56 protein-coding genes and 1 tRNA gene (1 of these 57 running past the window's edge) are annotated in these 55,829 nt (G+C 69.2%); 42 read left to right on the forward strand and 15 right to left on the reverse strand.

The window, feature by feature from the left end:
- Nucleotides 1–175, reverse strand: a 175-nt coding sequence (locus IEY81_RS24650) for a superoxide dismutase [Ni] (protein ID WP_444544157.1), incomplete at its 3' end; no start/stop codon positions are given.
- Between IEY81_RS24650 and IEY81_RS18435 the strand changes: the two genes are divergently transcribed.
- The 4 genes from IEY81_RS18435 to IEY81_RS18450 all read left to right on the forward strand — a co-directional run bounded on the left by IEY81_RS18435 (nt 132) and on the right by IEY81_RS18450 (nt 4,840).
- Entirely contained in the window at nt 132–494 is a 363-nt protein-coding gene (locus IEY81_RS18435) for a S24/S26 family peptidase (protein ID WP_189119958.1), read from the forward strand. The two genes, IEY81_RS24650 and IEY81_RS18435, sit on opposite strands and share 44 nt — an antisense overlap.
- 176 nt (nt 495–670) lie before the next feature.
- Nucleotides 671–1,864: an NAD(P)-dependent malic enzyme gene (locus IEY81_RS18440; protein WP_189119959.1), complete on the forward strand. Its 1,194-nt coding sequence runs from the start codon at nt 671–673 to the stop codon at nt 1,862–1,864.
- Between the two features lie 254 nt (nt 1,865–2,118).
- A complete protein-coding gene (locus IEY81_RS18445; protein WP_189119960.1) occupies nt 2,119–3,087 on the forward strand; it encodes a zinc-binding dehydrogenase in 969 nt (322 codons plus the stop codon).
- Nucleotides 3,088–3,298: 211 nt separating this feature from the next.
- A complete protein-coding gene (locus IEY81_RS18450; RefSeq protein WP_189119961.1) occupies nt 3,299–4,840 on the forward strand; it encodes an MDR family MFS transporter in 1,542 nt (513 codons plus the stop codon).
- A gap of 17 nt (nt 4,841–4,857) precedes the next feature.
- On the opposite strand, the gene IEY81_RS18455 is transcribed toward IEY81_RS18450, so the two are convergent.
- Nucleotides 4,858–5,493, reverse strand: a complete 636-nt coding sequence (locus IEY81_RS18455; RefSeq protein ID WP_189119962.1) for a TetR family transcriptional regulator — start codon at nt 5,491–5,493, stop codon at nt 4,858–4,860.
- A 146-nt stretch (nt 5,494–5,639) separates the two neighbouring features.
- On the opposite strand from IEY81_RS18455, the gene IEY81_RS18460 reads away from it, so the two are divergent.
- The 3 genes from IEY81_RS18460 to IEY81_RS18470 are packed head-to-tail and all read left to right on the forward strand — an operon-like array spanning nt 5,640 to nt 8,109.
- On the forward strand, nt 5,640–6,734 hold the full coding sequence (locus IEY81_RS18460) for a ferredoxin reductase (RefSeq protein ID WP_189119963.1): 1,095 nt from the start codon (nt 5,640–5,642) through the stop codon (nt 6,732–6,734).
- A 17-nt stretch (nt 6,735–6,751) separates the two neighbouring features.
- Complete coding sequence (locus tag IEY81_RS18465) at nt 6,752–7,879, forward strand: fatty acid desaturase family protein (RefSeq protein ID WP_189119964.1); 1,128 nt, start codon at nt 6,752–6,754, stop codon at nt 7,877–7,879.
- Complete coding sequence (locus IEY81_RS18470; RefSeq protein ID WP_229787984.1) at nt 7,876–8,109, forward strand: hypothetical protein; 234 nt, start codon at nt 7,876–7,878, stop codon at nt 8,107–8,109. Before IEY81_RS18465 ends, IEY81_RS18470 begins: the two co-directional genes overlap by 4 nt.
- A 101-nt stretch (nt 8,110–8,210) precedes the next feature.
- Here IEY81_RS18470 and IEY81_RS18475 read toward each other — a convergent pair whose 3' ends face one another.
- Both IEY81_RS18475 and IEY81_RS18480 read right to left on the reverse strand, forming a co-directional pair.
- Entirely contained in the window at nt 8,211–8,387 is a 177-nt protein-coding gene (locus IEY81_RS18475; RefSeq protein WP_189119965.1) for a DUF6104 family protein, read from the reverse strand.
- A 210-nt stretch (nt 8,388–8,597) separates the two neighbouring features.
- Nucleotides 8,598–12,368 (reverse strand): multifunctional oxoglutarate decarboxylase/oxoglutarate dehydrogenase thiamine pyrophosphate-binding subunit/dihydrolipoyllysine-residue succinyltransferase subunit, encoded by a 3,771-nt coding sequence (locus IEY81_RS18480; RefSeq protein ID WP_189119966.1) that lies wholly within the window; start codon nt 12,366–12,368, stop codon nt 8,598–8,600.
- A 220-nt stretch (nt 12,369–12,588) separates the two neighbouring features.
- Here IEY81_RS18480 and IEY81_RS18485 point away from each other — a divergent pair, with 220 nt between their 5' ends.
- Entirely contained in the window at nt 12,589–13,251 is a 663-nt protein-coding gene (locus IEY81_RS18485; protein WP_189119967.1) for a hypothetical protein, read from the forward strand.
- Nucleotides 13,248–14,195: an LCP family protein gene (locus tag IEY81_RS18490; RefSeq protein ID WP_189119968.1), complete on the forward strand. Its 948-nt coding sequence runs from the start codon at nt 13,248–13,250 to the stop codon at nt 14,193–14,195. The genes IEY81_RS18485 and IEY81_RS18490 overlap by 4 nt, the downstream gene beginning before the upstream one ends.
- Before the next feature lie 9 nt (nt 14,196–14,204).
- Here the strand turns inward: IEY81_RS18490 and IEY81_RS18495 are convergent, their stop codons facing one another.
- The gene (locus IEY81_RS18495) at nt 14,205–15,053 is read right to left on the reverse strand and encodes an alpha/beta fold hydrolase (protein WP_229787985.1); all 849 of its coding nucleotides are present in this window, start codon (nt 15,051–15,053) and stop codon (nt 14,205–14,207) included.
- Nucleotides 15,054–15,105: 52 nt separating this feature from the next.
- On the opposite strand from IEY81_RS18495, the gene IEY81_RS18500 reads away from it, so the two are divergent.
- Nucleotides 15,106–15,867: a lysophospholipid acyltransferase family protein gene (locus tag IEY81_RS18500; RefSeq protein WP_189119969.1), complete on the forward strand. Its 762-nt coding sequence runs from the start codon at nt 15,106–15,108 to the stop codon at nt 15,865–15,867.
- Nucleotides 15,868–15,873: 6 nt separating this feature from the next.
- On the opposite strand, the gene IEY81_RS18505 is transcribed toward IEY81_RS18500, so the two are convergent.
- Both IEY81_RS18505 and IEY81_RS18510 read right to left on the reverse strand, forming a co-directional pair.
- On the reverse strand, nt 15,874–16,059 hold the full coding sequence (locus IEY81_RS18505) for a nucleoside triphosphate pyrophosphohydrolase family protein (RefSeq protein WP_189119970.1): 186 nt from the start codon (nt 16,057–16,059) through the stop codon (nt 15,874–15,876).
- A 167-nt stretch (nt 16,060–16,226) separates the two neighbouring features.
- A complete protein-coding gene (locus IEY81_RS18510; protein ID WP_189119971.1) occupies nt 16,227–16,802 on the reverse strand; it encodes an acetoacetate decarboxylase family protein in 576 nt (191 codons plus the stop codon).
- A 136-nt stretch (nt 16,803–16,938) separates the two neighbouring features.
- On the opposite strand from IEY81_RS18510, the gene IEY81_RS18515 reads away from it, so the two are divergent.
- Nucleotides 16,939–17,145, forward strand: a complete 207-nt coding sequence (locus tag IEY81_RS18515) for a DUF4287 domain-containing protein (protein ID WP_189119972.1) — start codon at nt 16,939–16,941, stop codon at nt 17,143–17,145.
- A 63-nt stretch (nt 17,146–17,208) separates the two neighbouring features.
- Here the strand turns inward: IEY81_RS18515 and IEY81_RS18520 are convergent, their stop codons facing one another.
- Together IEY81_RS18520 and IEY81_RS18525 are read right to left on the reverse strand one after the other, a co-directional pair.
- Nucleotides 17,209–17,850, reverse strand: coding sequence for an HAD family hydrolase (locus IEY81_RS18520; RefSeq protein WP_189119973.1), 642 nt, complete (start codon nt 17,848–17,850; stop codon nt 17,209–17,211).
- A gap of 89 nt (nt 17,851–17,939) precedes the next feature.
- Nucleotides 17,940–18,015: transfer RNA gene (locus tag IEY81_RS18525), tRNA-Arg, on the reverse strand.
- Between the two features lie 87 nt (nt 18,016–18,102).
- Here IEY81_RS18525 and argS point away from each other — a divergent pair.
- Together argS and lysA are read left to right on the forward strand one after the other, a co-directional pair.
- Entirely contained in the window at nt 18,103–19,767 is a 1,665-nt protein-coding gene (argS, locus tag IEY81_RS18530) for an arginine--tRNA ligase (protein WP_189119974.1), read from the forward strand.
- The gene (gene lysA / locus IEY81_RS18535; protein ID WP_189119975.1) at nt 19,764–21,149 is read left to right on the forward strand and encodes a diaminopimelate decarboxylase; all 1,386 of its coding nucleotides are present in this window, start codon (nt 19,764–19,766) and stop codon (nt 21,147–21,149) included. The genes argS and lysA overlap by 4 nt, the downstream gene beginning before the upstream one ends.
- Before the next feature lie 17 nt (nt 21,150–21,166).
- On the opposite strand, the gene IEY81_RS18540 is transcribed toward lysA, so the two are convergent.
- The gene (locus IEY81_RS18540; protein ID WP_189119976.1) at nt 21,167–21,742 is read right to left on the reverse strand and encodes a hypothetical protein; all 576 of its coding nucleotides are present in this window, start codon (nt 21,740–21,742) and stop codon (nt 21,167–21,169) included.
- Nucleotides 21,743–21,854: 112 nt separating this feature from the next.
- Between IEY81_RS18540 and IEY81_RS18545 the strand changes: the two genes are divergently transcribed.
- From IEY81_RS18545 to prfA, 8 genes are all read left to right on the forward strand, one after another.
- The gene (locus tag IEY81_RS18545) at nt 21,855–22,517 is read left to right on the forward strand and encodes a hypothetical protein (protein ID WP_189119977.1); all 663 of its coding nucleotides are present in this window, start codon (nt 21,855–21,857) and stop codon (nt 22,515–22,517) included.
- A 51-nt stretch (nt 22,518–22,568) separates the two neighbouring features.
- A complete protein-coding gene (locus IEY81_RS18550; RefSeq protein ID WP_189119978.1) occupies nt 22,569–23,516 on the forward strand; it encodes a zinc-binding dehydrogenase in 948 nt (315 codons plus the stop codon).
- 59 nt (nt 23,517–23,575) lie between these two features.
- Nucleotides 23,576–24,889 (forward strand): homoserine dehydrogenase, encoded by a 1,314-nt coding sequence (locus IEY81_RS18555; RefSeq protein WP_189119979.1) that lies wholly within the window; start codon nt 23,576–23,578, stop codon nt 24,887–24,889.
- Nucleotides 24,889–25,974 (forward strand): threonine synthase, encoded by a 1,086-nt coding sequence (thrC, locus tag IEY81_RS18560; RefSeq protein ID WP_189119980.1) that lies wholly within the window; start codon nt 24,889–24,891, stop codon nt 25,972–25,974. The genes IEY81_RS18555 and thrC overlap by 1 nt, the downstream gene beginning before the upstream one ends.
- A gap of 23 nt (nt 25,975–25,997) precedes the next feature.
- Nucleotides 25,998–26,885 (forward strand): homoserine kinase, encoded by an 888-nt coding sequence (gene thrB / locus IEY81_RS18565; protein WP_306341460.1) that lies wholly within the window; start codon nt 25,998–26,000, stop codon nt 26,883–26,885.
- A gap of 222 nt (nt 26,886–27,107) precedes the next feature.
- Entirely contained in the window at nt 27,108–28,883 is a 1,776-nt protein-coding gene (gene rho / locus IEY81_RS18570) for a transcription termination factor Rho (RefSeq protein ID WP_229787986.1), read from the forward strand.
- A 154-nt stretch (nt 28,884–29,037) separates the two neighbouring features.
- Nucleotides 29,038–29,250, forward strand: a complete 213-nt coding sequence (rpmE, locus tag IEY81_RS18575) for a 50S ribosomal protein L31 (RefSeq protein ID WP_189119983.1) — start codon at nt 29,038–29,040, stop codon at nt 29,248–29,250.
- An 88-nt stretch (nt 29,251–29,338) separates the two neighbouring features.
- Complete coding sequence (gene prfA, locus IEY81_RS18580; protein WP_189119984.1) at nt 29,339–30,418, forward strand: peptide chain release factor 1; 1,080 nt, start codon at nt 29,339–29,341, stop codon at nt 30,416–30,418.
- A 199-nt stretch (nt 30,419–30,617) separates the two neighbouring features.
- Here the strand turns inward: prfA and IEY81_RS18585 are convergent, their stop codons facing one another.
- Nucleotides 30,618–31,211: a sunset domain-containing protein gene (locus tag IEY81_RS18585; protein WP_189119985.1), complete on the reverse strand. Its 594-nt coding sequence runs from the start codon at nt 31,209–31,211 to the stop codon at nt 30,618–30,620.
- A 176-nt stretch (nt 31,212–31,387) separates the two neighbouring features.
- Between IEY81_RS18585 and prmC the strand changes: the two genes are divergently transcribed.
- The 15 genes from prmC (at nt 31,388) to IEY81_RS18660 (ending at nt 44,173) form a co-directional block, all read left to right on the forward strand.
- A complete protein-coding gene (gene prmC, locus IEY81_RS18590; protein WP_189119986.1) occupies nt 31,388–32,245 on the forward strand; it encodes a peptide chain release factor N(5)-glutamine methyltransferase in 858 nt (285 codons plus the stop codon).
- Nucleotides 32,242–32,985, forward strand: a complete 744-nt coding sequence (locus IEY81_RS18595; RefSeq protein WP_306341461.1) for an L-threonylcarbamoyladenylate synthase — start codon at nt 32,242–32,244, stop codon at nt 32,983–32,985. Before prmC ends, IEY81_RS18595 begins: the two co-directional genes overlap by 4 nt.
- A complete protein-coding gene (locus IEY81_RS18600) occupies nt 32,985–34,163 on the forward strand; it encodes a glycosyltransferase family 4 protein (protein ID WP_189119987.1) in 1,179 nt (392 codons plus the stop codon). Before IEY81_RS18595 ends, IEY81_RS18600 begins: the two co-directional genes overlap by 1 nt.
- 118 nt (nt 34,164–34,281) lie before the next feature.
- Nucleotides 34,282–34,698, forward strand: a complete 417-nt coding sequence (locus IEY81_RS18605; RefSeq protein WP_189119988.1) for a hypothetical protein — start codon at nt 34,282–34,284, stop codon at nt 34,696–34,698.
- A 113-nt stretch (nt 34,699–34,811) separates the two neighbouring features.
- Nucleotides 34,812–35,618 carry a F0F1 ATP synthase subunit A gene (gene atpB / locus IEY81_RS18610; RefSeq protein WP_229787987.1) on the forward strand — a complete coding sequence of 269 codons (807 nt, stop codon included), beginning with the start codon at nt 34,812–34,814 and terminating at the stop codon, nt 35,616–35,618.
- Between the two features lie 86 nt (nt 35,619–35,704).
- Nucleotides 35,705–35,908, forward strand: a complete 204-nt coding sequence (locus IEY81_RS18615; RefSeq protein WP_189119989.1) for an ATP synthase F0 subunit C — start codon at nt 35,705–35,707, stop codon at nt 35,906–35,908.
- A gap of 26 nt (nt 35,909–35,934) precedes the next feature.
- Complete coding sequence (locus IEY81_RS18620) at nt 35,935–36,471, forward strand: F0F1 ATP synthase subunit B (protein WP_189119990.1); 537 nt, start codon at nt 35,935–35,937, stop codon at nt 36,469–36,471.
- Entirely contained in the window at nt 36,471–37,283 is an 813-nt protein-coding gene (locus tag IEY81_RS18625) for a F0F1 ATP synthase subunit delta (protein WP_189119991.1), read from the forward strand. Before IEY81_RS18620 ends, IEY81_RS18625 begins: the two co-directional genes overlap by 1 nt.
- Before the next feature lie 78 nt (nt 37,284–37,361).
- Complete coding sequence (gene atpA / locus IEY81_RS18630) at nt 37,362–39,002, forward strand: F0F1 ATP synthase subunit alpha (RefSeq protein WP_189119992.1); 1,641 nt, start codon at nt 37,362–37,364, stop codon at nt 39,000–39,002.
- A gap of 2 nt (nt 39,003–39,004) precedes the next feature.
- Entirely contained in the window at nt 39,005–39,931 is a 927-nt protein-coding gene (locus tag IEY81_RS18635) for a F0F1 ATP synthase subunit gamma (protein ID WP_189119993.1), read from the forward strand.
- Nucleotides 39,932–39,957: 26 nt separating this feature from the next.
- Nucleotides 39,958–41,394 carry a F0F1 ATP synthase subunit beta gene (atpD, locus tag IEY81_RS18640; protein ID WP_189119994.1) on the forward strand — a complete coding sequence of 479 codons (1,437 nt, stop codon included), beginning with the start codon at nt 39,958–39,960 and terminating at the stop codon, nt 41,392–41,394.
- On the forward strand, nt 41,394–41,786 hold the full coding sequence (locus IEY81_RS18645; protein WP_189119995.1) for a F0F1 ATP synthase subunit epsilon: 393 nt from the start codon (nt 41,394–41,396) through the stop codon (nt 41,784–41,786). Before atpD ends, IEY81_RS18645 begins: the two co-directional genes overlap by 1 nt.
- Nucleotides 41,787–41,837: 51 nt before the next feature.
- Nucleotides 41,838–42,254: a DUF2550 domain-containing protein gene (locus tag IEY81_RS18650; protein WP_229787988.1), complete on the forward strand. Its 417-nt coding sequence runs from the start codon at nt 41,838–41,840 to the stop codon at nt 42,252–42,254.
- Nucleotides 42,255–42,357: 103 nt separating this feature from the next.
- On the forward strand, nt 42,358–42,975 hold the full coding sequence (locus IEY81_RS18655; protein ID WP_189119997.1) for a DUF1707 and DUF4870 domain-containing protein: 618 nt from the start codon (nt 42,358–42,360) through the stop codon (nt 42,973–42,975).
- 43 nt (nt 42,976–43,018) lie between these two features.
- Nucleotides 43,019–44,173 carry an MFS transporter gene (locus IEY81_RS18660; protein ID WP_229787989.1) on the forward strand — a complete coding sequence of 385 codons (1,155 nt, stop codon included), beginning with the start codon at nt 43,019–43,021 and terminating at the stop codon, nt 44,171–44,173.
- Nucleotides 44,174–44,393: 220 nt separating this feature from the next.
- On the opposite strand, the gene IEY81_RS18665 is transcribed toward IEY81_RS18660, so the two are convergent.
- Nucleotides 44,394–47,555, reverse strand: a complete 3,162-nt coding sequence (locus IEY81_RS18665) for a DEAD/DEAH box helicase (RefSeq protein ID WP_189119998.1) — start codon at nt 47,553–47,555, stop codon at nt 44,394–44,396.
- A 376-nt stretch (nt 47,556–47,931) separates the two neighbouring features.
- On the opposite strand from IEY81_RS18665, the gene IEY81_RS18670 reads away from it, so the two are divergent.
- Entirely contained in the window at nt 47,932–48,912 is a 981-nt protein-coding gene (locus tag IEY81_RS18670; RefSeq protein ID WP_189119999.1) for a helix-turn-helix domain-containing protein, read from the forward strand.
- 10 nt (nt 48,913–48,922) lie between these two features.
- Here IEY81_RS18670 and IEY81_RS18675 read toward each other — a convergent pair whose 3' ends face one another.
- Nucleotides 48,923–49,495 carry a cob(I)yrinic acid a,c-diamide adenosyltransferase gene (locus IEY81_RS18675; RefSeq protein ID WP_189120000.1) on the reverse strand — a complete coding sequence of 191 codons (573 nt, stop codon included), beginning with the start codon at nt 49,493–49,495 and terminating at the stop codon, nt 48,923–48,925.
- Between the two features lie 194 nt (nt 49,496–49,689).
- Between IEY81_RS18675 and IEY81_RS18680 the strand changes: the two genes are divergently transcribed.
- The 4 genes from IEY81_RS18680 (at nt 49,690) to IEY81_RS18695 (ending at nt 54,247) form a co-directional block, all read left to right on the forward strand.
- Nucleotides 49,690–49,998, forward strand: a complete 309-nt coding sequence (locus IEY81_RS18680; protein ID WP_189120001.1) for an STAS domain-containing protein — start codon at nt 49,690–49,692, stop codon at nt 49,996–49,998.
- Between the two features lie 95 nt (nt 49,999–50,093).
- Nucleotides 50,094–52,121 carry an ethylmalonyl-CoA mutase gene (locus IEY81_RS18685; protein WP_189120002.1) on the forward strand — a complete coding sequence of 676 codons (2,028 nt, stop codon included), beginning with the start codon at nt 50,094–50,096 and terminating at the stop codon, nt 52,119–52,121.
- Nucleotides 52,122–52,143: 22 nt separating this feature from the next.
- Complete coding sequence (locus IEY81_RS18690) at nt 52,144–52,323, forward strand: hypothetical protein (RefSeq protein WP_189120003.1); 180 nt, start codon at nt 52,144–52,146, stop codon at nt 52,321–52,323.
- An 82-nt stretch (nt 52,324–52,405) separates the two neighbouring features.
- Nucleotides 52,406–54,247, forward strand: a complete 1,842-nt coding sequence (locus IEY81_RS18695; RefSeq protein WP_189120004.1) for a bifunctional metallophosphatase/5'-nucleotidase — start codon at nt 52,406–52,408, stop codon at nt 54,245–54,247.
- A 3-nt stretch (nt 54,248–54,250) separates the two neighbouring features.
- On the opposite strand, the gene IEY81_RS18700 is transcribed toward IEY81_RS18695, so the two are convergent.
- Both IEY81_RS18700 and nucS read right to left on the reverse strand, forming a co-directional pair.
- On the reverse strand, nt 54,251–54,520 hold the full coding sequence (locus IEY81_RS18700) for a hypothetical protein (protein ID WP_189120005.1): 270 nt from the start codon (nt 54,518–54,520) through the stop codon (nt 54,251–54,253).
- A gap of 89 nt (nt 54,521–54,609) precedes the next feature.
- Entirely contained in the window at nt 54,610–55,284 is a 675-nt protein-coding gene (gene nucS / locus IEY81_RS18705) for an endonuclease NucS (protein WP_189120006.1), read from the reverse strand.
- Nucleotides 55,285–55,372: 88 nt separating this feature from the next.
- Here nucS and IEY81_RS18710 point away from each other — a divergent pair, with 88 nt between their 5' ends.
- Nucleotides 55,373–55,829, forward strand: partial view of a 3-hydroxyacyl-CoA dehydrogenase family protein gene (locus IEY81_RS18710; protein WP_189120007.1) — the 5' portion only. The gene runs 710 nt beyond the window's last position; only the first 457 of its 1,167 coding nucleotides appear in the window; it begins with the start codon at nt 55,373–55,375; its stop codon lies off the right edge, out of view.

Genomic DNA, 55,829 nt, shown 5'->3' on the forward strand with positions numbered 1-55,829 from the left:
GGGCGGGGTCGTAGACGCCGCAGGGCAGGTCGCAGTGGGCAGAGACCTCAATGGTGGGAGCGAAAAGTCGCGCGAACATGCGGGTCCTCTCTAAGTGTTCATGTGTCCTACTGCTTGCGACACTACTCCGCATGAATGACATCGCCGCGAGGGCACCCCGACACCTCTGGGGCATGGCGAGGGTGGTGGGCGCCTCGATGGAGCCCACGCTCCGGGCGGGGGACCGGTTGTGGGTCTCCTACCGGCGTACGCCGGAGCCCGGCCGCATCGTCGTCGCCCGGCTCGCCGACGGGGCGGTCGTGGTGAAGCGTGCCGTGGAGCGGCGTACCACCGTCTCCGGGCGCTCCGGATGGTGGCTGCTCTCCGACAACCCGGGCGCTCCCGGGGTGATCGACTCGCGTCATCGCGGGCCGGTGGCGGACGAGGACGTGCTCGCCGTCGTGGTCGCCAGGGTGTGGTCGAGACCCCGGATCCTGCGCTCCGTATCTGGCTGAGGGCTCCAGATGAGTGCTTCGTCACCTGTAGGAAACATCAACCGTTTCCTCCGGTAGCCTGTGGGAAACTGCCATCCGGGCAACACATCCCTGTAGATGGCGCCATGCGCGGCTCCACCCTCGGCTCGCGTTCATCGCCCGACGTTCCGAGACCGTAGTTTTTCTGGAGGCCCCCTATGACCGAGTCCACCCTGTCCACCGAGACGACCGCCTATGACGGCGACCCGGTGTTCGAGCTGCACCGCGGCGGCAAGATGGCGATCGCGGCGACCGCATCGGTCTCCGACAAGGCATCGCTCTCGATGGCCTACACCCCCGGCGTCGCGCGGGTCTGCACCGCGATCGCCGAGAAGCCCGAGCTGGCTCAGACCTACACCTGGGTGCCCAACACCGTCGCGGTCGTGACGGACGGCACCGCGGTCCTCGGCCTGGGTGACATCGGCCCCGCCGCCGCGATGCCGGTCATGGAAGGCAAGGCGGTGCTGTTCAAGGAGTTCGGCGGCGTCGACTCCATCCCGATCTGCCTGGACACCACCGACGTCGACGAGATCGTCGAGACCGTCATCCGGATGGCGCCCAGCTTCGGTGGCATCAACCTCGAGGACATCTCCGCCCCGCGCTGCTTCGAGATCGAGGACCGCCTCAAGGAGGCGCTCGACATCCCGGTCTTCCATGACGACCAGCACGGCACCGCCGTGGTCACGCTGGCCGCGCTGATGAACGCGCTCAAGCTCACCGGCCGCAGCCCGGAGTCGACCCGCGTGGTCATCTCGGGCGCCGGTGCCGCCGGTGTCGCCGTCGCCAAGATCCTGCTCGAGTTCGGCATCAAGGACCTCGTCCTGCTCGACCGCAAGGGCGTCATCTCCTCCACCCGCTCCGACCTGACCGCCTCGAAGAAGGCGATCGCCGAGGTGACCGCCGACGTCACCGGCCGCACCGGCACGCTGGCCGAGGCGCTCGACGGCGCCGACGTCTACGTCGGGGTCTCCGGCGGCACCGTGCCCGAGGAGCTCGTCGCGACCATGGCCGAGAAGGCGATCGTCTTCGCGATGGCCAACCCGAACCCGGAGATCCACCCCGACGTGGCCCACCGCTACGCCAGCATCGTCGCCACCGGCCGGTCGGACTTCCCCAACCAGATCAACAACGTCCTCGCCTTCCCCGGCATCTTCCGCGGAGCCATCGACGTGCGCGCCTCGGCGATCACCGAGGGCATGAAGCTCGCCGCCGCCGAGGCGCTGGCGGCGCTGGTCGAGGACGAGCTGAGCGAGACCAAGGTCATCCCCGAGCCGTTCGACCCCCGCGTCGGCCCCGCGGTCTCCGCTGCCGTCGCCGAGGCCGCGCGCGTCGACGGGGTCGCTCGCGCCTGACCGTCAGACCCACGCCGAGTCGGCGCGTCTGCCCCAGTTTTAGACGCCGAGTCGGCGCAACTGCCCCAGATTCAGACGCCGAGTCGGCGCATCTGCCCCACGTACGTGTGACGTTTCGGGGCAGTTGCGCCGACTCGGCGGTTTCTGGTGGGGCAGTTGCGCCGACTCGGCGTGTCTGGGCGGGGCAGTTGCGCCGGCTCGGCGGGTTTGGTTGGGGCGGCCGGGGGCTCCCAGGGTTCGGTAGTGTCGGGCGCATGTTCGCTGCGTACGCCGAGAAGTTCTCTACCGACGACCCGATCTCCGGCCTCGTGCTGGGGGAGCGGCCCGAGCCGGACGTGCCGGAGGGATGGACGACGGTCACCGTCAAGGCGGCCTCGCTCAACCACCACGACCTGTGGTCGCTGCAGGGGGTGGGCCTGAAGGCCGAGGCGCTCCCGATGATCCTCGGCTGCGACGCGGCCGGGCTCGACGAGGACGGCAACGAGGTCATCGTGCACTCGGTGATCTCCTCGCCCGACTGGAGCGGTGACGAGACGCTCGACCCCAAGCGGTCGCTGCTCTCCGAGCGCTACCAGGGCACCTTCGCCGAGAAGGTGACCGTGCCGAAGCGCAACGTGGTGGCCAAGCCCGCCGAGATGTCGTTCGAGGAGGCCGCGTGCCTGCCGACAGCGTGGCTGACCGCCTACCGGATGCTGTTCACCCAGGGCGGGCTCAAGGCCGGCGACTCGGTGCTGGTCCAGGGTGCCGGCGGGGGAGTGGCGACCGCCGCGATCACGCTGGCGCGTGCGGCCGGCCTGAAGGTCTATGCCACCTCGCGCGACGAGGCGAAGCAGAAGCGGGCCCTCGAGCTCGGCGCCCACGAGGCGCTGCCCTCGGGCGAGCGGCTGCCGGTCAAGGTCGACGCGGTCATCGAGACCGTCGGCCGGGCGACCTGGAAGCACTCGGTGCGCTCGCTGCGTCCGGGCGGCGCGATCATCATCAGCGGCGCCACCTCGGGCGCGAACCCCGACGACACGCTGCTCACCAACATCTTCTTCCTGCAGCTGAAGGTGATCGGCTCGACGATGGGCACGCGCAGCGACCTGGCGGGCCTGGTCTCCCTGCTCGAGGCGACCGGCACCCGCCCGCTGATCGACCGCACCATGCCGCTGACCGAGGCCAAGGCCGGTTTCGAGGCGATGCACGCCGGTGACATCTTCGGGAAGGTCGTCTTCACGCTGTGAGCCGACCGTGAGGTGACAGCGGCGTGACAACCGCGGTGTGACGTACGGAATATCGTTCGACTCTCCCCGGTTCTGCAAGGGACCATTGAAGGGTCAGCGCCGGGGGCTCGAAAAGTTTCTCGTGGCGTGATGTCGAAATCGGCCCCGCCCGTTCGATCTATGTATGAGAGCGGGCGGCAACCGGCCCCTGCGTACCACCCGAGGAACTGTCATGACTGCTGTCGCCACCCCGCCACATCGTCCGCTCGACGGTGAGAAGCGGCGTACGCCTGCCGTCATCACCCTGCTCGTGCTGGCCACCTTCGTGGTGATCCTCAACGAGACGATCATGCTCAACGCGATCCCGAACCTGATGCGCAGCTTCGGGGTCACCGAGCACGCCGCGCAGTGGGTCTCGACCGCGTTCATGCTGACCATGGCCTCGGTCATCCCGGTGACCGGCTGGTTCCTGCAGCGCGTGACGACCCGAACTGCGTACGCCACGGCGATGGGTGTCTTCATCGCCGGCACTCTGATCTCGGCGATCGCGCCGGTCTTCGGGGTCCTGCTCGCCGGCCGGGTCATCCAGGCCGCCGGCACCGCGGTGATGATGCCGCTGCTGATGACGACCCTGATGAACGTCGTCGACGAGAGCGACCGGGGCCGGGTGATGGGCAACGTCACCATGGCCATCTCGGTCGCGCCCGCGCTCGGTCCGACGCTGTCCGGGCTGATCCTGGGCTTCGGCTCCTGGCGGCTGCTGTTCCTCCTGGTGCTGCCGATCGCGATCGGCGTCGCCTGGTCCGGGCTCCGCCGCCTGGAGAACGTCAACGAGCCCGCGGAATCGAGCGTCGACTGGGCCTCGGTGGTCGTCGCGGCGCTCGGGTTCGGCTCGCTGGTCTACGGCCTGAGCCGCTTCGCCGAGGGCGAGGTCGGCCTCCCGCTGGCCATCGCCGGGCTCGGTGCGCTGCTGATCCTCGGCTTCGTGATGCGCCAGCTCCGGCTGCAGAGGGTCGGTTCGCCGCTGCTGGACCTGCGCGCGTTCCGCCACTCGACCTTCACCAAGGCGCTGGTCCTGATGGCGATCGCGTTCCTGGCGATGATGGGCTCGATGATCCTGCTGCCGCTCTACCTGCAGACGGTGCGCGGGCTCTCCCCGCTCTACACGGGCCTCTTGGTGATGCCGGGCGGTCTCGCGATGGGTCTCCTCGGTCCCACGGTGGGGCGCATCTTCGACACCTACGGCGGCCGGGTGCTCGTCATCCCGGGCTCGGTCGGCATCGTGGTCGCGCTCGCGGGTCTCTCCCAGATCTCGCTCACCACGCCGTTCTGGCTGGTGCTGGTGCTCCACCTGGTGCTGATGGTCAGCCTCGCCGCGGCCTTCACCCCGGTCTTCACGCTCGGCCTCGGGTCGCTGCCGCAGCACCTCTACTCCCACGGCTCCTCGATCCTCGGCACGCTCCAGCAGGTCGCCGCGGCCTTCGGCACCGCCCTGGCGGTGACCGTGATGGCCGTACGCAGCGACCAGGTCGTCGACGAGGTCGGCGACCTCGCCGCCCAGGTCAGCGGCCTGCAGGCCGCCTTCATGGTCAGCGCGGCGCTGGCCCTGGTCGTGGTCGCGATGGCCGTCCTGCTGCCGGCTCGGGCGGACGGGCACGAGGATGCTGCCGAGGAGCTGGCCACGGAGTCGGCCACGGAGCCGGACACGGATCTCGACGCCGAGCTCGCGGAGCTCTGCGAGCACGGTCGCGAGCCCGCGACCTGCGGCTGCTGAGCCCTAGCCGAACACGGCTAGCGCTCAGAGCGCCACTGATAGACGCCGATCAGCAGCATCCTCAGCTGGGTGCGCACGGTGGCGATGATCTGCTCCTCCTGCTCGACCCGGGTCGTGGAGAGGATCTGCTCGGCGGTGGAGACGAGCACGCTCACGAACAGGGCCGAGAGCACGTGCAGGTCCTTGCCGGTCCACGCGTCGGTGCCGGTCATCAGCGCCAGGTCGGTGGCGAGCTCGCGCTCGCAGAGCTCGATCTCGCGGTGGATGGCGCCACGCACCGACCGGGGTCCGGCGACCCGCTCGCGGGCGATGAACCCGAAGTGGTCGCGGCGGCGATGGACGTGGTCGACGAGGGCATCGATCGAACCGTCGACGATGTCCTCGTCGGCGCGCGCGTTGCGGCGTACGTCCCGGAAGAGATCGCGCAGCGAGTCGAACGACTCCTCGACCAGCGCCAGCCCGAGGGACTCGATGGAGTCGAAGTGGCGGTAGAAGGCGGTCGGCACGATGCCGACCTGCTTGGCGACCTGACGCAGCGAGAGCGCGTTGAGCGAGCTGTCGGAGCAGAGCTCCAGCGTCGCGTCGAGAATGGCCCGCCGGGTCCGGAGCTTGCGCTCCGCACGGCTCTCCGGCTCCGTACCAGTCTCGATCACCAGACCATCCTAGGGGCACGAGCAGCGAGGACCCACGGTGCACAGGCGTACACCGTGATCTGGGCCACGCGTGCCATGTCTTGACGCGTACCACCGCCACCCGCCATCGTTATCGGTGTACAGATGTTCACTGAAAGGCGAAACACATGGCACTCGACCTGGGCGGCCGGATCCTCCGCTCCCGCACGGTTGCGGCGCTCGCCTCCCCTCACGGCATCGACCGCTATCTGACCCAGATCAACCCGATGCTGGCAGCGCACGAGGTGCGCGCCCGCATCACCGACATCCGCCCGGAGGTCAGCGCGCCCGGCGCGCCCCGGGTGGCGACCGTGACGCTCCAGCCCACCTCGACCTGGCGCGGCCACCGCGCCGGTCAGCACGTGACCGTCGGCGTCGACACGGGGGAGGGGCGTCGCACCACCCGCGTCTTCACCGTCTCCAGCACCGAGGGAAAGCCGGGTGAGCCGCTCGCCATCACGGTGCGCGCCCACGACGACGAGCACGCGACCCCCTACAGCATCTCCAAGTACCTGACCGAGCGCGCCACGGTCGGCACGCTGGTGCACCTCTCGCAGGCCGAGGGCGACTTCGTCCTCCCGGACCGCGTGCCCGAGCACATCGTCCTGATCTCGGGCGGCTCCGGCATCACGCCGGTGATGTCGATGCTCCGCTCGCTGCAGCGGCGTACGCATCGGGGCAAGGTGACCTTCCTGCACTGGGCGCCCAGCGCCGACCGCCAGATCTTCGCCGACGAGCTCGAGGAGATCCGTCACCAGGGCCACGGCATCGACCTGCACGTCCTGCACACCGCCGACGGGGCGCCGTACCTGTCCCCGGCGTTGCTGGAGAAGCTCGTCCCGGGCTACCGCGACGTGCCGACGTGGGCCTGCGGGCCGGCGTCGCTGATCGAGGCGGCCCAGGCTGCGTACGAGGGCACGGACTCGCTCCAGGTGGAGTACTTCAAGCCGCCGCGGACCGCCGGTGTGGCCGGCGGCGAGATGGAGTTCGCGACCACCGGCAGGACCGTCGCCAACGACGGAGCCACGATCCTCGACCAGGCCGAGGCCGCGGGGCTGACCCCCGAGTCCGGCTGCCGGATGGGGATCTGCTTCTCCTGCGTGACCAACAAGAGCTCCGGACGGGTCCGCAACGTGCTGACCGGCGAGACCTCCGAGCTTCCCGACGAACAGATCCGGATCTGCGTGAGCACGCCTGAGGGCGACTGCTCCGTCGACCTCTGACCTTCCAAGGAGACCCCATGACCACCGTTGAGAAGACCGGCAACCGCAGGCTGACGCCCGAGGAGCTGGAGGCTTTCGGTGCCGAGCTGGACGCCATCCGCCAGCGCATCGTCGCCGATCTGGGCGAGAAGGACTCGTCCTACATCTACGACATCGTCAAGAAGCAGCGGTCCTTCGAGATCGCCGGCCGCGCGCTCTTCTACCTGCCCGTGATCGGCTGGGTGCCGGCTGTCGCCTGCCTGTCCATCTCCAAGATCCTCGACAACATGGAGATCGGCCACAACGTCATGCACGGCCAGTACGACTGGATGGGCGACCCCGATCTCAACTCGCGGATGTTCGAGTGGGACAACGTCTGCCCCTCCGACCAGTGGAAGTACTCCCACAACTACATCCACCACACCTTCACCAACATCCTCGGCAAGGACCGCGACATCGGCTACGGCATCCTGCGGATGGACGAGGACCAGAAGTGGCACCCCTACTTCCTCGGCAACCCGCTCTACGCCTTCCTGCTGATGATCTTCTTCGAGTGGGGCGTCGCGCTGCACGACCTCGAGGTCGAGAACCTCGTGGCGGGCAAGCGCAAGCTCTCCGAGAACGCCGAGATGCACCGCGGCATCATGAAGAAGGTCAAGCGCCAGGCGCTGAAGGACTACGTCCTCTTCCCGCTGCTCTCCGGTCCGATGGCGCCGCTGACGTTCCTCGGCAACGCCACCGCCAACCTGGTGCGCAACATCTGGGCGTTCAACATCATCTTCTGCGGCCACTTCCCGGCCGGCGTCGCCTCCTTCTCGCAGGAGGAGTGCGAGGACGAGACGCAGGGCCACTGGTACTATCGCCAGCTCCTCGGCTCGGCCAACATCACCGGCAGCCGCACCTTCCACATCATGTCCGGCAACCTGTCCCACCAGATCGAGCACCACCTCTTCCCCGACCTCCCCGCGCGCCGCTACCCGGAGATCGCCGAGGAGGTCCGCGAGATCTGCGAGCGCTACGGCCTGGCGTACAACACCGGCCCGCTGCGCAAGCAGCTGACCGGCGTCTTCAAGAAGATCTGCAAGTACGCCCTCCCCGACCGCAAGAGCCGCGCCACCGCCGCTCCGGCCCAGGGTGAGCCCGCGCTCGAGGGGGTGGCCGCATGAGCGACGACCAGCCACAATGGGTCGTCATGACCCCTGAGCTGAGCAAGAACGAGATCCGCAAGGATGTCGCGCAGAGCGCCGTCGAGGTCACCGCGACCACGGTCGGCCAGGTGGCGGTCATCGTCACCGGTGCCGTACGCGACGTGGCCGGCGCCATCGGCGGCCTGGCCACCGAGCTCTTCGAGCTCCGCGCCGCCGCCAAGCGTGCCGAGAAGGACCTGGACGAGTAGGCAGCTCCGGCGGTCCGAGTCTGTAGTTGTGGGCGACGAAACGAGAGTTTCGTCGCCCACAACTGATTTCTCGGCCCGCCAGAGGTGCGGACTCGGCGGGATCAGTCCTCGGGGTCGTCGAGGCGGGCCAGCCAGGTGGCCAGCCGCTCGACGGCCGTCTCGTGCTCGGGGTGTACGTCGACGAATGCCTGGAGCTGCTCGGCGAGCCAGGCGAGGGTGACCTCCTCGTCGCCCCGACGGGTGACGAGCTCCTCGATTCCGCGGTCGGTGAAGTACATGCGGCCATTGTCCCATTCGGCCTCTGTCGGGCGTGCGCGGCCCGGATCAGATCTTAGACGCACGAAGGCCCCTCGGCGTCACCACCGAGGGGCCTTCGTGCTGTCTTGGTTTCGGCTCGCGGACACGGCCTCGCAGACTCGGCCGTGCGCTCGCTCAACCCGCCCGTCCGACGCGGAGCGCTCCTTCGTCGCGCTCCGCTGGCCGGGCGGTCAGGCGAACGCGCGCTCGATGAGCTCCTTCTGCTCGACCGTGTGCCGCTTGATGGTGCCGACGGCGGTGGTCGAGGAGGCCGGACGGGTGATCGGCTCCACCTCGCGGTCCAGCTCGGGGACCACGTTGAGGTGGTAGCTCGGCCACGGGCCCTGGTTGAACGGCTCGTCCTGGACCCACTTGACCTTGGCGTTCGGGTACTTGGCGAGCTCGGCGGCCAGCGCCTCGGTCGGCCACGGGTAGAGCTGCTCGACGCGTACGATCGCGACGTCCTCGCGCGAGCGCTTCTTCCGCTCGACGGTGAGGTCCCAGGTCAGCCGGCCGGAGACCAGCAGGACGGTGGAGACCTTCGACGGGTCCGCCTCGGTGTCGGCGACCACCGGCTCGAAGGAGCCCGAGGTGAAGTCGGCCGGCTGGGAGGCGGCCTCCTTGCGGCGCAGCATCGACTTCGGGGTGAAGACGATCAGCGGGCGGTGCTCCTCGCCGAGCGTGTGCTGACGCAGCAGGTGGAAGTAGGACGCCGGGCTGGAGGGCTGAGCCACGACCATCGCTTCGTCGGCGCAGAGCGTGAGGAACCGCTCGATGCGCGCCGAGGAGTGGTCGGCACCCTGACCCTCGTAGCCGTGCGGCAGCAGCAGCACGACGCCGGAGTCCTGACCCCACTTGGTCTTGCCGGCCGAGATGTACTCGTCGATGACCGACTGCGCGCCGTTGACGAAGTCACCGAACTGCGCCTCCCACATGACCAGCGCCTCCGGCCGTGCGACCGAGTAGCCGTACTCGAAGCCGAGAGCGGCGTACTCGGAGAGCAGCGAGTCGTAGACGTAGAACTTCGCCTGGTCCTCGGAGAGGTTGTTGAGCGGGGTCCACTCGTCGGCGTTCTTGCGGTCGATGATCGTGGCGAACCGCGAGGCGAAGGTGCCGCGACGCGAGTCCTGGCCGGCCAGCCGCACCGGGCGGCCGTCGAGCAGGAGCGAGCCGACGGCGAGGATCTCGCCGGTGCCCCAGTCGATGTTGCCCTCGGTGATCGCGGTGGCGCGGCGCTGCAGCTGCGGCATCACCTTCGGGTGGACCGTGAAGCCCTCCGGCGGGGTGACGTACGCATCGGCGATCCGCTTCAGCACGTCGTTGGTGATCGCGGTGACGGTCTCGCCGGCAGGCTTCTCCGGGTAGTCCGGGACGGTCTCCCAGGCCTGCGGCATCTTGTCGGCCTCGCGCACCTCGGTGAAGACCTGCTCGAGGCGCGACTGGTAGGCCGCCAGCACCTGCTCGGCCTCCTCGATCGTGATGTCGCCACGACCGATGAGGGACTCGGTGTAGAGCTTGCGCACCGAGCGCTTCTGCTCGATGAGGTCGTACATCATCGGCTGGGTGAACGACGGGTCGTCGCCCTCGTTGTGACCGCGGCGGCGGTAGCAGATGAGGTCGATGACGACGTCCTTGTTGAACGCCTGGCGGTATTCGAAGGCGAGCCGCGCGACGCGCACGCAGGCCTCCGGGTCGTCGCCGTTCACATGGAAGATCGGCGCCTGGACCATCCGCGCCACGTCGGTGGCGTAGAGGGAAGAGCGCGAGGAACCCGGCGAGGTGGTGAAGCCGACCTGGTTGTTGATGACCAGGTGGACGGTGCCACCGGTGCGGTAGCCGCGCAGCTGGGAGAGGTTGAGCGTCTCCGCGACCACACCCTGGCCGGCGAAGGCGGCGTCACCGTGGACCAGCAGCGGCAGGACCGGGTAGACCGCGCCCTGGTCGAGGACGTCCTGCTTGGCGCGGGCGATGCCCTCCAGGACCGGGTCGACGGTCTCGAGGTGAGACGGGTTCGCGGCGACGGAGACCTTGATCGTGTCGCCCAGGTCGGACAGGAACTCGCCCTCGGCACCGAGGTGGTACTTCACGTCGCCGGAGCCCTGGACCGTGCGCGGGTCGATGTTGCCCTCGAACTCGCGGAAGATCTGGTTGTAGGACTTGCCGACGATGTTGGCGAGCACGTTGAGGCGGCCGCGGTGGGCCATACCGATCGTGACCTCGTCCAGACCGGCCTCGGCGGCGGCCTCGCAGACCTCGTCGATGACCGGGATCGCGGTCTCGCCGCCCTCGAGGGAGAAGCGCTTCTGACCGACGAACTTGGTCTGCAGGAAGGTCTCGAAGGCCTCGGCCTCGTTGAGCTTCGACAGGATCCGGAGCTGCTCCTGGCGCGGGGTCTTGTCGTAGGGCCGCTCGACGCGGTCCTGGATCCACCGGCGCTGCTCGGGGTCCTGGATGTGCATGTACTCGATGCCGGTGGTGCGGACGTAGGAGTCACGCAGCACACCGAGGATCTCGCGCAGCTTCATGAACGGCTTGCGGCCGCCGGCGAAGGAGCCGACCGGGAACTCGCGGTCGAGGTCCCACAGGGTCAGCCCGTGCGACTCGATCTGCAGGTCGGGGTGCGAACGCTGCTTGTACTCCAGCGGGTCGGTGTCGGCCATCATGTGACCGCGCACGCGGTGGGCGTGGATGATCTCGCCGACCTTGACCTGCTTGGAGATCTGGTCGTCGTGGGTGGTGTCGATGTCCTGGTTCCAGCGGATCGGCTCGTAGGGGATCCGCAGCGACGCGAAGATCTCGTCGTAGAAGTCGTTCTCGCCGAGCAGGAGCTTGTGCACCGTGGCAAGGAACTCGCCCGACTGCGCGCCCTGGATGACCCGGTGGTCGTAGGTCGAGGTCATCGTCATGATCCGCGAGACCGCGTTCTGGGCGAGCTTCGAGGGGGAGGCGCCCTGGAACTCGGGCGGGTAGTCCATCGAGCCGACGCCGATGATCGCGGCCTGGCCCTGCATCAGCCGCGGCACCGAGTTGTTGGTGCCGATGCCGCCGACGTTGGTCAGGCTGACGGTGGTGCCGGAGTAGTCGGCCATCGACAGCTTGTTGTCCTTGGCCTTGCGGACGATGTCCTCGTAGGCGGTCCAGAAGCCGGCGAAGTCCATCAGCTCGCAGCCCTTGATGGAGGGCGCCACCAGTTGGCGGGTGCCGTCCTTCTTCTGCTGGTCGATGGCCAGACCGAGGTTGATGTGCGGCGGGGTCACCATGGTCGGCTTGCCGTCGACCTCGGCGTAGGTGTTGTTCATCGCCGGCATCGCCTTGATCGCCTTGATGATGGCGTAGCCGATGAGGTGGGTGAAGGAGACCTTGCCGCCGCGGGCGCGCTTGAGGTGGTTGTTGATGACGGTGCGGTTGTCCCACAGCAGCTTGACCGGCATGTTGCGCACGGAGGTCGCGGTCGGCACCGAGAGCGACACGTCCATGTTCTTGGCGGTGGCGGCCGGGATGCCGCGCAGCGTGGTGTAGGTCGGCTCGTCGGTCACGGCGACGGCCGTCGGCTTCGGGGCGTCCTTGGGGGTCGGCGTCGCGGTGCCCTTGGCCGGCTCGGCGGCCTGGGCGTCCGGGCGCGGCTTCGCCTTCGGGGCGGGCGCGGCCTTGGCCGTCGGCGCCTCCGCGGAGGTCGGGCTGGTCGGCGCGTCCGAGCTCTGCGGCTTGGCGGTGGTGGTCGCCGCCTTGGTCGCCTTGGCTGCGGGAGCGGCGGGCGCGGCTGCCGGAGCGGCGGCCTTCGCTGCGGCCCCGTTCTGCGACGCGCCCGGCTGTCCGTTGGTCTCGAAGAACTTCACCCACACGGGGTCAACACTGCTGGGATCCTTCGTGTACTGGTCGTACATCTCCTCGACCAGCCACTCGTTGGCGCCGAATTCCGCGGGGATGTCGGCAGTGTTGGGGGACGGGGTGCCTGAGGACACGGCTTGATTCGCCTCTTCCGAATTTTCGCACTGTAAGAAATGGGTTGCCCACCAGCAAGGCTATCCCCACGAACACGCAAATGCCCGATGCAGGCTCTACCTGTGGACAGGATGTAATCCGTTCCACATCTTGCGTCATCCACCGGGCAGAGTTGCAACCAGGGTCGATGTGCGTATGGTGGCCCGGTCCCGGAGCAGGTCGATGAGACGGATTCCCCACATGACGAGCAGCAGTACGAGGCCTCGCCGGTCGCGCTTCCCGCGCGTCGCAGCGGCCCTCACCGCGGTGGTTCTGACCGGCACCCTGGCGCTCGCCGGGTGTGGTGGCGAGAGCGAGAAACCGGCCGCGTCGCCGTCCCCCTCACCGACCCCGCCGCCCACGGTGAAGTCGACCGCGAAGCTCGTCCATCTGCAGGGCAGGTTCCCCCGCAACCGGCACCAGGCGGTCGCCACGAACGTGGGCAAGGTCGTCGACCGCTGGCTGCAGGCCGCGTACGTCGCGGGCGACTACCCGCGGGCCACCTCGACCTACCGCGACATCTTCCCCGGCTTCTCCCCGGTCGCGGTCGCCCAGGCGAGCAAGCAGCGCACCCAGATGAGCAACGCCACGCTCGCCCCGCACATCGACGGCGTCGAGGTCGTCGCGAGCAAGGTCAACGTCGACCTGCTGGCGAAGGACAACCACCCGGTCGGCGCGGTCGCGCGGGTGCGCTTCGTCTACGAGACCACCGGCGACCGCGAGTCGCGCCAGACCGTCTACGGCACCCTCGACATGCTGCCGACCAAGACCTCCTGGGCGGTCTTCGGCTTCGACATCAGCCGCGAGGAGAAGCTCGCCGCCTCGCCCTCCGCCTCGCCGAGCCCTTCGGGAGACAAGTCGTGAACCGTCCGACCACATCCGTACGCCGTCGTCTGCTGACCACGCTCACGCTCGGTGTGATCCTCGCGCTGACCGCGGTGACGGTGCCCGACGCCGAGGTCGCCGAGCCGCGCGCCGAGCTGATCGCGACCACGTCGGCCAAGGGCCTCGACGTCGCCAAGTTCACCCGCAAGGGCGGCACCATCTGGATCCTGGCGGTCGGCTCCGACGCCCGGCCCGGCCAGAAGGTCACCCGCAGCCGCGGCGACGCGCTCCACCTGATCGGGTTCAACCCGTCCTCCGGCCACGCGACCGACATCAGCATCCCGCGCGACTCCTACGTCAACATCCCCGGCCACGGCCGCGACAAGATCAACTCCGCGCTGCTCTACGGCGGCCCGAAGCTGATGGGCCGCGCCGTCGGCAACCTGGTCGGCGTGCAGCCGCAGTACGTCTTCGTCTCCTCCTTCTCCGGGGTCAGCGACATGGTGATCGGGGTCGGCGGTGTCGACGTCGACAACCCGCGCGCCTTCAAGGACCCCTACGTCGCGCCCTACGGCTTCAAGAAGGGCCGCATCCACATCAACGGCCCGCACTCGGTCGACTTCGCCCGGGCCCGCAAGACGCTGCCCGGCGGCGACTTCGACCGCTCGGCCAACCAGTCCCGGGTCATCCGCGGCCTCCACCGCAAGATCGTCGCCCGCCAGCACGACGTCGGCTTCATGGCCAAGGGCGTCTCGCTGGTGATGAAGAAGATGCACACCACCGGCCTCTCCGGTCGCGACCTCTACCAGCTCGCCTTCGCGGTCGCGGCGATCAACCCGAAGAAGGTCCGCACCTGCGTCGTCCCCGGCGGGATCGGCAACGCCGGCGCTGCCAGCGTCGTCTTCCCCAACGTGAAGGCGGCCCGGGCGATGGGCAACGACGCGCGCAAGGACGGCCGGCTCAACCGCGGCTGCCGCGGCTGAAGCGCTCTCCTACGCTCGGGACAGCATGAAGTCGCGCACCAGCGGCGCGACCAGCTCGGGCTGCTCGGCGACCACCCAGTGCGAACCGTCGACATCGCGGACCGTCAGGTCGGCGACGTAGGGCCGGGGTGCCTCCGTCGCGAGCGCACGGCTGACGTAGGCGTCGTGGCGCGGGACGATCACCTGGACCGGCACCGTGACCGGCCGCGGCTGCGGGCGAGCCATCTTCGAGAGGGCGTTGGCCCGGTAGAGCTCGAGGCCGTTGATCCGGTCGGAGCGAGTGCGGTCGACCGGCGAGCCGCCCACGATCCGGTCGAGGACGCCTGAGCGCCAGGCGAGCTCGGGCAGCAGCGGGATCTGGAAGAGACCGATATAGCTCGACTCTGCGCCCTGCTTGAGCCGGCGCAGGAGACCGCTTGCCGACCGGTCGGGGGTGCGCAGCCAGGCGCCGGTCTGGTCGAGGCTCGGTCCCGAGACCGAGGTGAAGGTGGCGATCCGCTCGGTCGGCACGTTGCCGGCGACCGCCTCCCAGGTCTGGGTGGAGCCCCAGTCGTGGCCGAGCAGGTGCACCGGCTCCGTCGGGCTGACCGCGTCGATCACCGCCTGCAGATCGGCGGAGAGCTGCTCGATCAGGTAGCCGGCACGCGACGCCGGTGCCTGCGAGCTGCCGTGGCCGCGTACGTCGTAGGTGACGATCCGCAGCTCGCTGCCGAGGAGCCTGACCAGGGGGAGCCACACGCTGGAGTTGTCGGGATATCCGTGGACGCAGACCAGCGTCGGCCGGGTGTCGCCGGGGGAGCCGAAGTCGGTGACGGCCAGCTGGAGCCCGTCGGTGGTCGGCACGCGAAGGCTGCTCACCCGGCCGAGGGTAGCCGGGGGCGGGCTGGGGCGGTCATGACACCATTCGGCCATGGACATCAGCTATCCGGTCACGATCGCCGCGGCCCGCACGTGGTTCAAGCTCGGCGACATCAAGATCAACATGACTGGTGTGGAGCACATCCCGGAGAAGGGTGGTGCCCTCCTGGCGATCAACCACCTCTCCTTCGTCGACTACGTGATGGCCGGCTTCCCCGGGGCCGAGCGTGGGCGGCTGACCCGGTTCATCGCCAAGAAGGAGGTCTTCGACCACCCGATCGGCGGCCCGGTGATGCGCTCCTTCCACCACATCCCGATCGACCGCAGCTACGGCGCGGCCGGGATGAAGAAGGCCGTCGACTACCTCCAGAAGGGCGAGATCGTCGGGATCTTCCCCGAGGCGACGCTGTCGCGATCGTTCCTGATCAAGGACCTCAAGACCGGCACCGTACGCATCGCCGCGGACGCCGGCGTCCCGCTGATCCCCGTGGTGCTCTGGGGCACCCAGCGGATCATGACCAAGGGTCAGAAGGTCGACCTGTCGCGCCACAAGACCATCGGCATCGAGATCGGCCCGCCGCTCCCGGTCACCGGCGAGGACCCCGCAGCGGAGACCGCGGCGCTCAAGGCGCAGATGGAGGCCATGCTCGACCGGCTGATCAAGGCGCACCCTGCCGAGGAGCAGCCCCCGGGCTCGTGGTGGCTGCCCAAGGCCTACGGCGGATCGGCCCCCACGCTCGAGGAGGCCGAGGCGATGTACGCCGAGGAGCGCCGCCTGCGCGCCCAGCGCAAGGCCGCGAAGCGGAAGTCCTGACGCGGTCTAGGTGGGCGCTCCGGCCGGCTCGACGATGGTGCCTGCGGTCATCGCGGTGATCGCAGCATCGAAGAGCTCGTCGACGACGTGGTCGTCGTAGCCGTGGGCGATGCCCGGTCGAGAGTTCGATCGGGGATCCTGCACGGTGGCTCCGACGAATGCGGCGATCGCCTCGCCAGCATCTTCGCTCACCTTCGCAACTCTCCCCCAGAGAACGGCTTCCGCGTCGCGATCGCCCTGGGACTCATCGAGCCACCGGGACAGATACGCGAGCAGAGCCGGCGTAGCGTCGGTCATGCGTCGGGAGTCTAGGACGGCCTCCGTAATTCGGTCGAGCCTTAGTTACTCGGCAGGCTCGGTCAGCCGAAGTCGACCTCGAAGTCCTGGCCGCGGAACGAGCCGAGCTTGGTGGCCCCGCGCAGGTAGGCGAGCGGGCCGTCGGGGTCGAACCGCCAGGTGCCGTGGGCGGGCAGCAGCTTGGCGCTGCCCTTCATGGTGAGCCACGCGGTCTCGGGGTGCTCCTCGATGCCGGGCTGCTCGACCCCGCCCTGCATCGGCAGCCGCGGCGCGAGCCGGGTGACGTCGGCGAACCTGGCTGCGGCGATCGGCCCGTCGTCGTGGCTCGCCTCCCAGGTGTTGGTCGCCAGCGGGCCGCGGGCCGACGAGCCGCCGCTGAACTTGGCCAGGCCCTTCGGGATCGCCCACAGCGTGCGGCCGCCGGCCACGGAGTCGGGGGAGTCGACCCAGATGTCGACCACGCTCACGGCCTTCTTCCCGTTGGCGGCGGTGATCACCCGGGCGGAGAGGAGCTCGTGGTAGGTCAGCGGGCTCGGCTCGGTGTAGTCGACCAGCGCCACCGCGTAGATCCCCTTCGGGTGCCGCTCGTCGACGTCGTGGCCGAGCCGGAAGACCGAGAGCCACATCGATCCGTGCATGTGCCAAGGGGCTGGGGGATAGCTGGTCACGTGAATCTCCCGAATCTTCTGTGGTGGTCGTGTCGAAGCTGTAGATCTCTGTCCGACGCGTAGGTGTGTGGCGATCAGCGCCACGGTTCGACCAAGGAGATCAGAGATGTCAGACCAGGTGAAGGGCCCCGCGTCCTACTTCCCGTCCATCGAGAAGAAGTACGGCCGCCCGATCGCGGAGTGGAAGCAGATCATCCGCGAGTCGGGGATCACCAAGCACATGGACCTCGTGGCCCACCTGAAGAGCGAGTACGGCCTCGGCCACGGTCACGCGAATGCGCTGGTCGCGCACACGCTCGCCGAGGGTCGCTGAGCCCGACGCACACGGCCGTGTGGAGATTCGGGGCTGACCGCCGAGCTGCGACGGGCGTACCGATCAGAGGTGCACGCCGTGCGCGGCCAGCTCCCCGACGAGGGCGTCATGACCGGTGTGATCGGCTTCGGCTGCGGGGTCGAACGACCAGTGGAGCGCCGTCATCCCCACCGACCGCGCAGCCGCGACGTTCCGGGCGCTGTCGTCGACGAACAGGATCTCGCGGGGGTCGGCCCCGATGCGTTCCGCGCACCGCCGGAAGAACTCAGGATCCGGCTTGGCGACGCCGAGGTCGTAGGAGTAGCAGCTCACGTCGAAGAGGTCGTCGTAGCCGAGCCCCGTGCGCATGAACGCCCCTCGATTCCGGGCCTGGTTGGTCCCGAGGTGCGCGCCGTAGCCCGCGGCCCGCACGCGACGTACGACCTCGGCCGTCTCCCGGTTCGTCTCGATCGCGTTCCACACGGCGGTGTAGACCTCGTCGGTCGACGCCGTCGCCCCGTGCTCCTCCAGCAGACCGGTCAGGACGGTGAGGAAGTCGCCGTCGGCGCCGACGAGCAGCGGCCCCTCGGCCCGCCAGGCAGCGCGCAAAAACTCGTCGGTGCTGCTGCCGAGGAAGGGCTCGGCCGCTGCGTACGAACCGCCGGGCAGGTGCTGCACGACTCCGTCGGCGTCGAACAGGACATGGCGTACGTCTGTGGTGTTCATCTCGCCGGACAGCGTGGCAGACGGCGCTGGTTCGCGCTACGGAATCAACTCGAGAAATGAAAGAAACCGCTGGTCACCCAGCGGTTCCGTGGTGCCCCCGGCAGGAATCGAACCTGCGGCCTACGGTACCGGAAACCGGCGCTCTATCCCCTGAGCTACGGAGGCGGTGCACCGCGTGAGGCGGTGCACACGGAACCCTACAGGCTGGGACGGATAACGGGGAAACCGACTGGCGCTTATACGCTGGTACCCGTGACTCCTGAGCAGCTTTCCACCGCGGTCGTCGATGTCCTCACCGCACTCGTCGATGAGGGTGCGGTCACCCTTCCCGACGGCGTGCCGAGCACTGTCACGGTGGAGCGACCCCGACAGAAGGGGCACGGCGACTACGCCACCAACGTGGCGCTGCAGCTGGCCAAGAAGGCGGGGATGAACCCCCGTCAGCTCGGGGAGCAGGTCGCCGAGAAGCTGAAGGCCGTCGACGGGATCGCCGACGTCGAGATCGCCGGGCCGGGGTTCTTGAACATCTCTGTGGAGGCCGGTGCGCAGGGCAAGCTGGCGGGCGAGATCGTCGCCGCGGGCGCGTCCTACGGCAACAACGACGCATTCGCCGGTCAGAACATCAACCTGGAGTTCGTCTCCGCCAACCCGACCGGCCCGCTCCACCTCGGTGGTGTCCGCTGGGCCGCGGTCGGCGACGCCCTGGGCCGGGTCCTGCAAGCCTCTGGCGCCGAGGTCACCCGGGAGTACTACTTCAACGACCACGGCGGCCAGATCGACCGGTTCGCCCGGTCGCTGCTCGCCTGGGCGCAGGGCCAGCCGGTCCCGGAGGACGGCTACGGCGGTGCGTACATCGAGGAGATCGCCAAGCAGGTGCTCGCCAAGGAGCCGAACGCGCTCGAGAGCGACGACCCGCAAGAGGTCTTCCGATCGATCGGCGTGGAGCTGATGTTCGCCGAGATCAAGCAGAGCCTGCACGACTTCAACGTCGACTTCGACGTCTACTTCCACGAGGACAACCTCCACAAGTCCGGTGCGGTCGACCGCGCGATCGAGAAGCTGCGCGAGCTCGGCAACGTTTACGAGAAGGACGGCGCGATCTGGCTGGCCACCGAGAAGTTCGGTGACGACAAGGACCGCGTGGTCATCAAGGCCGACGGCAACGGCGCCTACTTCTCCGGCGACCTCGCCTACTACCTCGACAAGCGCGAGCGCGGCTTCGACCGCTGCTTCATCATGCTCGGCGCCGACCACCACGGCTACGTCGGCCGGATGATGGCGATGTGCGCCGCCTTCGGCGACACGCCCCACCAGAACCTCGAGATCCTGATCGGCCAGATGGTCAACCTCCTCAAGGACGGCCAGCCGATGCGGATGTCGAAGCGCGCCGGCACCGTGGTCACCATCGACGACATCGTCGAGGCGATCGGCGTCGACGCCGCTCGCTACGCGCTGGCCCGCTACTCCAGCGACTCCAACATCGACATCGACCTCGACCTGTGGGCCAAGGCCGACAGCGCCAACCCGGTCTACTACGTGCAGTACGTCCACGCGCGCACCTGCCGGATGATGGCCAACGCCGCCGACCACGGCATGGCGCTCGACCTCGACACCTTCGAGCCCGAGCTGCTCACCCACGAGCGCGAGGGCGAGCTGCTGCGCGCCCTGGCCGAGCTGCCGCGGGTGGTCGCGACCGCCGCCGAGCTGCGCGAGCCCCACCGGGTCGCGCGCTACCTCGAGGAGACCGCGGGCATCTTCCACCGCTGGTACGACGACGAGGACTGCCGGATGCTGCCCAAGGGCGACGAGCCGGTGGCGCCGGTCAACCTGGCCCGCCTGGCCCTCGTCTCCGCCGCCCGCACCGTCTTCGCCAACGGCCTCGGCCTGCTCGGCGTCTCCGCCCCGGAGCGGATGTGAGCGGGCACGCGTCGCCGGGCTCCTTCACCGGCACCTCGCCGGTGTGGCTGAAGACCCCGGACGACGTCAACGCCCTCGTCCCCGAGCTGTGGTCGGCGACGGCCGAGAAGACCGACGGTGTCCTCACCGTCGGCGGTGTCGCGGTGCCCGACCTGGTCGCGAACGTCAACACCCCGGCGTACGTCCTGGACGAGGCGGACTTCCGCGAGCGCGCCCGCGCGTTCCGTGACGCCTTCACCGGCTACGACGTCTACTACGCCGGCAAGGCGTTCCTGTGCACCGAGGTCGCGCGCTGGGTGCAGCAGGAGGGGCTCAGCCTCGACGTCTGCTCTGACGGTGAGCTCTCGGTCGCGCTGCGGGCCGAGGTGGACCCGGCGAGGATCGGCTACCACGGCAACAACAAGACCCCGATGGAGCTGCGCCGGGCGATCGCGCTCGGCGTCGGCCGGATCATCATCGACTCCTTCGACGAGGTCGAGCGGATCGCCTCGATCGCGGCCGAGACCGGCATGACCGCGCGCGTGATGGTGCGCGTGACCGCCGGCGTCGAGGCCCACACCCACGAATACATCGCCACCGCCCACGAGGACCAGAAGTTCGGCTTCTCGATCTCCTCGGGCGACGCCTTCGAGGCCGTACGCCGCCTGCTGGCCGCCCCGAACGTCGACCTGCGCGGGCTCCACTCCCACATCGGCTCCCAGATCTTCGACTCCTCGGGCTTCGAGGTCGCCGCGCGACGGGTGCTGGCGCTGCAGGCGCGGATTCGCGACGAGCTCTCCACCGAGCTGCCCGAGCTCGACCTCGGTGGCGGCTTCGGCATCGCCTACACCACCCAGGACGACCCCTCGACGCCCAAGGCGCTGGCCGAGGAGCTCACCGCGATCGTCGAGCACGAGTGCCGCGGCTTCGGCCTGGCGGTGCCGCACCTCTCGATCGAGCCCGGGCGCGCGATCGTCGGTCCGTCGATGTGCACCGTCTACACCGTCGGCACGGTCAAGGAGGTCGCCCTCGACGGCGGCGTCTCCCGCACCTACGTCAGCGTCGACGGCGGGATGAGCGACAACATCCGCACCGCCCTCTACGACGCCGACTACTCCGCCACCCTCGCCGGCCGCACCTCGTCCGCCGGGCCGGTGCTCGGCCGCGTGGTCGGCAAGCACTGCGAGGCCGGCGACATCGTGGTCAAGCACGAGTTCCTGCCCGGTGACATCGCCCCCGGCGACCTCATCGCGGTCCCCGGCACCGGTGCCTACGGCCGCTCGATGGCCTCCAACTACAACCACGCGCTGCGGCCGCCGGTCGTGGCGGTGCGCGACGGTGAGTCGCGGGTGCTGGTGCGCCGCGAGACCGAGGCGGACCTGTTCGCGACGGATCTGGGCTGACCTGTCTGGGCTGAGGCTCAGCCGGAGCGCAGCGCCCGCAGCACCGCTCGCCCGCGCGGCGAGAGCCGGTAGCCGACGGGCAGCGACTCGGTGAGCCCGAGCTCCTTGAGACGCCGGACGTCGGCCTTGAACGGCTTCTTCTCCCGGCCGATCGAGGCGGCGATGGTCTCGGCCAGCTCACCGGGCCGGGCCTCGATGAGCTCCAGGTGCTCTCGCGTCCACGGCCCGCGGCGGCTGCGCCGGTCCATGTCTGCCAGCTTCGCGAGCAGGGCGGCGGTCTCGGTCTTCCCCGGCCGCTTCGTACGCAGCGCGACCCGCTCGTCCTCGCCGGCGTAGCGCATCTCGACGCGGTAGACCTCCCCGTCCTTGCGGGCCAGGAACGCGAGCAGGCGCTCCAAGGTCGTGCCGGCGCGCCGGGCGTCGTCCTCGGTGAGCGCCTCGGTCGAGACCGGGGTGACCGAGACGAACTCGACCACGCCGACCCGGGTGCGCTGGCGGCCGCCGGCCACGTGCATCGGTCGCCTCCAGCGGCGGAAGGCGAGATCGACCTCGCCGGTGCGGATCCGCTCGAGGTCGGCGTTGGAGAACAGCACCCCCACATCAAACCGCGCGGAGCGGGTCGGCGGCGAGGGATCGACACGCGACGTACGAAATCGCGTTTCGCCTTCCCGAAATTCTGTGGAGGGTGAGCCTACGATGGGGCCCATGCCGAGGGGGGTCTACTCAGAAGGGCCGCTGGCGGCGCCTCCGCAGGCGCCGCGGGTCTCGGTCGCCCGCCTGACGAAGGAGCGGCGCGAGAGCGTCACCCGAGCCGCCCAGACCTTCGGCTGGCACGTGGAGAGCGGCAAGCCCGCGGCCCAGCGTCCGGTGCGGTGGGAGGTGCTGGGACCCGACGTACGCGCCGAGCGGTGCGACCTCGTCGTCGACGGCACCTGCGACGGCATCCTGGTGGAGTACTGGCACGGCAAGGCCTCCTTGGGCAAGGGGCCCTGGCGGCAGGCCCGCTGGGTGGTGGTGCGGGTGCCCGCCCACCTGCCGAAGACGGCCGCGATGATCGGGCTCTCACCGGGCTCGGGCCACACCGGCACCGGCAGGGTCTCGACGCCGGTCTTCTTCCCGCCCGAGTTCCGCGCCAAGACCAACGTGACCACCCCCGACGGTGCCGTCATCGCCGCCGACGCGGAGCACGCGCGAGCGCTCTCGCGCTTCGCCAGCCACGTCGTCGACGAGCGGCTGTGGGTGGTGGCGCGCAATGACGCCATCACCGTCACCTCCGACGTCGAGCCGGACGCGGAGGAGCTGCTGCGCCGGGTGCGCTTGGCCCGCGACGTCGCGGCCGTGCTGCGGCCGATCCCCGAGCTCGCCTGAATCTTCGAAAGACCTTGACCTCAAGTGAGGTTGAGCAGATTGACTCGAGTCATGAGAGCGATCAGACAGCACGAGTTCGGCGGCCCGCAGGTCCTGCGCCTGGAGGAGGTCCCCGACCCGACCCCCGGCCCGGGCCAGGTACGCATCAGGGTCGAGGCCGCCGGCATCCACCGCCTCGACACCTCGATCAGAGCGGCCGACCTGCCGCCGACGATGCCCCGGCCCGAGCTCCCGATGACTCCCGGCCGCGAGGTCGCGGGGGTCGTGGACGAGGTCGGCGACGGCGTCGACAGGACCTGGCGAGGCGCCGCGGTCGTCGCTCACCTGGGCCCGGGCAGCAGCGGCGGCTACGCCGAGCTCGCCGTCGTCGAGGAGGCGAAGCTCTACCGACGTCCCGACGGGCTGGAGTCGGCCGATGCCGTGGCCGCGATCGGCACCGGCCGCACCTCGGCCGCAGTGCTCGAGGCAGCCGAGATCACGCCCGACGACGTCGTGGTGGTCACCTCCGCCGCCGGCGGCATGGGGGCGATCCTCCTGCAGGGCATCCGCAACGCGGGCGCACGCGCGATCGGTCTCGCCGGCTCCCCGGCGAAGCTCGAGATCGCCCGCCGCTTCGGCGCGCAGACGGCGATCGACTACCGCCGCGACGGATGGCTGCAGGCCCTGCGTGAGCAGGAGCCGCGCATCACCGTCCTGCTCGACGGAGTCGGGGGAGACGTACCCAGGCAGGTCCACGGGCTCCTCGAGCCCGATGGCCGGATGGTGAGGTTCTCCGGTGACCAGGACGGCTACGAGGGCGCCGCGAAGATCGTCGACATCCTCGGCCCCTTCGTCCAGGGCCGGATCAAGGAGTTCGAGCAGGCCGCGCTCGCTGCTGCCGCGGACGGCACCCGCACGCCCTACGTCGGCTCCAGGTTCCCGCTCGAACGCGCCGCCGAGGCCCATGCCGCCCTGGAGAACCGCGAGACCACCGGGAAGGTCGTCCTGGTGGCCGGCTGAGGTGTCCGCGCCTAGAGCGGAAGTCGGAGCCGAGAGCCTGTCCCGGATACCCTGGGCGCGTGAGCAGCAACAAGACGACCGCGCACGCCGTCGAACCCCTGGGCGTCGCCGTCCTCGGGTGCGGTGTGGTGGGGTCCCAGGTGGTCCGGCTCCTGCTCGAGGGCGACGCTGATCTCGCTGCCAGAGTGGGCGCGCCTCTGGAGATCAGGGGCGTGGCCGTACGCCGCCTCGACGCCCCGCGCGACGTCGAGGTGCCCGCCGAGCTGCTCACCACGGACGCCCACGACCTCGTCGCCCGCGACGACGTCGACCTCGTCGTCGAGGTGATCGGCGGCATCGAGCCGGCGCGGGGCCTCATCCTCGAGGCGCTCGAGAACGGCGCGAGCGTCGTCACCGCCAACAAGGCGCTGCTGGCCGAGGACGGCCCGACGCTCTACGAGGCCGCCGAGAAGGCCGGCACCGACCTCTACTACGAGGCCGCCGTCGCCGGCGCCATCCCGATCCTCCGCCCGCTGCGCGACAGCCTGGTCGGTGACCACGTCACCAAGGTGATGGGCATCGTCAACGGCACCACCAACTACATCCTCGACAAGATGGACACCTACGGCGCCGGCTTCGAGGAGGCGCTCGCCGAGGCCCAGGAGCTGGGCTACGCCGAGGCCGACCCCACCGCCGACGTCGAGGGCTTCGACGCCGCTGCCAAGGCCGCTATCCTGGCGAGCCTCGCGTTCCACACCCGGGTCACCGCCAGCGACGTCTACCGCGAGGGCATCACCGAGGTGACCGCCGGCGACGTCGCCTCCGCCAAGGCGATGGGCAGCGTCGTGAAGCTGCTCGCGATCGCCGAGCTCGACGGCGACGACGTCTCCGCCCGCGTCCACCCGGTGATGATCCCGCGCACCCACGCGCTGGCGACCGTGCGGGGCGCCTACAACGCCGTCTTCGTCGAGTCCGCCTCCGCGGGCGACCTGATGTTCTACGGCCAGGGCGCCGGCGGCGAGCCGACCGCCAGCGCAGTCCTGGGTGACCTGGTCACCGTCGCCCGCGCCAAGGTCCTCAACACCCGAGGCTTCGGCGAGTCCGCCTACGCCGCCCGCGCGGTGCGCCCGATGGGCGACACCGTCACCCGCTACCACGTCAGCCTCGACGTGGCCGACAAGGCCGGCGTGCTCGCCGCCGTCGCGACCGCCTTCTCCGAGCACGGCGTCTCGATCAAGGCCGTACGTCAAGAAGGCAGGGGAGAGGACGCGCAGCTCGTCGTCGTCTCCCACGAGGCCCCCGATGCCGCGCTCGCGGCGACCGTGCAGCACCTGCGCGAGATGGAGTACGTCCGCGACGTCGCCTCGGTGATGCGCGTAGAAGGAGCAGTCTGATGTCTGATGCGAAGACCCCCGTCACCAGTCAGTGGCGTGGCGTGATCGAGGAGTACCGCACCCTTCTCGACATCCCCCAGGACACTCCGGCGGTCACGCTCGGCGAGGGTGGCACCCCGCTGGTCCACTCCGAGTGGCTCTCCGCGGCCACCAAGGGCGAGGTGTGGCTGAAGGTCGAGGGCCAGAACCCGACCGGCTCGTTCAAGGACCGCGGCATGACCGCGGCCCTCTCCGTCGCCGTCCACGAGGGCGCCAAGGCGGTCGTCTGCGCCTCGACCGGCAACACCAGCGCCTCGATGGCCGCCTACGCCGCCAAGGCCGGGATCACCCCGGTCGTGCTCGTCCCCAACGGCAAGATCAGCGCGGCCAAGATGGCCCAGGCGATCATCCAGGGCGCCGAGGTGGTCAAGGTACGCGGCAACTTCGACGACTGCCTGAAGCTCTCCCGCGCGCTCGCCGACAACTACCCGGTCGCGCTGGTCAACTCGGTCAACCCGGTCCGTCTCGAGGGCCAGAAGACGGCCGCCTTCGAGGTCGTCGACCGCCTCGGCGACGCCCCCGACTACCACCTGATGCCCATCGGCAACGCCGGCAACCTGTCGGCCTACTGGCTCGGCTACGAGCAGTACGCAGCGGCCGGCCACGCCACCAAGACCCCGGTCATGCGCGCCTTCCAGGCGGAGGGCGCGGCGCCGCTCGTCCTCGGCCACCCGGTCGAGCACCCGGAGACGAAGGCGACCGCGATCCGCATCGGCAACCCGGCCTCCTGGCACCTCGCCGAGGCCGCGGCCGCCAAGTCCGGCGGCCGGTTCCGGGCGCTCACCGACGAGCAGATCCTCTCCGCTCAGTCCCAGCTCGCCCGCAACGACGGCGTCTTCGTCGAGCCCGCCTCGGCGGCCGGCGTCGCCGGGCTGCTCTCCGACCTCGAGGCCGGCGACACCTACGCCGGTGCCACCACCGTCATCACCGTCACCGGTCACGGGCTCAAGGACACCGCCACCGCGCTGGAGTTCTTCGGCGAGATGCCCGAGATCGTGATCGACGCCGACCTCGAGGCCGCCGCAGCCGCAGCGGGTCTCGCTTGACGATGACGTTCGTAGAAGGCCCGGTGACCGTCACCGTCCCGGCCACCTCCGCCAACCTCGGCCCCGGTTACGACTCGCTCGGCCTGGCGCTCGACCTGCGTGACGAGCTGACCGGTGAGGTGCTGACGGCCGCCGGCACTCTGGAGGTCTCCGTCGAGGGGGCCGGCGAGGGCCGGGTGCCGCTCGACGAGTCCCACCTGGTCGTACGCTCCATGCGGGCCGCCTTCGAGATCATCGGCAAGCAGCCTCCCGGTCTCCGGCTCCACTGCCGCAACCGCATCCCGCACGCGCGTGGTCTCGGGTCCTCCTCGGCCGCGATCATCGGTGGGCTCGTGCTGGCCCGTGCGCTGGTCGCCGGGGGCGAGCTGATCCTCGACGACGACACCCTCTTCCAGAAGGCCGCCGAGATCGAGGGTCACCCCGACAACGTCGCCCCGGCGTTCCACGGTGGCTTCACGATCGCGGGCGAGGACGACGGCTACTTCTCGGTCCGCACCTCCGTCGACCCCCGGATCAGCGTGGTCGTCTTCGTGCCCGCCACCGGAGTCCGCACCAAGACCGCCCGCGGTCTGCTGCCGGAGACCGTCCCGCACGCCGACGCTGCGGCCGACGCCGCCCGCACCGCGCTCCTGGTCGCCGCGCTGAACGACGCGCCCGAGCACCTGCACCGTGCCACGCGCGACTTCCTCCATCAGGAATACCGCCGCCCCGCGATGCCGGAGTCCCTCGCCCTGGTCGACGAGCTGCGCGCCGACGGCGTCGCGGCGATCGTCTCCGGCGCCGGGCCCACGGTGCTGGCGTTCAGCAACGGTGTGGAGTCGGCCGAGACCACCAAGCTGACTGCGCGCTGCCCGGCGGGCTGGACCTGCCACCCGCTGAGCATCGACATCGACGGCGTACGCGTCCTCTGACCGTCGCGCGGACCGATTCCGGCCCGTGCTGTAGCGGGGGTCATGCGTGTTAGCCTGGATCCACATCCGTCGGGCCGTTCAGGTCTACGGGCGTGACATCCCCCCTTCTTGCCGTGCCACTTCGTTTGGCGCGCACCGGCTCGTCGGGGGTTCTGACAAACGAGCCGTCGGCGTCGTACGCCGATCGGCGATACGTGGGAAAGGACTCACGTGACTGAAACCATGGAATCCACCTCGCCGGAGCCGAACAGCGCCCCGAAGAAGCGTGGTGGCCTTGGCGGAATGCTGCTCGCTGACCTCAAGGCGATGGCGAACGGCATGGGCATCAGCGGAGCCAACTCGATGAAGAAGGCCCAGCTGATCGACGCGATCAAGGCTGCCCAGGGCAGCCGTTCGCAGTCGGCGCCCGCGCCGGCGGAGAAGGCCGAGAAGCCTACCGCGCGCAAGCGTGCCGCCGAGAAGCCTGCGGAGCAGACCACAGAGAAGCCGGCCGAGAAGGCCGAGAAGCCCGCCGAGAAGCCCGCGGAGAAGCCCGCCGAGGCTGCTGACGCCGGCAACGAGGGCGGCCAGCGCCCGCGCCGTCAGCGCAACCAGAGCCAGAACAAGGGCGGCCAGGGCAACCAGCCCCAGGGCGGCCAGGGCAACCAGGGCAACCAAGGCGGCCAGTCCGGTCAGGGCAAGGGCGGCGGCAAGGCCAACCAGCCCGCCGAGAAGAAGAACGACGACGCTCCCAAGGAGAAGCCGGCCGAGTCGTCCGACGACCACTCGAACGACGACGACCAGAACGAGGGCGGCAGCCGTCGCAACCGACGACGCCGGGGTCGCGACCGTGACCGCAACCGTCCGGGTCGCGGCGAGCCGGACACCACCATCCTCGAGGACGACGTGCTCGTCCCCGCGGCGGGCATCCTGGACGTACTCGACAACTACGCCTTCGTCCGCACCTCCGGCTACCTGCCCGGTCCGGACGACGTCTACCTCTCCCTGTCGCTGGTCAAGCGTCTCGGCCTGCGCCGCGGCGACGCGATCGTCGGCCAGGTGCGCCAGCCCCGCGAGGGCGAGCGCAAGGAGAAGTACAACCCGATGGTGCGCATCGACTCGGTCAACGGTGCCGACCCGGAGATCGCCAAGCACCGTGTCGAGTTCGACAAGCTGGCCCCGGTCCACCCCGACCAGCGGCTGCGCCTCGAGGGCGGCTCCGACCCGGTCACCGGTCGCGTCATCGACCTCGTCGCGCCGATCGGCAAGGGTCAGCGCGGCCTGATCGCCTCGCCGTCGAAGGCCGGCAAGACCACGGTCCTGCAGGCCATCGCCGGCGCCGTCACCGCCAACAACCCCGAGTGCCACCTGATGGTCGTGCTCGTCGACGAGCGTCCCGAAGAGGTCACCGACTTCGAGCGGAGCCTCAAGGGCGAGGTCATCGCCTCGACCTTCGACCGGCAGCCCGCCGACCACACCGTGGTCGCCGAGCTCGCGATCGAGCGGGCCAAGCGCCTGGTCGAGCTCGGCCACGACGTGGTCGTCCTGCTCGACGGTCTCACCCGCCTCGGCAAGGCCTACAACCTCTCGGTCCCGGCCTCCGGCCGGATCCTGGGCGGCGGCGTCGACTCGGCGGCGCTCTACCCGACCAAGCGGTTCTTCGGCGCGGCGCGCAACGTCGAGGACGGCGGCTCGCTGACCATCCTCGCCACGGCAGCGGTCGAGACCGGCTCGAAGACCGACGAGATCATCTTCGACGCCTTCAAGGACACCGCCAACTCCGAGCTGCGGCTGAGCGAGGACTACGCCGAGGCGGGGATCTTCCCGGCCGTCGACGTCAACGCCTCCGGCACCCGCCGCGACGACCTGCTCTTCGCGGGCGGCGAGGGCGACGCGGTGCGCAAGCTGCGCGCCTCGCTGGCCACGCTCGAGGGCGCCAAGGCGGCCTCGGTGCTGGTCGAGAAGGTCGCCGGCTCGGCCACCAACATGGTGCTGCTCAACGAGGTCTCGAAGAGCTGAGACGACCGCGCGCAGCGCGGAGCACGACGAACGCCTGGGGCCGTCGGGAATTATTGGCGGCCCCAGGCGTTCACATACACTGAATCCTCGGTGCCGGTTCACGTCCCGCAACCTGCGGTGGCGACCCGGAGCCCATTGTCTTGAGAGGAACCTCATGAAGCCCGAGATCCACCCGACGTACGTCGAGACCCAGGTCACCTGCACCTGCGGCAACTCGTTCACCACCCGCAGCACCGTCGCCGAGGGCGCCATCCGCGCCGACGTGTGCTCCCAGTGCCACCCGTTCTACACGGGCAAGCAGAAGATCCTCGACACCGGCGGTCGCGTGGCTCGCTTCGAGGCTCGCTTCGGCAAGCGCGGCAAGTAGCGACCTCCCAGCGCCGGCCCCTGCATCTGCAGGTGGCCGGCGTTGGTGTGTCTGGAGGGTTTTCACTGGCGTACGGAGCGAGGCGGAGATGTCACAGTTTGAAGCAGTCGAAGGGCTGATCGAGGAGCACGCAGGGCTCGAGAAGCGGCTCGCCGAGCCCGAGACCCATGCCGACGCCCGCCTGGCGAAGAAGCTCAACCAGAGGTACGCCGAGCTGAGCTCGATCATCGACGCCTACCGCTCCTGGCAGCAGCTTGGTGACGACCTCGAGGCCGCCCGCGAGCTGGCGGCGGAGGACCCCGCGTTCGCCGAGGAGGCCGAGTCGCTGGTGCCCCAGCGCGAGGAGGCCGAGGAGCGGCTGCGCCGCCTGCTCGTGCCCCGTGACCCGACCGACGACAAGGACGCCATCCTCGAGGTGAAATCGGGGGAGGGCGGCGAGGAGTCGGCGCTCTTCGCCGGTGACCTGTTGCGGATGTACACCCGCTACGCCGAGCAGCAGGGCTGGAAGCTCGAGTTCCTCGACGCCACCGAGTCCGACCTCGGCGGCTACAAGTCCGTCACCGTCGCGGTGAAGGCGAAGGGCAACCCTGAGCCCGGCCGCGCGCCCTACGCGCTGCTGAAGTTCGAGGGTGGGGTCCACCGGGTCCAGCGGGTGCCGGTCACCGAGTCGCAGGGTCGGGTGCACACCTCGGCCGCCGGTGTGCTCGTAGTCCCCGAGGCCGAGCCGATCGACGTCGAGATCAACGACAACGACCTCCGCATCGACGTCTATCGCTCCTCGGGCCCCGGCGGCCAGTCGGTCAACACCACCGACTCCGCCGTCCGGATCACCCACGTCCCCACCGGCATCGTGGTCTCCATGCAGAACGAGAAGTCGCAGCTGCAGAACAAGGAGCAGGCCATGCGCGTCCTCCGTTCGCGCCTGCTCCAGGCCGCTCAGGACGCCGCGGACGCAGAGGCCTCCGACGCCCGACGCTCCCAGGTGCGTACCGTCGACCGCTCCGAGCGCATCCGCACCTACAACTACCCGGAGAACCGCATCTCCGACCACCGCACCGGCTACAAGTCCTACAACCTCGACCAGGTCCTGGACGGCGACCTGGAGCCGGTCATCGCCAGCGCCGTCGACGCCGACCTCGCCGCCCGCCTCGCCAGCCTCGACTCCTGACCCCGAGCCGTCAGAAATCGACGCCGAAAGGTCAGAAATCGGCGGCGAGTGGTCACTCCGTCGACGAGATCTGCCGTACGTCGCGTGGCAGTTGACGCCTCGCCGTCGATCTTCGACGTCTCGGCGCCGATTTTCGACGTCTCGCGGGAATGGGGAAGGCCGCATCCCCATCGGGATGCGGCCTTCGGGTGGGGCTGGGTCAGGCGTTGGCCTTCTTCTTGAACCCGACCACGAAGCCGGCCGCCTCGGCGGACTCGACGGAGTCGAAGTAGACCGACGCCTTGGTGCGGCCGTAGTAGGGGCTCGCGGTGGTGTGGTACTTCTTGCCGCTGCTGCCCTTGATGGCGTACGCAGCATCGGGGCTGCTGCCGTCGGCAGCAGGCCGCACGGCGCCGGCGTAGGGCGCGCCGTCGGTGGCGGGAGCCGCCTCAGCGGCCGGAGCGGTCTCCTCGACGGCGGTCTCCTCGGCGGAGGCAGCAGCGGCGGCGGTGACGCTCTCGGCCTCGGCGACGACAGCGGCCGAGTCGGCGTCGGTGACCTCCGCCGCGACCGGCTCAGCCGGCTCCGAGGCAGCCTCGGCGGTCGCCTCGACGGCCGGAGCCTCGACAGCGGTCTCCTCGGCGACGGGAGCCTCCTCGGCGGCCTTCTCGGAGGTCTCGGTCGCAGACTCGTCCTTGACGGCGTCGTTCGAGGCGGGGGCCTGGTCGCCCTTGCGGGCCGAACGTCCGAAGAAGAACCAGACGGCGGCGGCGATGACGAGAATGAGTGCAAGCAGCAAGAGCCACTTCAACATGGGGTGATGTTCCTTCCGGGGGATCTCTCGAATGTGGGGTGGTGGGGGCAGCACTGCACCCGGCGAGGTGTGCGGCCAAACCCGCGTCCCCCGTATGACCCGAAGAACCCATGAGACGCCCGAACGTTACCCTCAGCCGGGTAAAGCATGACTAACACATTCAGGAGCAGTTGCCCATGACCGCCCCGCGCACACTTCTGGCAAGTGCCCGAAAACTGCTGATCGAGGCCGGCGTCGAGAGCCCGGAGGCCGATGCGGCCATCCTGCTGGCCCATGTCCTCGACACCGACCGCAACCGCCTCTTCCTCGTCGACGACGTCACCGACGAACAGGAGAAGGCCTACGCGGACCTGCTCGCCCGCCGCGCGGAGCGCGAGCCGCTGCAGCACCTGACCGGGGTGGCGTACTTCCGTCATGTCGAGCTCGCCGTGGGTCCCGGGGTCTTCGTGCCGCGGCCGGAGACCGAGCTGCTCGCCGGCTGGGCGATCGAGCGCGCGGCCGAGACCGACCACCCGGTGGTCGTCGACCTCTGCACCGGGTCAGGGGCGATCGCCAAGAGCATCGCCGACGAGGTGCCGGCGGCGGACGTGCACGCGGTCGAGCTCTCCGAGGACGCCTACCCCTGGGCCGTACGCAACCTGTCCGGCACCGGCGTCGACCTGCGGCAGGGTGACATGGCCGACGCCTTCGCCGACCTGGATGGCACGGTCGACGTGCTGGTCTGCAACCCGCCCTACATCCCGCTGGAGGCGTGGGAGTCCGTCGCGGCCGAGGCACGCGACCACGACCCGGACCTGGCGCTCTTCTCCGGCCAGGACGGTCTCGACGCCATCCGAGTCCTGGAGAGGCGTGCCGCCGAGCTGCTCCGGCCCGGGGGAGTGGTCGGCTTCGAGCACGCCGACGAGCAGGGCCCCGACGGTGAGAACGGCGGCGCTCCGGCGGTCTTCAGCGGCACCGGACGGTGGGTCGACGTGCGCGATCACCTCGATCTGGCAGGCCGTCCGCGCTTCACGACGGCACAACTGGCAACATGAGCACTGTGACTGTGCGCTACCCGATCGCGACCGAGGACGAACAGACCGAGGCGATCGACGCTGCTGTCGCCGCGCTCCAGGCCGGTGACCTCGTGATCGTGCCGACCGACACGGTCTACGGCATCGCCGCCGACGCGTTCGACAAGGGCGCCGTGGCGGGGCTGCTCGCGGCCAAGGGGCGAGGTCGCTCGATGCCGCCACCGGTCCTGATCTCCAACGTCGCGACCCTCGACGCGCTGGCCACCCGGGTCCCCGACTGGGCGCGCGCCCTCGTCGAGGAGCTGTGGCCGGGAGCGCTGACGGTCGTCTTCCACCAGCAGCCCTCGCTGCAGTGGGACCTCGGCGAGGCCCGTCAGACCGTGGCCGTACGCATCCCCGACGACGACATCCTGCGCCGCATCATCGACCGGGTCGGTCCGCTGGCGACCAGCTCGGCCAACCGCACCACCAAGCCCGCCGCCACCAACGCCGACCAGGCCGAGGAGATGCTCGGCAAGATGGTCAAGGCGATCCTCGACGGGGGCGAGTCACCCGGCGGGGAGGCGTCCACGATCGTCGCCGCGACCGGTGACGAGCCGAAGATCCTCCGCGAGGGCGCGATCAGCATCGACCAGATCAACGAGATCATCTCCGAGCACGGCGTCGTGATCCGCCGACCGGGCGACCCGGACCCCGCCACGGCCGACACCGACGGTCCGGACGCCGACGGGCCCGACACCGACGCCGACCCAGAAGCCTGATGCGCGCCTACGTCCTCCTCTTCCTGGTCGCCGCCGTGGTGACCTACCTGCTCACCGTCGTCGCCCGCGAGTTCGCGATGCGTACGGGAGCCGTCGCGAAGGTCCGCGACCGAGACGTCCACGCCGTGCCGATCCCCTACATGGGCGGCGTCGCGATGCTGGGTGGGCTCGTCGCTGCGTACCTGGTCGCCCGTGAGCTGCCGTTCCTGGCCGACGCCCCCGACTTCGTGCTGCAGGACACCGGTGTGGTGATCCTCGCCGGCGCCCTGATCTGCGTCGTGGGCGTCGTCGACGACATCTTCGAGCTCGACGCCCTCACCAAGCTCGGCGGACAGGTGCTCGCGACCGCGATCCTGGTGGGCTTCAACCTGCAGTACACCTTCATCACCTTCCCCGACGGCACCCAGTTCGCCGTCGACCCGGCGCAGGGTGCGCTGCTCACCGGGCTCGTGGTGATCACCGTGGTCAACGCGGTCAACTTCATCGACGGTCTGGACGGCCTGGCCGCCGGCGTCGTCGGCATCGGCGCGCTGGCGTTCTTCCTGTTCTGCTACCAGTTCACCCGGATCAACGACATCGGCCGCGCCTCCACCGCGGCCCTGCTGAGCGTCGCCCTCGCCGGCGCCTGCGTCGGTTTCCTGATCCACAACTGGCACCCCGCGCGGCTCTTCATGGGCGACAGCGGCTCGATGCTGATCGGCCTGATCCTGGCCGCCAGCGCGGTCACGCTCTCCGGCTCCTACAGCGCCGGCGGTCTCAACGTGAACGCCTTCGACGCCTCCACCGCGCTCCTGGTCACCTTCCTGCCGCTGCTGCTGCCACTGACGATCCTGGTCGTGCCCCTGGTCGACCTGGTGCTCGCGGTCGTACGCCGCACCCGCGCCGGCCGCTCCCCGTTCGCCGCGGACAAGAAGCACCTCCACCACCGCCTCCTCGAGATCGGCCACTCCCAGCGCCGTGCCGTGCTGATCATGTGGATGTGGGCCGGCCTGATGTCCTTCGGGTCGGTCTTCGTGACCCTCTACCGCGGTCCGGTCGTGATCACCGGGCTGGCCGTCGCCACCGCGCTGATCGTCCTGCTCACCTTCGTCCTCCCGAAGATCCGCGGCGAGCGTACGGACAAGCTGCTCGAGGCGCCCGAGGAGCTGACCCCGCTGGAGCACCAGCCGCCGGCGTAGCGGGGCCTGCCTTGATCGATCGATTAGGGAACGTAAACCCGCTTGTGATAGTTTTCACGAGCGTTCCGGATCCGCTCCTGAACGCGTGAAATGCCCCCAGAGAGAACGGCCGCCGACGATGACGACCGCAACCAGCAAATCCAAGGTGCTGCGAGGTTCAGCCGCAGTGTCCGCGATTGCTGTGCTCGCGGCCCTCGCGGTGGCCTTCTTGATTTCGGGGTCCAGCGGCCTCGCCGGCGCCGCGATCGGATCGATCGCCACCGTCGTCGTGCTGGCGGCTGGGTCATGGACCATGTTCTCGATCGCGGCGAAGTCCCCGACGATGTCGCTCCCTGCCGCTGTCGGGATCTTCACGTTGTCCGGCATGGTTCTCTTCGTTGTTCTGCTGGTCGTCTCGAAGACCGGGGGAGATGCTGTCGTACGTCCCGCAGCCTTCTCGGTCATGGCGCTGACGGTCGCATGGACCACTACTTTTGCGTTCCTGGTGCGACGCGAGCGGATTCCGCTCTTCGACCTGCCTGGGGCGGACTCGTGACCCGTCAGTAACGCCTGATATCGTCCGGGCCGTCGGGGCGGCCGCCGGGACGATGCCCGAGCCTTCAAGAGCTCGCCACCCAGAATCGTAAGTTCGAACAAACAGGAGACAGCGTGAAGTCGCTTGCCGCCACCGTTATGGCGTCGGAGTCGGGGCCCCATATCCCGGGGCCTGCGGACTTCTTCCTCCCGCCGATCGTCGGGTCCGGCGACTGGGCTCTGACCAAGGTGAGCCTTCTGGTCCTGCTGTCCGTCGTGATCGCCTTCGGCTTCTTCTACGCCGCCTCACGCAAGGCTGCCGTGGTGCCGAGCCGTCTGCAGTTCGCCGGTGAGTACGTCTACGGGATGGTCCGCAACTCCATCGGCCGCGACATCATCGGCTCTCAGGACTACATGAGGTTCGTGCCGTACCTCTTCACGGTCTTCATCTTCATCATCATCAACAACTTCTACGGGGTCATCCCGTTCGTCCAGTTCCCGACGATGTCCCACATCGGCTACACGGCGGCCCTGGCGGCCATCACCTGGCTGATCTACAACATCGTCGGCATCGCGAAGCACGGCTTCGTCGGCTACCTCAAGCTGCAGACGGTGCCCAGTGGTGTCAGCGGCCCGATCCTGCTCATGATGGTTCCGTTGGAGTTCCTCTCCAACATCATCGTGCGCCCGTTCACGCTGGCGATCCGTCTCTTCGCGACCATGTTCGCCGGGCACCTGCTCGTGGCGCTGTTCTCCATCGGCGGTGCGTGGCTGCTCCTCCACTACGCTCCGGCGTGGCAGGGCGTGGCGGCCGGCCTCTTCGCCTTCCTGCTCGGCATCCTGGTGTCCTTCCTGGACATGCTGATCATGTTCCTGCAGGCGTATGTGTTCACCCTGCTCTCGGCGATGTACATCGCCGGTGCAGTCGCGGACGAGCACTGATCGGTTGGGGCTCGACCCCGACAGCTAAACCAAATTCGACGTACAACAACTGACGCACAAGGCGTCACAACCGAAAGGAAACCACAATGGGTGGCAGCGCAGACATGATCGGCCTCGGCCTCTCCGCGATCGGCCCGGGTGTCGGCGTCGGTCTGATCTTCGCCGCGTACGTCGCCGGCGTCGCCCGCCAGCCGGAGGCCCAGAGCCGCCTGCAGGCGATCGCGATCCTCGGCTTCGCGCTGTGTGAGCAGTTCTTCATCATCTCCCTGGCTCTCGCCTTCGTCCTCTGACGTAGGGAACTACTGAAGGTTCCGACATGATCCTTACCCAGGTAACCGCTGCGGAGACCGAGATCAATCCGTTGGTCCCGCACGTGCCGGAGATCATCCTCGGTGTCATCGTCATCGCCCTCCTCTTCGTAGGAGTCGCGAAGTTCATCGTTCCGAACTTCGAGAAGGCGTATGCCGACCGCACCGCGGCGATCGAAGGCGGCATCGAGAACGCCAACGCCAAGCAGGCCGAGGCTGACGCCAAGCTCGCCCAGCTGGAGGCCCAGCTGGCTGACGCCCGCCACGAGGCGGCCCGCATCCGTGAGGAGGCTCGCGAGCAGGGCGCGGCGATCGTCGCCGAGATGCGCGAGCAGGCTCAGGCCGAGGCGGCGCGCATCGTCGAGCACGGCAAGACCCAGATCGAGGCCGAGCGCCAGGCGGCGGTCACCTCGCTTCGCGCCGAGGTCGGCACGCTGGCCACCGGTCTCGCCGGTCGCATCGTCGGCGAGTCCCTCGACGACGACGAGCGTTCCAGCCGTGTGGTCGAGCGGTTCCTCGCTGACCTCGAGGCAGGGGTTCACTGATGGACTTCCGTGGAGCGTCGGCCGAGGCCGTTGCCGCCCTGACCGAGGAGCTGAAGACCGCTGTCTCCGCCTCTCCTGAGGCGGCGGCGAAGGCGGCCGACACCCTCTTCGAGGTCTCCCAGACCTTCCGCTCCGAGGCGGCCCTGCGCCGCTTCGTCACCGACGCCTCGGTGCCGCAGGAGGCCAAGACCGGCCTCGTCGGCGAGGTGTTCGGCGGGAAGGTCGACGCGACTGGTCTCGGCATCGTCGAGTCGGCGGTCAAGCACCGCTGGACGCACGCCGGTGACCTGAGCGACGCGATCGAGCGACTCAGCGAGATCGCCGCTGTCCGCAGCGCCGGTGGCGAGGCCACGCGCCTTGCCGACGAGCTCTTCGCGGTCCAGCAGGCCGTGCAGGAGACGCCGGAGCTGCGCGACGCGCTCTCCGACCCGGCTCGCACGACCGACGACAAGGTCGCGCTGGTCGACGACCTCCTCGGCGGCAAGGCGCTGCCCGCGACGGTCGCCCTGACCAAGCAGGCCCTGGCCGGCACCTACCGCACGGCCTCGGCCGCGCTGGGTGAATACCAGAAGGTCGCCGCGGCGGTCGCGGGCGAAGGCACCGCGGTCGTCCGCGTGGCAGCTCCGCTCTCGGAGGCGGACACCAACCGCCTGGCTGCAGCCCTCGCGAAGAAGTACGGCCGCGAGGTCCACCTGAACATCGTGGTCGACCCGGAGATCGTCGGCGGCATCAAGGTCTCGATCGGTGACGACGTCATCGACGGCACCATCTCCAGCCGCCTCGACGGGGCGCAGCGAGCACTCGCCGGCTGATCCGGCATCACGGCTCAACTGGCCGTATGACCCCTGTGTGACACAGACTTCGACGTAAGAACGAGAGAGAAGGCAGAGATGACGGAGCTCACCATCCGTCCCGACGAGATCAGGGACGCGCTGGCAAAGTACGTCGCGGACTACAAGCCCGAGGCGGCGAAGACCGAGGAGGTCGGCACTGTCGCGCGGACCGCTGACGGCATCGCCCAGGTCTCGGGCCTGCCCTCGGCCATGGCGAACGAGCTCCTCGAGTTCGAGGACGGGACCCTCGGTCTCGCCCTGAACCTCGAGACCCGCGAGATCGGTGTCGTCGTCCTGGGCGACTTCGACAAGATCGAGGAGGGCCAGTCGGTCCGGCGTACGGGCGAGGTCCTCTCGGTCCCCGTCGGCGACGGCTACCTCGGCCGCGTCGTGGACCCGCTCGGCAACGCGATCGACGGCCTCGGCGACATCGAGACCGTCGGCCGCCGCGCGCTGGAGCTCCAGGCTCCGGGCGTGATGCAGCGCAAGTCGGTTCACGAGCCGCTCGCCACCGGCATCAAGGCGATCGACGCGATGACCCCGATCGGCCGCGGCCAGCGCCAGCTGATCATCGGTGACCGTTCGACCGGTAAGACCACGGTCGCCATCGACACGATCATCAACCAGAAGCAGAACTGGGACTCGGGCGACCCCGACAAGCAGGTCCGCTGCATCTACGTCGCCATCGGCCAGAAGGGCTCGACCATCGCCTCCGTGCGTGGCGCCCTCGAGGAGGCCGGCGCGCTGGAGTACACCACGATCGTGGCCGCTCCCGCCTCCGACTCCGCCGGCTTCAAGTACCTCGCCCCCTACACCGGCTCGGCCATCGGCCAGCACTGGATGTACGAGGGCAAGCACGTCCTGATCGTCTTCGACGACCTGACCAAGCAGGCCGAGGCGTACCGCGCCGTGTCGCTGCTGCTGCGCCGCCCGCCGGGCCGTGAGGCCTACCCGGGTGACGTCTTCTACCTGCACTCCCGGCTGCTGGAGCGCTGCGCGAAGCTCTCCGACGAGATGGGCGCGGGCTCGATGACCGGTCTGCCGATCATCGAGACCAAGGCCAACGACGTCTCGGCGTTCATCCCGACCAACGTCATCTCCATCACCGACGGTCAGATCTTCCTGCAGTCCGACCTGTTCGCGGCCAACCAGCGCCCGGCGATCGACGTCGGTGTCTCGGTCTCCCGCGTCGGTAGCGCCGCGATGACCAAGGCGCTCAAGGGCGTCACCGGCTCGCTCAAGGTCGACCTCGCGCAGTACCGCGCGATGGAGGCCTTCGCGATGTTCGCCTCCGACCTGGACGCGGCCTCGAAGCAGCAGCTGGCCCGTGGTCAGCGGCTGATGGCGCTGCTCAAGCAGCCGGCCTACTCGCCCTACCCGATCGACGAGATGACCGTCTCGCTGTGGCTGGGCACCACCGGCCGCCTGGACATCGTCCCGGTCGAGGACGTGCTCAAGTTCGAGCAGGAGTTCATCGACTACCTGCGTCGCTCCAACGAGGGCATCCTTTCCGCGATCCGGGAGTCCCTGAAGTTCGAGGACTCCACCGAGACCGCGCTCGGCGAGGCCTACGACTCCTTCCTCGACCAGTTCGAGACCTCGGAGGGTGCTTCGGTCAAGCCGGGCTCCGCCAAGGAGGAGGCCCTGGCTGACGAGGACGTCGAGCAGGAGCAGATCGTCAAGCAGAAGCGGGGCTGACCATGGCCGTGTCAGTGCGTGAACTCCGCGCGCGGATCAAGTCGACGGAGTCGATGAAGAAGATCACGCGCGCCATGGAGCTCATCGCTGCGTCCCGGATCATCAAGGCGCAGCAGCGGGCCAATGCGGCCGCGCCGTACGCCCGTGAGCTCACCCGCGCCGTCTCTGCGGTCGCGACCTACTCCAACGTCGACCACCCGCTGACCACCGAGCCGGAGTCGCCCACCCGCGCCGCCGTGCTCGTGGTCACCAGCGACCGTGGTCTGGCCGGCTCCTACTCCTCGAGCGTGCTCAAGGAGGCCGAGGGCCTCGTCGAGAAGCTCAAGGCCGAGGGCAAGGAGATCGACCTCTACGTCACCGGACGCAAGGCCGAGGCCTTCTATAAGTTCCGCGGCCGCGCCGTGGAGCAGGCCTGGACCGGCTTCTCGGACCGCCCGGACTACACCGCGGCCAAGGAGATCGGCGAGAAGCTGATCGACGTCTTCGTCGAGGGCACCGAGTCCGAGAAGGCTGTCGCTCCCGGCGTCGACGAGGTCCACGTGGTCTACACGCGGTTCGTCACCATGATGACGCAGAAGCCGACCGCCGTACGCCTGCTGCCGCTGGAGGTCGTGGAAGGCACCGAGGCTCCGGCCGAGGGTGACGTCCTGCCGCTCTACGAGTTCGAGCCCTCGGCCGAGGCCGTGCTCGACTCGCTGCTCCCGCAGTACGTCGTGAGCCGGATCTGGTTCGCGCTGCTGCAGTCGGCCGCCTCCGAGCTGGCTCAGCGTCAGAAGGCGATGAAGTCGGCCACCGACAACGCCGACGAGCTCATCAAGAAGTTCACCCGGGTCGCCAACCAGGCTCGCCAGGCCGGCATCACCCAGGAGATCAGCGAGATCGTCGGTGGCGTGAACGCGCTCGCCGACGCCCAGGCTGCGAACGACTGAGAACCCACAGAAAGACTGACTAGAAAATGACCGCACAGGTTGACGAGAAGACCACGACGGGCCGCATCGCCCGCGTGATCGGCCCGGTCGTCGACGTGGAGTTCCCCGTCGACGCCATGCCGGACATCTACAACAAGCTCGAGGTCGAGGTCACCATCAACGGTGAGACCTCGATCCTGCCGCTCGAGGTCGCCCAGCACATCGGTGACGGCATGGTCCGCGCGATCTCGCTGAAGCCGACCGACGGCGTCGTCCGTGGCGCCACCGTGACCGACACCGGCGCCCCGATCACCGTGCCGGTGGGTGACGCCACCCTCGGCCACGTGTTCAACGCGACCGGCGACATCCTCGATGTCGACCCGGCCACGGTCGAGGTCAAGGAGCGCTGGGGCATCCACCGCAAGGCTCCGGCCTTCGACCAGCTCGAGTCCAAGACCCAGATGTTCGAGACGGGCATCAAGGTCATCGACCTCCTCACCCCCTACGTGACCGGTGGAAAGATCGGCCTCTTCGGTGGTGCGGGCGTCGGCAAGACCGTCCTCATCCAGGAGATGATCGCCCGAGTCGCCAAGAACCACGGTGGTGTCTCCGTGTTCGCCGGTGTCGGCGAGCGCACCCGTGAGGGCAACGACCTCATCCACGAGATGCAGGAGGCCGGCGTCTACGACAAGGTCGCCCTGACCTTCGGCCAGATGGACGAGCCGCCGGGCACGCGTCTTCGCGTGGCCCTCTCGGCGCTGACGATGGCGGAGTACTTCCGCGACGTCCAGGGCCAGGACGTGCTGCTGTTCATCGACAACATCTTCCGCTTCACCCAGGCGGGCTCCGAGGTCTCGACCCTGCTGGGCCGCATGCCCTCGGCCGTGGGTTACCAGCCCAACCTCGCCGACGAGATGGGCATGCTCCAGGAGCGCATCACCTCGACGCGTGGTCACTCGATCACCTCGATGCAGGCGATCTACGTGCCGGCCGACGACTACACCGACCCGGCTCCGGCGACCACCTTCGCCCACCTCGACGCGACCACCGAGCTCTCCCGTGAGATCGCCTCGCTGGGTATCTACCCGGCGGTGGACCCGCTGACCTCGACCTCGCGAATCCTCGACCCGCAGTACATCGGTCAGGACCACTACGACTGCGCGGTCCGCGTCAAGCAGATCCTCCAGCGCAACAAGGAGCTGCAGGACATCATCGCGATCCTGGGTGTCGACGAGCTGTCCGAGGAGGACAAGATCATCGTCTCCCGCGCCCGCCGTATCCAGCGCTTCCTCTCGCAGAACACCTACGTTGCCAAGCAGTTCACCGGCATCGAGGGCTCGACGGTTCCGGTCAAGGACACCATCGAGGCGTTCAACAAGATCGCCGACGGTGAGTACGACCACGTCGCCGAGCAGGCGTTCTTCATGTGCGGTGGCCTCGACGACGTCGAGGCGAAGTGGGCCGAGATCCAGAAGAGCCTCTGATGACGGACGCACTTCAGGTGGAGCTCGTCGCTGCAGACCGGGTGGTCTGGAGCGGCGGGGCCACCATGGTCATCGCCCGAACGGTCGACGGTGATGTCGGCGTCCTGCGCGGTCACGCGCCGGTGCTGTCGGCTCTCACCGACGCGGTCGTGGAGATCACTCCGGAGGAGGGCACCGAGGTCATCGCGACCGTCGACGGTGGCTTCCTCTCGGTGGCCAACGACCGTGTCTCGATCCTGTCCGAGCACGTGCTGCTGGCCCACGAGATCGACCTCAGCAAGGCCGAGGTCGAGCTCGAGGAGGCCCGTCGCCTGCTCGGCACCAACGACGACGCCGAGAAGCGCATCCGTCGTGCCGAGGCACGCATCCGCGCTGTCGAGAAGGCCTCCTAGGGAAAGAGGGGCGATACCCGGATGGCATGGTGGGAGCTGGTCTTGGCCGTTGTGGCCGCATCGCTTCTGCTTGTCCTCGCCTATGGCATCGGGATCGCCGTACGTCGCCGTCTGCTCGCCCGCAACGGCGGCGTCTTCGAACTGAGCCACCGCGTCCGGGACACCCGTCCCGGGCGCGGTTGGGTCATCGGCATCGGTCGATACTCCGGCGACACCCAACTGGAGTGGTTCCGCATCTTCTCGCTCTCGCCCAAGCCGAAGCGGGTCTGGCGGCGGGTGGAGATCGCTTACATCTCCAGCCGCTCCCCGGAAGGGATCGAGGAGCTGGTCCTCTATCCGGAGAGCCTGATCGTGACCTGCGAGGTCCATGGCGAGCTCATCGACCTGGCCATGGACCAGCAGACGCTCATCGGCTTCCAGGCGTGGCTCGAGTCCCGCCCGATCCGGTCCAACTGGACCGTCTTCTGATCGATCACTCCTGACCGATCCTGGTGGAACACCAGGGTCGGTCTTCGTGCATTCGGGGGCTTCCCTGATTGTCCGGAGGCCGTCTCCGGCGGATTGTTGAGGTATGTCCTCAACTGCTCCCACTCCCAGCCCAGCCCAGCCGACCCCGCCCACCCCGCCGGTCTCACCCGCGGGCGACGAGCTCCGCTGCACCGACGCCGACCGCGACCGAGTGATCGACCTGCTCAAGGCGTCCTACGCCGACGGCCGCCTCGACCAGGCCGAGTTCGACCTCCGGTTCGACCTGACCATGAAGGCCAAGACGTACGCAGCCCTCGAGCCGATCACCCGCGACCTGGTCGCGCAGCCCACGCCGCCGCCGGCGGCCGCGAAGGCCGCTCGCGACCTGCTTCCCCCGCCGACCACCGAGGAGCGGCTGCTGGCCGCGCTCGCCCAGGCGACCACCTGGGTGCCGGTCGTCGTCGGCCCCGCGATCCTCTACTACACCGTCGGCAAGCGTTCCGAGTTCGTGAAGCACCACGCCGCCGGCGCGCTCAACCTGCAGCTGACCCTGCTCGCGGTCACGATCGTGACCTTCGGGCTCGGTGGCGCGCTCTACGGGATCGCGTGGATCCTGGCGACCGCCTTCGCGGTGATCGCGCTCGCCGGCGCGCCGTTGCGCCAGCCGTGGGTGCTGCCCCTCTTCGGCCGCGGCGGACCCTACGAGAAGAAGCCGGAGTGATCCCCGGGGGTGGATGCGACCGGAGGCACACTAACCTTCCTGTGTGACGCCTCTTTACCGTGCCCAAGCCGGATCGGTCGTGGCGTTCGCCACCAACGGGCTGCTGTCGGCCACGTTCATCTCCCGGATCCCCGCGCTGCGCGAGAGCCTCGGGCTGAACAACTCTGCGGTCGGCCTGATGCTGCTGGCGATGGGCCTCGGCTCCGTCGCGGCGCTGCCGCTCGCCGGGGGACTGGTGATGCGCTGGGGCGCTGCCCGGGTCGTACGCCGCTGCGCGATCCTCTGCGTCGCCGCCCTGTGTCTGGTGGCGATCTCGGCCAGCTGGTTGGAGCAGGTCTGGCTGGTCGGACTGTTCCTGGTGGCGTACGGCGTCGGCTACGGGGTCTGGGACGTCGCCATGAACGTCGAGGGGGCCGCGGTCGAGCGGCTGGGCGGCAAGACCCTCATGCCCCAGCTGCACGCGATGTGGAGCGTCGGCACCGTGATCGGTGGGCTGCTGGGCATCGCGCTGGTCGGCACGCTGCCGACCGTATGGCACATCGCCGGCGTCGCCGCCGTCGCGCTGGCGGTCTGCTGCTGGGGGACCGCCGGGTTCCTCCCCGCCGAGGCGCCGCCTGAGGGCCACTCACCACGGCGCGAGCTGATCGCCGCCTGGCGCTCGCCGCACACCCTGCTGCTGGGCCTGATGGTCCTCGCCTTCGCCGCCGCGGAGGGAAGCGCCAACGACTGGGTCTCGCTCGCGATGATCGACGGCTACGACGTCAGCCACCGGGTCGGGGTGGCGTGCTACGCCGCGTTCGTCCTCTGCATGAGCATCGCCCGCTTCGCCGGCGCCAAGGTGATCGACCGCGTCGGCCGCCAGCCGGTCCTGATCACCTCGGCGGTGCTCGCCGGGCTCGGGATCCTCCTCGCCGTCTTCGCCGGCACCTTCGGCCTCGCCCTGGTCGGCATCGTGCTCTGGGGCTTCGGCGCCGCCCTCGGCTTCCCGCTGGGCATCAGCATCGCCGCCGACGACGAGACGAGCGCCGCCGCCCGCGTCTCGGTGGTCTCCACCCTCGCCTACGGAGCCTTCCTCGGCTTCCCGCCCATCCTCGGCGCCGTAGGCGACCAGATCGGCACCCTGAACGCGCTCCTCGTCGTAGCCGTCCTCATGCTCCCCACCGCCGCCCTAGCCGCCACCGTAGCCCGCCGCCGCTGACCCTTCGTTCGCCGAGTCGGCGCATCTGCCCCACGTACGGACACTGAGTCGGCGCGTTTGTCCCGCTCACGATCGTCGAGTCGGCGCATCTGCCCCATCTACACAACAGGTTCGGTGACCACTCGGAGCAGTTGCGCCGACTCGGCGTGAAATCCTGGGGCAGTTGCGCCGACTCGGCGTGAAAGCCCGGGGCAGTTGCGCCGACTCGGCGGTTAGAGGGTCAGTCGAAGAGGGCGCGGATGTCGTCGGCGCCGATGGTGGAGCCCATGGCGCCCTCGCCGTCGACGACCTTGGCGAAGAGCTCGGCCTTGCGCTCCTTGAGCTCCATGACCTTCTCCTCGATGGTGTCGGTGGAGACGAGGCGGTAGACCATGACGTGCTGGGTCTGGCCGATGCGGTGGGCGCGGTCGACGGCCTGGGCCTCGGCAGCAGGGTTCCACCAGGGGTCGAGCACGAAGACGTAGTCTGCCTCGGTCAGGGTGAGGCCGACGCCGCCGGCCTTGAGCGAGATCAGGAACACCGGGGCGTCGCCGTCGCGGAAGCTCTCGATGACCGCGCCGCGGTCGCGGGTGGCGCCGTCGAGGTAGGCGGCGTCGATGCCGGCATCGGCCAGGCGGGTGCGGGCACGGCCGAGGAACGAGGTGAACTGGCTGAACACGAGCGCCTTGTGGCCCTCGGCGGCGAGCTCCTCGATGTGGTCGACCAGGGTGTCGAGCTTGGCCGAGCCGACGTCGTCGTCCTCGGGGTCGACGAGGCCGGGATCGAGGGAGAGCTGACGCAGCCGGGTGAGCGCGCTGAGGATCGCGACCCGGTTGTCGTTGAAGTCGTCGAGGAGGTGCAGGATGCGCTGCCGCTCCTTGGCCAGGTGGGCGTCGTAGATCTTGCGGTGCTCCGCGTTGAGGTCGACGCCGAGCACCTGCTCCTGCTTGGGCGGCAGGTCGTCGGCGACGAGCTCCTTGGTGCGCCGCAGCAGGAACGGCCGCAGCCGGGTGCGGAACCGGCGCAGCGCGCCGTCGTCGCCCGACTTCTCGACGGGGGAGACGACCGTGTCACGGAACATCCGCGGGCTCGGGTAGAGCCCCGGCGCCGTGATCGAGAGCAGCGCCCACAGCTCCATGAGCCGGTTCTCGAACGGCGTGCCGGTCACCGCGAGGCGCCAGCGGGCGTCGATGCGGCGGGCCGCGGCGTACGTCTTGGACTGGTGGTTCTTGACCTGCTGGGCCTCGTCGAGGACGAGCCCGGCCCAGGGGCGGCCGGCGAAGGCGTCCTGCTCGAGCCGGAGGATCGCGTAGGTGGTGATCACGACGTCGGCGTCCTCGCGGGCCGCGGCCACCGAGTCGACGCGCTTGCTGACGGTGCTCACCCGGAGTCCGGGGGCGTGCCGGCGGGCCTCCTGGACCCAGGCGGGTACGACGCTGGTCGGCGCCACCACGAGATAGGGGTCGCGCCGCCCGGGCTGGGCGTGCACCGCGTGGGAGATCGTGGCCAGCACCTGCAGCGTCTTACCGAGACCCATGTCGTCGGCGAGGATGCCGCCGAGGCCCTGGTCGTGCAGGAACGCCAGCCAGTGGAAGCCATCGAGCTGGTAGTGGCGCAGGTCGGTCGCCAGCCCGGTGGGCTCGGGACGGGGGATCTCACGCAGGTCGCGCAGCGCCTGGGCCCGCTGGACCCACTCGGCCGCCTGCTGGTCGACCACGCCGAGCTCGGCGAGCTCGGCCCAGACGCCGAGGTCGTGCTTGCCGACGGCGATGCCGTCGCCGGAGCGCTCGTGGAGCTGGCCGGCGGCCTGGACGACGTTGCGGAGCCGGTCGAGCTCGGGTCGGTCGGTCGTGATGTAGGTGCCGCTGGGCAGGATCAGGTGGTCGTCGCCGCGGGTGAGCGCCGCGAGGACGTCCGGGAGCGGCACGGCCTCGCCGCCGATCCGGATCACCACCTGCAGGTCGAGCCAGTCCTGGCCGAGCAGATCGTCCCCGTCGGTCGAGGTGACCTCGAAAGAGATCTCCGGGTCGTCGTCGGTCTCGCGGAAGTCGGGCCGTTCCACCTCGGTGACGTCGACGCCCTCGATCTCGCGCAGCGCCGGCAGGTCGTGGATGGCGAGCGCGAGCGCGTCGCCGTCGCGTACCTCCTGCTTGCGGAGCAGCTCGGCCGAGACCTTCGCGCGGAGCACGGCCTCCTCGGCGGGATCGCGCACCAGGCCGAGGTCCTCGCGGGAGTCCACCGGGTAGTGACGTACGCCGTAGGCCCATGTCCAGCCGAGCGTGGCATGCGTCGAGCTGCGCCAGGTCACGGTCAGGCTCAGTCGCGGGGCAGGAGGCTCGGGGATGTCGAGGGAGTCGTCGCTGGAGCGCAGCGGCACCAGCCGAGCCAGCGGGCCCAGCAGCGCGCTCAGGGTGCCGATCTCGGCCTCGGGCACGGTCAGCGGCTCCCGAGCCGTCACCAGCCGCTGCGCGTGCGTGGAGAGCGGGCCGGAGAGGTCGCCCAGGTGGAGCACCCCGGCGTCGAGCACACCGACAGAGCGGGTCGGGCGGCCGATCGGGAGAACCGTCGGGCCGGAGTAGACCCGCTCGCCGTGGGCCAGGCCGAAACGGAGCACCGCCTCACCCTCCTCACGGCGCAGCTCGCCGGCGAGCGAGAGCGGGTCGTCGAAGATCACCACGCCGCGTACGTTCTCGCCGGGCAGCACGGTCACGCCGCCACGGATCGCGTCGCGGAGCAGGCCGACGGCGTGCTCACCGAAGTCGCCGAGGCTGAGCGAGGAGCCGCGGGCGTAGAGCAACCGGTCGGGCCGCAGCTGGCGGGCGAGCTCCTGCAACGGCAGTAGCTGGCTGCGCGGGAAGTCCTTGCCGGGCACGGCGCTGGGGATGTTGGACCAGTCGGCGCCGGTCTTCGCCCAGCGCTCGCGGTTGCCCATCCGCATCGGCCGGAGCTCGACGGTGGGGGAGCCGGCGACGGCCGAGCGCGGGCTGTGCACGTCGATCTCGAGGGCCAGCGGCGGCAGGTCCTCCTCGGGCTTGTTGTCCTCGGCGAGCTGGCCCAGCAGCGTACGCAGCTCCGTCTCCCACGAGGGGCCGCGCGAGGTCGCCGAGCCGGCGAGGACGAGGCCGAGGGCGGCGCCGTGCTTGCAGCGGTTGTGGACCGGGCAGCTGCACGAGCTGGTCAGCCGCGCACTGTAGTTGCGGTACTCCAGGTTGAGGGTGACGCGGTACGGCGCGGGGCCGCTGCCCCGGACCTCCGCGGTGGCGCGCAGGGTGGTGCTGCCGATCTCGCTGACCTGGGGCTCACCGACCCGGCCCTCGTTCGCGTACGCCTGGCCGCGCTCCATCGTGGGTGGGTCGAAGGTCTCGCGGAGTACGTCGTTCGTGAGAGCTTCGAGCAAGGACACCCGACCTAGTCTTCCAGCATGAGGCCGGTTCTGCGACTTCGTGGGCGCTAGGGGTGAGCAGCGTCTCGTACGTTGCGGTGGCACTGGTCTAGACCAGTGGCCGCCCAGCGGATGCCTCGAGTGCATTCAGCGGTCTGCATAGGTGCACGGGCGCCGTCGTCGAGAGCCGACCGAATCCGCAGGTATCGGGACATCCCCGAAGCGCAAAATGAAAGCCACCTCGATCCGAGCGGGGGGATCCGGACCGAGGTGGCGATGAATACTTTCGGCCAAGTCGACGGCGAATGCAAGTCGAACCGCCCTGGCGGGAATGTGACGTGTCGTATATCTGCCATGATGTGCGTCGTTCGATCTCCTCCACGGAAAGGCACCCCGGATGCTCGATGCGCTCGGACTCGACCACCTCGAGGAGACGGTCTACCGCCAGCTGGTCGGTGCGCCGTCGGCCAATCTCGAAGAGCTGGCGGAGGCCGCCGACCTGGACGGTTACGCGGTCTCGGCGGTGCTGGCCGCACTGGAGGGCAAGGGCCTGGTCGCCCGGGCCTCGGCGGGCCAGGACCGCTACGTCGCCTCGCCACCGGCGGTGGCGCTCGGGGCTCTCCTGGTCCAGCGGCAGGACGACCTGCGCCGCGCCCAGGTGGAGATGACCGAGCTGGCCGGGCTCTACCGCGGCTCGGTCGCGCGCCGGGACGTGGCCGACGTCGTCGACGTCGTGCACGGCACCGAGGCGATCGCGCAGCGCTTCGCCCAGCTGCAGTACTCGGCGAAGAAGTGCATCCAGGCTCTGCAGAAGCCGCAGGCCGCCGTCGTCACCCGGGAGGACGCCGACGAGGCGGAGCGGGCGGCCCTGGAGCGCGGCGTACGCCACGACATCGTGCTCGAGCGCTCCGTCTTCGACACCCCGGGCATCTACGAGTCGATCGACTCCGGGCTCGAGATCGGCATCGAGCTGCGGGTGGTGCCTTCGGTGCCGCTGCGGGCCTTCATCGTCGACCGCGAGATCGCGCTGATCCCGCTGATGAACAGCGAGCACAAGACGGTCCAGGACGCGCTGCTGCTCCACCCGAGCGGTCTGCTGGACGCGATCACCGCCCTCTTCGACCTGATCTGGAGCTCGGCGCCCAAGCTCGTCGCCACGCCCGAGGGCGCCGTCGAGACCGCTGCGGACCGCCTCGAGCCCCTCGACACCAAGGTGCTCTCGCTGCTGCTGGCGGGCCTGACCGACGCCTCCATCGGCGCGCAGCTCGGGCTCTCCCTGCGTACGGTCCAGCGACGGGTGCGCCAGATGATGGACCGCGCGCAGGTCGACACCCGCCTCCAGCTCGGCTACGAGGCCGGGCGCCGCGGCTGGCTGTGACGCCGACGGGTCAGCGCTCGCCGCCCGGCACCCACAGGACGTCGCCCTGCTCGCGGTTGGCGTGGCGGGCGAGGATGAAGAGCAGGTCGCTGAGCCGGTTGAGGTAGGTCAGGGCGAGCTTGTTCATGGTCTCGCCGTGGACGGCGTATGCAGCCCAGGCCGCCCGCTCCGCACGCCGCACCACCGTGCGCGCGACGTGCAGGTGAGCCGCGGCCACGGTGCCGCCGGAGAGGATGAAGGAGCGCAGCTTCTCCAGGGTCTCGTTGTATTCGTCGCACCAGGCCTCGAGCCGGTCGACGTAGGCCTGCTCGACACGGAGCGGGGGGTACTCGGGGTTCTCGACGACGGGGGTCGACAGGTCGGCGCCCACGTCGAAGAGGTCGTTCTGGATGGTCGTCAGCATCGTGACGATCTCGGGGGCGATCCCGCCGTGGGCCAGTGCCACACCGATCGCCGCCCCGGCCTCGTCGGTGGTGGCGTACGCCTCGAGCCGGAGATCGGTCTTGGCCGTCAGGCTCATGTCGCCGAGCCGGGTCTCACCGGCGTCGCCGGTGCGGGTGTAGATGCGCGTCAGGTTGACCATGCGCCGAAGCCTAGACGGCCTCCGTCCCGCCGATCGTGGTCGATCGACAGGAAATAGTGACAAAAGTGACGAATGAGGCGCATGAGGTGCAACCAATTGAATGTGCCACGCGTCATAGTGGGCAAGAGGGAGCGCTGTTCGAGGCGTGAAAATTCTGTCCAGGGGTACCCCATCGCGGGAAATGGAGGCAGGACATGGAGATCGTGATCGACGGGCCGACGCTGGTGTTCAGCGGGGACTTCGACGTACGCAGCACCTGGATGGCTCGGAGCGTCATCTACGACCATCTCGCCACGGTCGAGGGCGACGTCGTCCTCGACTTCTCCGAGGTCGACAACGCCGACCTGACCGCCTTGAAGCTGCTCGCCGTCGCCACCCGCCAGGCGCGCGCCGAGGGTCGCCATCTCATCCTGCAGGGCTGCACCCCGGCAGTGCGCCGGATGCTCCACCTCTCCCGCCTCTACCGGGTCCTCGACGTGGAGAGGTCCCCGCTCATCGCCTAGCCGCTCGACGCAGGTGGCGGCGCGGGTAAAGGGAGTGGGATTTTCCACACTGGACGTGGTTACTGAGTGGTAACCGAAGGGCTAGCATGCCTTCTATGACGGACACCACGCCTTCCGAGAAGAGCCGCCCGGCGAAGGATCGCTCTTGGTTGATGCGGACGTACGCCGGCCACTCGACGGCCGAGGCGTCCAACCAGCTCTACCGCACCAACCTGGCCAAGGGTCAGACCGGACTGTCGGTCGCCTTCGACCTGCCCACGCAGACCGGCTACGACCCCGACAGCACCCTCGCGCGCGGCGAGGTCGGCAAGGTGGGTGTGCCGATCATGCACATGGGCGAGATGCGCAAGCTCTTCGACCAGATCCCGCTCACCGAGATGAACACCTCGATGACGATCAACGCGACCGCGATGTGGCTGCTCGCGATGTATCAGGTCGCCGCCGAGGAGCAGAACCCCGGCATGGACCCGGCCGAGGTGGCCGCCAAGCTCGCCGGCACCACCCAGAACGACATCATCAAGGAATACCTCTCCCGGGGGACGTACGTCTTCCCGCCGGAGCACTCCCTGCGGCTGATCAGCGACATGATCGCCTACACGGTCCACCAGATCCCGAAGTGGAACCCGATCAACATCTGCAGCTACCACCTGCAGGAGGCCGGCGCGACGCCGGTGCAGGAGATCGCCTACTCGATGTGCACCGCCATCTCCGTGCTCGACGCGGTCAAGGCCTCCGGCCAGGTCTCCGAGGAGGACTTCGGCAAGGTCGTCGGCCGGATCTCGTTCTTCGTCAACGCAGGTGTGCGGTTCGTCGAGGAGATGTGCAAGATGCGCGCCTTCGTCGAGCTGTGGGACGAGATCACCCGCGAGCGCTACGGTGTCGAGGACCCGAAGATGCGCCGGTTCCGTTACGGCGTGCAGGTCAACTCCCTCGGCCTGACCGAGGCTCAGCCGGAGAACAACGTCCAGCGCATCGTGCTCGAGATGCTCGCGGTGACGCTCTCCAAGAACGCGCGGGCCCGCGCGGTGCAGCTGCCCGCCTGGAACGAGGCGCTCGGCCTGCCGCGTCCGTGGGACCAGCAGTGGTCGCTGCGGCTGCAGCAGGTGCTCGCCTACGAGTCCGACCTGCTCGAGTACGGCGACCTCTTCGACGGCTCGCCGGTCGTCGAGGCCAAGGTCGCCGAGCTCGTCGCCGGCGCCAAGGAGGAGATCGACCGGGTTCAGGCGATGGGCGGTGCGATCGCTGCGGTCGACAGCGGTTACATGAAGTCCGAGCTGGTCTCCTCCCACGCCCGCCGTCGCGCTGCGATCGAGTCGGGCGAGGAGATCATCGTGGGCGTCAACAAGTTCACGACCACCGAGCCCTCGCCGCTGACCGCCGACCTGGACGCCGCGATCATGGTCGCCGACCCGCGCGCCGAGGAGGCCGCCAAGGCCTCCCTCGAGGCCTGGAAGGCCGAGCGCGACGAGGCAGCCGTCTCCGAGGCGCTGGCCGCGCTCGCCGCCGCCGCCAAGACCGACGCCAACCTGATGGAGGCCACCCTGGCCGCTGCCCGTGCGGGCGCGACGACGGGGGAGTGGGCCGGCACCCTGCGCGAGGTCTTCGGCGAGTTCCGGGCCCCCACGGGCGTCTCCGGCGCCGTCGGCGCGGCCGAGGCCGGCGCCGAGCTGGCGGCGGTACGCGACCGGGTCAAGGCCACCGGCGAGGAGCTCGGCGTCAAGCTGCGCATGCTCGTCGGCAAGCCGGGTCTCGACGGTCACTCCAACGGCGCCGAGCAGGTCGCCGTCCGGGCCCGCGACGCCGGCTTCGAGGTCATCTACCAGGGCATCCGGCTCACCCCGGAGCAGATCGTCGCCGCGGCGGTCGCCGAGGACGTACACGTGGTCGGGCTGTCCATCCTCTCCGGCTCCCACATGTCGCTCGTGCCCTCGGTGGTCGAGGGCCTGCGTGAGGCAGGCCTCGGTGACGTACCCGTCATCGTGGGCGGCATCGTGCCCGAGTCGGACGCCAAGGCGCTGATCGGGTCGGGCGTCGCGGCGGTCTACACGCCCAAGGACTTCAGCCTCACCGAGATCATGGCCGACATCGTCGAGGTCGTCCGCAAGGCCAACGGCCTGGCCTGAGGACGGCGGTTACCCTTCGGGCGTGGGTAAGAAGAAGAGCAAGCCTCCGAAGCGGGAGTGCTGCGTGTCGAAGCCGCGCTGCAAGCGCTGTCCGATCCGCATGCTCGAGGAGGGCACCCTGCCCGAAGGGATGACGGTCAAGAAGCGTCGTCTGGTCACCCTCGACGGCAAGCCGGTCAAGAAGAAGCATCTGGCCGCTTGACCGGAAAGGGGGCGCCAAGTCCCCAGCGAAGTGGTAGGAATTGCCTTGCAGTCGATTACCTACTCGTGCAAGGACGTTACCGATGCCTCACGCCACCCGCCGATCTGTCCTGTCCGGCGCTGTCACCGGCGCCGCGGCGCTGGGAGCAGCCGGCTACACCGCCACCCCGGCGTACGCGGGCAAGCCCGGCAAGCCGGGCAAGCCTGGCGACAGCGCCCGGCTGACCGTCATCGGGACGACCGACCTGCACGGCAACGTCTTCAGCTGGGACTACTACAAGAACGCCGAGTTCTCGAACAGCACCGGTGACGAGATCGGCGTCGCGAAGGTCAAGACGCTGATCGACGCCGTCCGCGAGGAGCGTCACGGCGAGCCGATCCTCACCATCGACGCCGGTGACACGCTCCAGGGCACCCCGCTGGCCTACTACTACGCCCGGATCGACCCGATCACCGGCGGGCCGACCCACCCGATGGCCAACGCGATGAACCTGGTCGGCTACGACGCGGCCGCGCTCGGCAACCACGAGTTCAACTACGGCATCGACACGCTCCGGAAGTTCGAGGAGCAGGTGAACTTCCCGCTGCTCGGCGCCAACGCCGTCGACCCCTCGACCAAGCTCCCGGTCTTCCCTCCCTACATCATCAAGGACTACGACCTCGGCCGCGGCCGTCGCCTGAAGGTCGGTGTGCTCGGGCTGACCAACCCCGGCATCGCGATCTGGGACAAGGCCAACGTCGAGGGGAAGATGGAGTTCCCCGGGCTGGTCGAGCAGGCCAAGATCTTCGTCCCCGAGCTGAAGAAGGCCGGCTGCGACCTGGTCATCATCAGCGCCCACTCCGGTGCCGACACCTCCAGCTCCTACGGCGACGAGCTGCCGACCGAGAACGCAGCGACGCTGGTCGCCGAGGAGGTGCCGGGCGTCGACGCGATCCTCGTCGGCCACGCGCACCGCGAGATCACCGAGCGCTTCGTCACCAACGCCGAGACCGGCCAGAAGGTGCTGCTGACCGAGCCGCTCTACTGGGGCATGCGCGTCTCCGTGATGGACCTGGTCGTACGCCGCGAGAAGGGCCACGGCCGGCCGCGCTGGGTCCTGGAGTCGGCGACCTCGCAGACGCTCAACTCCAACACCGTCGACCCCGACCCGAAGGTCGTCGCCGCCGTGCAGGAGCAGCACGACGCGGTCATCGCCTACGTCAACTCGGTCGTCGGCACCTCCGCGGTGGAGATGCTGGCCGCTCGTGCGGTCGTCGAGGACGTGCCGATCATCGACTTCGTCAACTACGTCCAGGCCGACGCGGTCAAGGCAGCGCTCACCGGCTCCGACGCCGACCTGCCGGTGATCTCGATCGCCGCGCCGTTCAGCCGTGCCGCCTCCTTCCCTGCGGGCGAGGTGACCGTACGCGACGTGGCCGGTCTCTACATCTACGACAACACGCTGATGGCGGTGCGCATCACCGGCGCCCAGCTCAAGGACTACCTGGAGTTCACCGCTCGCTACTTCAAGCAGGTGAGCGGCACCGGACCGTTCCCGATCGACGACGTGACCAACGCGCCGACCGACACCGCGCCCAACGGCACGCCGGACTACAACTACGACACGATCGGTGGCCTCGACGCCGCGCTGACCTACGACATCGACATCGCCCAGGCGGTCGGCTCGCGGATCATGAACCTCGCCTACGACGGCGCGGCGGTCACCGACGAGCAGGAGTTCGTGCTCGCGGTCAACAACTACCGCCAGTCCGGCGGCGGCGGCTTCCCGCACGTCACCGACGCCCCGGTGGTCTACAACCAGCAGGTCGAGATCCGGCAGCTGCTCATCGACTGGGTGACCGCCAACCAGATCATCGACCCGGAGGCCTTCGCCTCGGTCGACTGGCGCCTGGTCTCGGGCGGCGAGCCGATCACGGTCGAGTAGCGCTCAGGCGCGGCGGCGGGACGACTCGTTCGGGCTGATCCAGTTGAGCAGCTGACTCATCGAGATCAGCAGATCGTCCAGCCGCCGCTCCATGCTGTCCAACCGCGCGTTGACGCTGTCGATGGACGCGTCCGAGCGCTCCATCCGGCTCTTGATCGCATGGAACTCTGCCGTGTGCATCTGCTGCATCGTCAACAGGTCGATCATGATCGCCTCGACGTCGCTCACGGACAGGCGGCCCCCAACGCCATGCCCCGAGTAGTTCATGGACATGGCGTGAATCTTGTCACGCTATTCCATGCGAAAAGTAAGGAATGGTGTTTCGCCCACGTGAACTTGACCGACCGTGCACCAACTGTTGGTCAGAAGAGTCTCTCGGTCGGATCGTCCAGCCCGCGCAGCGCGTCGTAGTCGACGATCGCGCACGTGATCCCGCGGTCCTCGGCGAGCACGCGGGCCTGCGGCTTGATCGCCTGAGCGGCGAAGATGCCGCGTACCGGAGCCAGCAGCGGGTCGCGGTTGAGCAGCTCGAGGTAACGGGTCAGCTGCTCGACGCCGTCGATCTCGCCGCGCCGCTTGATCTCCACCGCGACCGACTTCCCGTCGGCGTCACGGCACATCAGATCGACCGGCCCGATCGCGGTCGGGTACTCCCGGCGTACCAGGGTCAGGCCTTCGCCCAGGGTCGCCGGGTGCTCGGCGAGGAGCTCTTGGAGGTGCTTCTCGACGCCGTCCTTCTGCAGGCCCGGGTCGATGCCGAGCTCGTGGGAGGACTCGTGGTGGATCTCGTCGATCAGGATACGCAGGGTGTCGCCGGTCTTGCTGGTGACCGTCCACTCGACGCGACCGTCGTCGGACTTGCCCTCGGAGAGGGTGCACGGCGGCGACATCCAGTTGAGCGGCTTGTAGGAGCCGCCGTCGGAGTGGACCAGCACCGATCCGTCGGCCTTGAGCATCATCACTCGGGTGGCCATCGGGAGGTGGGCGGTGAGCCGCCCCGCGTAGTCGACCTGGCAGGTGGCAACGACGAGTCTCACCGGGAGAACGTATCGCATCGCTCCATGTGAGCAGCGTCACGCCACCAGGGGTTACTCATGGGTAATAAATTTGGCAGTCTTCCGTCGCATGACGGCTTCGACTCAGAGTTCCATCCACGACGTGCTCGTGCTGCCCTACCTCAACCACGCCATCCGCATGCTCGAGTCCGGCTACGCCACCGCCACCGACATCGACAACGCCATGCGCTTCGGCTGCGGCTACCCGAAGGGGCCGCTGACCGCGGTCGACGAGATCGGTCCCTCGGCCGTACGCGACGCGCTGCTCGCCCGCTTCGAGGAGACCGGCGACAACCTCCACAAGCCGGCCGACCTGCTCACCAAGGTCTCCGACGAGTCCGGCTCGTTCACTGCGACGGGTGGGGGCGACGCAGCCGCCCCTGAGCTGCGCCACACGATCGAGAAGGTCGGCGTGGTCGGCACCGGCACGATGGCCTCCGGCATCGTCCAGGTCTTCGCCCAGGCCGGCTACGACGTGATCTTCGTCGGCCGCTCGCAGGAGAAGCTCGACGGGGTCGTCGCCGGGA

The sequence above is a fragment of the Nocardioides luteus genome (assembly GCF_014648595.1).
GTDB classification, from domain to species: domain Bacteria; phylum Actinomycetota; class Actinomycetes; order Propionibacteriales; family Nocardioidaceae; genus Nocardioides; species Nocardioides luteus.

What these genes read in the sequence shown, in the direction of transcription:
- IEY81_RS18475 (WP_189119965.1), bottom strand. Translation starts at nt 8,387, where the DNA reads ATGTACTTCACCGACCGCGGAATCGAGGAGCTCGTCACCCGTCGGGGC.
- IEY81_RS18605 (WP_189119988.1), top strand. Translation starts at nt 34,282, where the DNA reads ATGACGACCGCAACCAGCAAATCCAAGGTGCTGCGAGGTTCAGCCGCA.
- IEY81_RS18620 (WP_189119990.1), top strand. Translation starts at nt 35,935, where the DNA reads ATGATCCTTACCCAGGTAACCGCTGCGGAGACCGAGATCAATCCGTTG.
- IEY81_RS18445 (WP_189119960.1), top strand. Translation starts at nt 2,119, where the DNA reads ATGTTCGCTGCGTACGCCGAGAAGTTCTCTACCGACGACCCGATCTCC.
- rho (WP_229787986.1), top strand. Translation starts at nt 27,108, where the DNA reads ATGGAATCCACCTCGCCGGAGCCGAACAGCGCCCCGAAGAAGCGTGGT.
- atpA (WP_189119992.1), top strand. Translation starts at nt 37,362, where the DNA reads ATGACGGAGCTCACCATCCGTCCCGACGAGATCAGGGACGCGCTGGCA.
- IEY81_RS18550 (WP_189119978.1), top strand. Translation starts at nt 22,569, where the DNA reads ATGAGAGCGATCAGACAGCACGAGTTCGGCGGCCCGCAGGTCCTGCGC.
- IEY81_RS18675 (WP_189120000.1), bottom strand. Translation starts at nt 49,495, where the DNA reads ATGGTCAACCTGACGCGCATCTACACCCGCACCGGCGACGCCGGTGAG.
- IEY81_RS18670 (WP_189119999.1), top strand. Translation starts at nt 47,932, where the DNA reads ATGCTCGATGCGCTCGGACTCGACCACCTCGAGGAGACGGTCTACCGC.
- IEY81_RS18500 (WP_189119969.1), top strand. Translation starts at nt 15,106, where the DNA reads ATGGACATCAGCTATCCGGTCACGATCGCCGCGGCCCGCACGTGGTTC.
- IEY81_RS18545 (WP_189119977.1), top strand. Translation starts at nt 21,855, where the DNA reads ATGCCGAGGGGGGTCTACTCAGAAGGGCCGCTGGCGGCGCCTCCGCAG.
- IEY81_RS18585 (WP_189119985.1), bottom strand. Translation starts at nt 31,211, where the DNA reads ATGTTGAAGTGGCTCTTGCTGCTTGCACTCATTCTCGTCATCGCCGCC.
- IEY81_RS18700 (WP_189120005.1), bottom strand. Translation starts at nt 54,520, where the DNA reads ATGTCCATGAACTACTCGGGGCATGGCGTTGGGGGCCGCCTGTCCGTG.
- IEY81_RS18695 (WP_189120004.1), top strand. Translation starts at nt 52,406, where the DNA reads ATGCCTCACGCCACCCGCCGATCTGTCCTGTCCGGCGCTGTCACCGGC.
- IEY81_RS18435 (WP_189119958.1), top strand. Translation starts at nt 132, where the DNA reads ATGAATGACATCGCCGCGAGGGCACCCCGACACCTCTGGGGCATGGCG.
- IEY81_RS18645 (WP_189119995.1), top strand. Translation starts at nt 41,394, where the DNA reads ATGACGGACGCACTTCAGGTGGAGCTCGTCGCTGCAGACCGGGTGGTC.
- thrC (WP_189119980.1), top strand. Translation starts at nt 24,889, where the DNA reads ATGTCTGATGCGAAGACCCCCGTCACCAGTCAGTGGCGTGGCGTGATC.
- IEY81_RS18520 (WP_189119973.1), bottom strand. Translation starts at nt 17,850, where the DNA reads ATGAACACCACAGACGTACGCCATGTCCTGTTCGACGCCGACGGAGTC.
- IEY81_RS18510 (WP_189119971.1), bottom strand. Translation starts at nt 16,802, where the DNA reads ATGCACGGATCGATGTGGCTCTCGGTCTTCCGGCTCGGCCACGACGTC.
- IEY81_RS18680 (WP_189120001.1), top strand. Translation starts at nt 49,690, where the DNA reads ATGGAGATCGTGATCGACGGGCCGACGCTGGTGTTCAGCGGGGACTTC.
- IEY81_RS18615 (WP_189119989.1), top strand. Translation starts at nt 35,705, where the DNA reads ATGGGTGGCAGCGCAGACATGATCGGCCTCGGCCTCTCCGCGATCGGC.
- IEY81_RS18625 (WP_189119991.1), top strand. Translation starts at nt 36,471, where the DNA reads ATGGACTTCCGTGGAGCGTCGGCCGAGGCCGTTGCCGCCCTGACCGAG.
- IEY81_RS18595 (WP_306341461.1), top strand. Translation starts at nt 32,242, where the DNA reads ATGAGCACTGTGACTGTGCGCTACCCGATCGCGACCGAGGACGAACAG.
- IEY81_RS18460 (WP_189119963.1), top strand. Translation starts at nt 5,640, where the DNA reads ATGGCACTCGACCTGGGCGGCCGGATCCTCCGCTCCCGCACGGTTGCG.
- IEY81_RS18515 (WP_189119972.1), top strand. Translation starts at nt 16,939, where the DNA reads ATGTCAGACCAGGTGAAGGGCCCCGCGTCCTACTTCCCGTCCATCGAG.
- IEY81_RS18485 (WP_189119967.1), top strand. Translation starts at nt 12,589, where the DNA reads ATGACGAGCAGCAGTACGAGGCCTCGCCGGTCGCGCTTCCCGCGCGTC.
- prmC (WP_189119986.1), top strand. Translation starts at nt 31,388, where the DNA reads ATGACCGCCCCGCGCACACTTCTGGCAAGTGCCCGAAAACTGCTGATC.
- IEY81_RS18465 (WP_189119964.1), top strand. Translation starts at nt 6,752, where the DNA reads ATGACCACCGTTGAGAAGACCGGCAACCGCAGGCTGACGCCCGAGGAG.
- IEY81_RS18450 (WP_189119961.1), top strand. Translation starts at nt 3,299, where the DNA reads ATGACTGCTGTCGCCACCCCGCCACATCGTCCGCTCGACGGTGAGAAG.
- IEY81_RS18635 (WP_189119993.1), top strand. Translation starts at nt 39,005, where the DNA reads ATGGCCGTGTCAGTGCGTGAACTCCGCGCGCGGATCAAGTCGACGGAG.
- prfA (WP_189119984.1), top strand. Translation starts at nt 29,339, where the DNA reads ATGTCACAGTTTGAAGCAGTCGAAGGGCTGATCGAGGAGCACGCAGGG.
- atpD (WP_189119994.1), top strand. Translation starts at nt 39,958, where the DNA reads ATGACCGCACAGGTTGACGAGAAGACCACGACGGGCCGCATCGCCCGC.
- IEY81_RS18685 (WP_189120002.1), top strand. Translation starts at nt 50,094, where the DNA reads ATGACGGACACCACGCCTTCCGAGAAGAGCCGCCCGGCGAAGGATCGC.
- IEY81_RS18470 (WP_229787984.1), top strand. Translation starts at nt 7,876, where the DNA reads ATGAGCGACGACCAGCCACAATGGGTCGTCATGACCCCTGAGCTGAGC.
- IEY81_RS18655 (WP_189119997.1), top strand. Translation starts at nt 42,358, where the DNA reads ATGTCCTCAACTGCTCCCACTCCCAGCCCAGCCCAGCCGACCCCGCCC.
- rpmE (WP_189119983.1), top strand. Translation starts at nt 29,038, where the DNA reads ATGAAGCCCGAGATCCACCCGACGTACGTCGAGACCCAGGTCACCTGC.
- IEY81_RS18440 (WP_189119959.1), top strand. Translation starts at nt 671, where the DNA reads ATGACCGAGTCCACCCTGTCCACCGAGACGACCGCCTATGACGGCGAC.
- IEY81_RS18600 (WP_189119987.1), top strand. Translation starts at nt 32,985, where the DNA reads ATGCGCGCCTACGTCCTCCTCTTCCTGGTCGCCGCCGTGGTGACCTAC.